47 protein-coding genes (2 of these 47 cut by a window edge) are annotated in these 57,671 nt (G+C 41.2%); 24 read left to right on the top strand and 23 right to left on the bottom strand.

Annotated features, from left to right (window positions below; genetic code table 11):
• The 3 genes from CSQ79_RS18955 to CSQ79_RS18945 all read left to right on the top strand — a co-directional run.
• Positions 1 to 36, top strand: the end of a protein-coding gene (locus CSQ79_RS18955) for a slr1306 family protein (protein ID WP_099702717.1). Its footprint begins 1,407 nt before the window's first position; the window shows 36 of its 1,443 coding nt (coding positions 1,408-1,443); its start codon lies beyond the left edge, outside the window; the stop codon is at positions 34 to 36.
• 167 nt (positions 37 to 203) lie between these two features.
• A complete protein-coding gene (locus tag CSQ79_RS18950; protein WP_099702716.1) occupies positions 204 to 1,559 on the top strand; it encodes a GTP-binding protein in 1,356 nt (451 codons plus the stop codon).
• A 221-nt stretch (positions 1,560 to 1,780) separates the two neighbouring features.
• Complete coding sequence (locus tag CSQ79_RS18945) at positions 1,781 to 2,143, top strand: GNAT family N-acetyltransferase (protein ID WP_289501316.1); 363 nt, start codon at positions 1,781 to 1,783, stop codon at positions 2,141 to 2,143.
• Positions 2,144 to 2,162: 19 nt separating this feature from the next.
• Here the strand turns inward: CSQ79_RS18945 and CSQ79_RS18940 are convergent, their stop codons facing one another.
• Together CSQ79_RS18940 and CSQ79_RS18935 are read right to left on the bottom strand one after the other, a co-directional pair.
• Positions 2,163 to 2,534 carry a hypothetical protein gene (locus CSQ79_RS18940; protein WP_099702714.1) on the bottom strand — a complete coding sequence of 124 codons (372 nt, stop codon included), beginning with the start codon at positions 2,532 to 2,534 and terminating at the stop codon, positions 2,163 to 2,165.
• 14 nt (positions 2,535 to 2,548) lie between these two features.
• Positions 2,549 to 4,258, bottom strand: a complete 1,710-nt coding sequence (locus CSQ79_RS18935) for an ABC1 kinase family protein (protein WP_099702713.1) — start codon at positions 4,256 to 4,258, stop codon at positions 2,549 to 2,551.
• A gap of 465 nt (positions 4,259 to 4,723) precedes the next feature.
• On the opposite strand from CSQ79_RS18935, the gene CSQ79_RS18930 reads away from it, so the two are divergent.
• Positions 4,724 to 5,662: a bifunctional helix-turn-helix transcriptional regulator/GNAT family N-acetyltransferase gene (locus CSQ79_RS18930; protein ID WP_099702712.1), complete on the top strand. Its 939-nt coding sequence runs from the start codon at positions 4,724 to 4,726 to the stop codon at positions 5,660 to 5,662.
• Here CSQ79_RS18930 and CSQ79_RS18925 read toward each other — a convergent pair.
• The 3 genes from CSQ79_RS18925 to CSQ79_RS18915 form a co-directional block, all read right to left on the bottom strand.
• Entirely contained in the window at positions 5,626 to 5,940 is a 315-nt protein-coding gene (locus CSQ79_RS18925; RefSeq protein WP_099702711.1) for a DUF433 domain-containing protein, read from the bottom strand. The genes CSQ79_RS18930 and CSQ79_RS18925 overlap by 37 nt on opposite strands.
• A gap of 303 nt (positions 5,941 to 6,243) precedes the next feature.
• A complete protein-coding gene (gene uppS / locus CSQ79_RS18920; protein ID WP_289501315.1) occupies positions 6,244 to 6,897 on the bottom strand; it encodes a polyprenyl diphosphate synthase in 654 nt (217 codons plus the stop codon).
• Between the two features lie 156 nt (positions 6,898 to 7,053).
• A complete protein-coding gene (locus CSQ79_RS18915) occupies positions 7,054 to 9,651 on the bottom strand; it encodes a M1 family metallopeptidase (protein WP_099702709.1) in 2,598 nt (865 codons plus the stop codon).
• A 769-nt stretch (positions 9,652 to 10,420) separates the two neighbouring features.
• Here CSQ79_RS18915 and CSQ79_RS18910 point away from each other — a divergent pair.
• From CSQ79_RS18910 to CSQ79_RS18890, 5 genes are all read left to right on the top strand, one after another.
• Positions 10,421 to 10,912 (top strand): hypothetical protein, encoded by a 492-nt coding sequence (locus CSQ79_RS18910; RefSeq protein ID WP_099702708.1) that lies wholly within the window; start codon positions 10,421 to 10,423, stop codon positions 10,910 to 10,912.
• 108 nt (positions 10,913 to 11,020) lie between these two features.
• Positions 11,021 to 11,782, top strand: a complete 762-nt coding sequence (locus CSQ79_RS18905; protein ID WP_099702707.1) for a fimbrial biogenesis chaperone — start codon at positions 11,021 to 11,023, stop codon at positions 11,780 to 11,782.
• Between the two features lie 153 nt (positions 11,783 to 11,935).
• Positions 11,936 to 14,359 carry a fimbria/pilus outer membrane usher protein gene (locus tag CSQ79_RS18900; RefSeq protein ID WP_289501314.1) on the top strand — a complete coding sequence of 808 codons (2,424 nt, stop codon included), beginning with the start codon at positions 11,936 to 11,938 and terminating at the stop codon, positions 14,357 to 14,359.
• Positions 14,360 to 14,553: 194 nt separating this feature from the next.
• Positions 14,554 to 15,021 carry a large conductance mechanosensitive channel protein MscL gene (mscL, locus tag CSQ79_RS18895; protein ID WP_099702705.1) on the top strand — a complete coding sequence of 156 codons (468 nt, stop codon included), beginning with the start codon at positions 14,554 to 14,556 and terminating at the stop codon, positions 15,019 to 15,021.
• Positions 15,022 to 15,047: 26 nt separating this feature from the next.
• A complete protein-coding gene (locus tag CSQ79_RS18890; protein WP_099702704.1) occupies positions 15,048 to 15,965 on the top strand; it encodes a class I SAM-dependent methyltransferase in 918 nt (305 codons plus the stop codon).
• Between the two features lie 30 nt (positions 15,966 to 15,995).
• Here CSQ79_RS18890 and CSQ79_RS18885 read toward each other — a convergent pair whose 3' ends face one another.
• Positions 15,996 to 16,865 (bottom strand): 6-pyruvoyl trahydropterin synthase family protein, encoded by an 870-nt coding sequence (locus CSQ79_RS18885; RefSeq protein ID WP_099702703.1) that lies wholly within the window; start codon positions 16,863 to 16,865, stop codon positions 15,996 to 15,998.
• Positions 16,866 to 16,967: 102 nt separating this feature from the next.
• Between CSQ79_RS18885 and CSQ79_RS18880 the strand changes: the two genes are divergently transcribed.
• Positions 16,968 to 17,774 carry a YdcF family protein gene (locus CSQ79_RS18880; protein WP_099702702.1) on the top strand — a complete coding sequence of 269 codons (807 nt, stop codon included), beginning with the start codon at positions 16,968 to 16,970 and terminating at the stop codon, positions 17,772 to 17,774.
• Between the two features lie 83 nt (positions 17,775 to 17,857).
• On the opposite strand, the gene CSQ79_RS18875 is transcribed toward CSQ79_RS18880, so the two are convergent.
• The 4 genes from CSQ79_RS18875 to CSQ79_RS18860 all read right to left on the bottom strand — a co-directional run bounded on the left by CSQ79_RS18875 (position 17,858) and on the right by CSQ79_RS18860 (position 22,366).
• Positions 17,858 to 18,553 carry a J domain-containing protein gene (locus CSQ79_RS18875; protein ID WP_099702701.1) on the bottom strand — a complete coding sequence of 232 codons (696 nt, stop codon included), beginning with the start codon at positions 18,551 to 18,553 and terminating at the stop codon, positions 17,858 to 17,860.
• 20 nt (positions 18,554 to 18,573) lie between these two features.
• Entirely contained in the window at positions 18,574 to 19,536 is a 963-nt protein-coding gene (gene cysK, locus CSQ79_RS18870; RefSeq protein WP_099702700.1) for a cysteine synthase A, read from the bottom strand.
• Positions 19,537 to 19,635: 99 nt separating this feature from the next.
• The gene (locus tag CSQ79_RS18865; protein ID WP_099702699.1) at positions 19,636 to 20,073 is read right to left on the bottom strand and encodes an RrF2 family transcriptional regulator; all 438 of its coding nucleotides are present in this window, start codon (positions 20,071 to 20,073) and stop codon (positions 19,636 to 19,638) included.
• A 364-nt stretch (positions 20,074 to 20,437) separates the two neighbouring features.
• Positions 20,438 to 22,366, bottom strand: coding sequence for an iron uptake porin (locus CSQ79_RS18860; RefSeq protein ID WP_099702698.1), 1,929 nt, complete (start codon positions 22,364 to 22,366; stop codon positions 20,438 to 20,440).
• Positions 22,367 to 23,429: 1,063 nt separating this feature from the next.
• Between CSQ79_RS18860 and CSQ79_RS18855 the strand changes: the two genes are divergently transcribed.
• A complete protein-coding gene (locus CSQ79_RS18855; RefSeq protein WP_099702697.1) occupies positions 23,430 to 24,275 on the top strand; it encodes a universal stress protein in 846 nt (281 codons plus the stop codon).
• A 70-nt stretch (positions 24,276 to 24,345) separates the two neighbouring features.
• On the opposite strand, the gene psbM is transcribed toward CSQ79_RS18855, so the two are convergent.
• The 3 genes from psbM to CSQ79_RS18840 form a co-directional block, all read right to left on the bottom strand.
• Positions 24,346 to 24,462, bottom strand: coding sequence for a photosystem II reaction center protein PsbM (gene psbM, locus CSQ79_RS18850; protein ID WP_015190115.1), 117 nt, complete (start codon positions 24,460 to 24,462; stop codon positions 24,346 to 24,348).
• Positions 24,463 to 24,604: 142 nt separating this feature from the next.
• Positions 24,605 to 24,901, bottom strand: a complete 297-nt coding sequence (locus tag CSQ79_RS18845; protein ID WP_099702777.1) for a 2Fe-2S iron-sulfur cluster-binding protein — start codon at positions 24,899 to 24,901, stop codon at positions 24,605 to 24,607.
• A 189-nt stretch (positions 24,902 to 25,090) separates the two neighbouring features.
• Positions 25,091 to 25,624, bottom strand: a complete 534-nt coding sequence (locus CSQ79_RS18840) for a PadR family transcriptional regulator (RefSeq protein ID WP_099702696.1) — start codon at positions 25,622 to 25,624, stop codon at positions 25,091 to 25,093.
• Between the two features lie 322 nt (positions 25,625 to 25,946).
• Here CSQ79_RS18840 and CSQ79_RS18835 point away from each other — a divergent pair, with 322 nt between their 5' ends.
• Positions 25,947 to 27,206, top strand: coding sequence for an efflux RND transporter periplasmic adaptor subunit (locus tag CSQ79_RS18835; RefSeq protein WP_289501313.1), 1,260 nt, complete (start codon positions 25,947 to 25,949; stop codon positions 27,204 to 27,206).
• Positions 27,207 to 27,211: 5 nt separating this feature from the next.
• A complete protein-coding gene (locus tag CSQ79_RS18830; protein ID WP_099702695.1) occupies positions 27,212 to 30,427 on the top strand; it encodes an efflux RND transporter permease subunit in 3,216 nt (1,071 codons plus the stop codon).
• A 30-nt stretch (positions 30,428 to 30,457) separates the two neighbouring features.
• Here CSQ79_RS18830 and CSQ79_RS18825 read toward each other — a convergent pair whose 3' ends face one another.
• Positions 30,458 to 31,474 (bottom strand): alpha/beta hydrolase, encoded by a 1,017-nt coding sequence (locus CSQ79_RS18825; RefSeq protein WP_099702694.1) that lies wholly within the window; start codon positions 31,472 to 31,474, stop codon positions 30,458 to 30,460.
• Between the two features lie 97 nt (positions 31,475 to 31,571).
• A complete protein-coding gene (locus CSQ79_RS18820; RefSeq protein ID WP_099702693.1) occupies positions 31,572 to 32,159 on the bottom strand; it encodes a Uma2 family endonuclease in 588 nt (195 codons plus the stop codon).
• A 1,368-nt stretch (positions 32,160 to 33,527) separates the two neighbouring features.
• On the opposite strand from CSQ79_RS18820, the gene CSQ79_RS18815 reads away from it, so the two are divergent.
• The 5 genes from CSQ79_RS18815 (at position 33,528) to CSQ79_RS18795 (ending at position 39,567) form a co-directional block, all read left to right on the top strand.
• Entirely contained in the window at positions 33,528 to 33,962 is a 435-nt protein-coding gene (locus CSQ79_RS18815) for a hypothetical protein (RefSeq protein WP_099702692.1), read from the top strand.
• A 953-nt stretch (positions 33,963 to 34,915) separates the two neighbouring features.
• Positions 34,916 to 36,433: a multicopper oxidase family protein gene (locus CSQ79_RS18810; protein ID WP_099702691.1), complete on the top strand. Its 1,518-nt coding sequence runs from the start codon at positions 34,916 to 34,918 to the stop codon at positions 36,431 to 36,433.
• Between the two features lie 355 nt (positions 36,434 to 36,788).
• Complete coding sequence (locus tag CSQ79_RS18805; protein WP_099702690.1) at positions 36,789 to 37,511, top strand: tetratricopeptide repeat protein; 723 nt, start codon at positions 36,789 to 36,791, stop codon at positions 37,509 to 37,511.
• A gap of 796 nt (positions 37,512 to 38,307) precedes the next feature.
• Positions 38,308 to 38,892, top strand: a complete 585-nt coding sequence (locus CSQ79_RS18800) for a thylakoid membrane photosystem I accumulation factor (RefSeq protein ID WP_099702689.1) — start codon at positions 38,308 to 38,310, stop codon at positions 38,890 to 38,892.
• A 72-nt stretch (positions 38,893 to 38,964) separates the two neighbouring features.
• Positions 38,965 to 39,567 carry a hypothetical protein gene (locus CSQ79_RS18795; protein ID WP_099702688.1) on the top strand — a complete coding sequence of 201 codons (603 nt, stop codon included), beginning with the start codon at positions 38,965 to 38,967 and terminating at the stop codon, positions 39,565 to 39,567.
• 14 nt (positions 39,568 to 39,581) lie between these two features.
• Here the strand turns inward: CSQ79_RS18795 and egtD are convergent, their stop codons facing one another.
• The 4 genes from egtD to CSQ79_RS18775 all read right to left on the bottom strand — a co-directional run bounded on the left by egtD (position 39,582) and on the right by CSQ79_RS18775 (position 43,613).
• The gene (egtD, locus tag CSQ79_RS18790; protein WP_099702687.1) at positions 39,582 to 40,610 is read right to left on the bottom strand and encodes an L-histidine N(alpha)-methyltransferase; all 1,029 of its coding nucleotides are present in this window, start codon (positions 40,608 to 40,610) and stop codon (positions 39,582 to 39,584) included.
• A 363-nt stretch (positions 40,611 to 40,973) separates the two neighbouring features.
• Positions 40,974 to 42,209 carry an SUMF1/EgtB/PvdO family nonheme iron enzyme gene (locus CSQ79_RS18785; RefSeq protein WP_099702686.1) on the bottom strand — a complete coding sequence of 412 codons (1,236 nt, stop codon included), beginning with the start codon at positions 42,207 to 42,209 and terminating at the stop codon, positions 40,974 to 40,976.
• A 49-nt stretch (positions 42,210 to 42,258) separates the two neighbouring features.
• Complete coding sequence (gene egtC / locus CSQ79_RS18780; protein ID WP_099702685.1) at positions 42,259 to 43,047, bottom strand: ergothioneine biosynthesis protein EgtC; 789 nt, start codon at positions 43,045 to 43,047, stop codon at positions 42,259 to 42,261.
• A 110-nt stretch (positions 43,048 to 43,157) separates the two neighbouring features.
• Positions 43,158 to 43,613 (bottom strand): orange carotenoid protein N-terminal domain-containing protein, encoded by a 456-nt coding sequence (locus CSQ79_RS18775; protein WP_099702684.1) that lies wholly within the window; start codon positions 43,611 to 43,613, stop codon positions 43,158 to 43,160.
• Between the two features lie 456 nt (positions 43,614 to 44,069).
• On the opposite strand from CSQ79_RS18775, the gene CSQ79_RS18770 reads away from it, so the two are divergent.
• From CSQ79_RS18770 to coaE, 3 genes are read left to right on the top strand one after another with little or no spacing between them, the layout of a single operon-like run.
• The gene (locus tag CSQ79_RS18770) at positions 44,070 to 44,537 is read left to right on the top strand and encodes a tetratricopeptide repeat protein (RefSeq protein ID WP_099702683.1); all 468 of its coding nucleotides are present in this window, start codon (positions 44,070 to 44,072) and stop codon (positions 44,535 to 44,537) included.
• 16 nt (positions 44,538 to 44,553) lie between these two features.
• The gene (gene cobA / locus CSQ79_RS18765) at positions 44,554 to 46,089 is read left to right on the top strand and encodes a uroporphyrinogen-III C-methyltransferase (RefSeq protein ID WP_099702682.1); all 1,536 of its coding nucleotides are present in this window, start codon (positions 44,554 to 44,556) and stop codon (positions 46,087 to 46,089) included.
• Positions 46,086 to 46,691: a dephospho-CoA kinase gene (gene coaE, locus CSQ79_RS18760; protein WP_099702681.1), complete on the top strand. Its 606-nt coding sequence runs from the start codon at positions 46,086 to 46,088 to the stop codon at positions 46,689 to 46,691. The genes cobA and coaE overlap by 4 nt, the downstream gene beginning before the upstream one ends.
• A gap of 65 nt (positions 46,692 to 46,756) precedes the next feature.
• On the opposite strand, the gene CSQ79_RS18755 is transcribed toward coaE, so the two are convergent.
• A complete protein-coding gene (locus CSQ79_RS18755; protein ID WP_099702680.1) occupies positions 46,757 to 47,509 on the bottom strand; it encodes a Uma2 family endonuclease in 753 nt (250 codons plus the stop codon).
• 74 nt (positions 47,510 to 47,583) lie between these two features.
• The gene (locus CSQ79_RS18750; protein WP_099702679.1) at positions 47,584 to 48,981 is read right to left on the bottom strand and encodes a TldD/PmbA family protein; all 1,398 of its coding nucleotides are present in this window, start codon (positions 48,979 to 48,981) and stop codon (positions 47,584 to 47,586) included.
• A gap of 444 nt (positions 48,982 to 49,425) precedes the next feature.
• Here CSQ79_RS18750 and CSQ79_RS18745 point away from each other — a divergent pair, with 444 nt between their 5' ends.
• The 3 genes from CSQ79_RS18745 (at position 49,426) to CSQ79_RS18735 (ending at position 55,635) form a co-directional block, all read left to right on the top strand.
• Positions 49,426 to 49,959, top strand: coding sequence for an SH3 domain-containing protein (locus tag CSQ79_RS18745; protein WP_099702678.1), 534 nt, complete (start codon positions 49,426 to 49,428; stop codon positions 49,957 to 49,959).
• Positions 49,960 to 50,075: 116 nt separating this feature from the next.
• Positions 50,076 to 51,695 carry a DUF2079 domain-containing protein gene (locus tag CSQ79_RS18740; protein ID WP_099702677.1) on the top strand — a complete coding sequence of 540 codons (1,620 nt, stop codon included), beginning with the start codon at positions 50,076 to 50,078 and terminating at the stop codon, positions 51,693 to 51,695.
• Positions 51,696 to 51,987: 292 nt separating this feature from the next.
• Entirely contained in the window at positions 51,988 to 55,635 is a 3,648-nt protein-coding gene (locus CSQ79_RS18735; protein ID WP_099702676.1) for an ATP-binding protein, read from the top strand.
• 15 nt (positions 55,636 to 55,650) lie between these two features.
• On the opposite strand, the gene CSQ79_RS18730 is transcribed toward CSQ79_RS18735, so the two are convergent.
• Both CSQ79_RS18730 and CSQ79_RS18725 read right to left on the bottom strand, forming a co-directional pair.
• Positions 55,651 to 57,366 (bottom strand): helicase HerA domain-containing protein, encoded by a 1,716-nt coding sequence (locus CSQ79_RS18730; protein WP_099702675.1) that lies wholly within the window; start codon positions 57,364 to 57,366, stop codon positions 55,651 to 55,653.
• A 172-nt stretch (positions 57,367 to 57,538) separates the two neighbouring features.
• Positions 57,539 to 57,671: the final stretch of a glutathione S-transferase family protein gene (locus CSQ79_RS18725; RefSeq protein WP_099702674.1), read on the bottom strand. Its footprint extends 659 nt past the window's final position; only the last 133 of its 792 coding nucleotides appear in the window; its start codon lies beyond the right edge, outside the window; the stop codon is at positions 57,539 to 57,541.

Below are 57,671 nucleotides of genomic sequence, written 5' to 3'. Positions count from 1 at the left end.
CCAAAACAATCTCAATCGCAACTTGCTGAATCTTAGCTTAGCGAATGAATTCGCAGCTAGACAAACTAAGTCCACCTTCGTGGACTTACCAATAGCATGATGATCGTCAAAACATCACTTACGATAGAAGAAGCTAAAGTGTGAAATTCTAGTTCAGAATGGATTTGTAGCTGTCGTTCTGATTTTGAGTCATTAATTACATAGTGCGTACTAGTCAACAAGAGTCTCATTTAAACCGTGCCAAGGCAAGCTTACGACAAGCGCTATCGTGGTATTCACATCTGCGTAAGTCGGGAGGGCGATCGCCTGCAAGTTGGGAACTTTCAGGATTAGTTAAACCAGAAATTGAGGTGTTAAATTCGGCACTAAGTAAAATAGATTCCAATGTGATTCGGATTGCGGCGTTTGGTTTAGTCAGTCGTGGTAAGTCGGCAGTTTTAAATGCATTAATAGGAGAAAAAGTTCTCCAAACAGGACCATTGCATGGTGTCACTCAATATCCGCGTTCAGTACGGTGGACTCCGAGTGAAAAAGGTAAAGTTCAAATTGAGTTGATTGATACGCCAGGATTAGATGAAATAGAAGGACAAATACGCGCGCAAATGGCGCGGGATGTCGCACGCCAAGCTGATTTGATTTTGTTTGTTGTTGCAGGTGATATCACGCGGACTGAATATCAAGCATTATGTGAGTTGCGGCGAACGCAAAAACCTTTGATTTTAGTATTCAACAAAATTGATTTGTATCCTGACACTGATCGCGAAGCAATCTACAAAAATTTGCAGCAATTGGCAACACAGGGACGCGAAGTTATATCTCCTGATGAAATTGTCATGGTAGCCGCAGAACCATCACCGATGGAAGTCCGTGTAGAGTGGGCTGATGGCAAGGTAACAGATGAATTAGAAACGCACTCACCACAAATCACTGAACTTCAGCAAGCAATCTTAAGAATTCTCAATCGCGAAGGGCGATCGCTTTTAGCGTTAAATGCTTTGATCCAAGCCCGCCAAGCAACGGCGGAAATTGCCCATAAGTCTGTAGAATTGCGTCAGAAGGAAGCTGAAGATTTAATTTGGCAATTTACCAGATACAAAGCATTAGCAGTTGCACTTAATCCTGTGGCATTTTTAGATTTACTCGGTGGTGTTGTTGCTGACTTGGCACTCATTCGTTCTCTGGCAAAGGTTTATGGTTTACCGATGACAGGCTATGAAGCCGCAAAGCTATTACGCACTATTTTGCTAAGTTCTGGAGGTTTACTCTTAGCTGAACTTGGCAGTGGTTTATTTCTGGGTTTAGGTAAAAGTACTGCTGCTGTTGCTAGCAGTGAGAACCCTGGTAACTTAACTGCTTATTTTGGTGCGGCGATCGCCCAAGGTAGTATTGCGGGTTACGGTTCTTATATTGTCGGACAAGCTGCCCAAGTTTATTTAGAACGCGGCTGCACTTGGGGACAACTCGGAACTAGTACTGTTATTCAAGAAATACTAGAACAGGTAGAACCAAATACGATTCTTTATCGCCTGCGTCAAGAGTTGAGTCAACATTTAAATTGATAGACGGATTGGTGACAAGTCGCGCTTTTGCTAGTGAAAGAGAAGTTCAAAGGTTAGAGAATAGGAGAAGCTAGTGCAGTGTAAAGGTGTATTTCTTTGTAGTAGCAACTAGCGTCAAGGAGTGAGTTGAAGAGTGGTTATGCCACTTTGTTCAAAGTATTATTCTAAAAATGCCAGAAATCATCTACAAAACTAATTTAGATAGTGTTGATTGGAGAGAGATGAAAATCACACTATGCCAAGATGCCTTTGACAATGGGCGCACTCCAGAACAGCTTAAAACCTCGTTTGAAAATAGCTACGCTGCCTGTGTTGCTTACGCTAACCATCGTATTGTTGGCACTGCCCGCGTCTTATCTGATGGTGTTTGCAATGCTTATATTGTTGATGTTTGGACACTTAGCGCATATCGTCGCCTAGGTATTGCAACAGCAATGATGCAGAATCTACTGAGTCGATTGAAGGGGCAACACGTCTATTTGTTTACAGATGATGTTCCCCAACTTTATGCGAAACTTGGTTTTGTAGAGCAACCTATTGGCATGGGACAACTCATTGGAACGTGGTTGGTGAATGAGGCATAAAACTCATGGCGTTAATTGTTTAACCCCAACGATCAATATCAATCGCGGCAAAGCCTTCTTTTTCGGCTAGAGTCAACATACTACCAAGTTGCCGCCAAATTAGTATACCGAGAAACAAAGTCAGCGGCAGCGCAACTAGGTAAGCCATTAAACCAGGAAAACCAAAGACTTCTAAACCTGCAGAGAGAAATAGGTAAACACCAATGGTAATTCCTGTAAAGGGGATGACTAGCGACAGTGTAGGCAACTGCGAACTCATACTGCTAATGCGATCGCTTGACCAGTTTTGCACAATTTGCTGCAAAGTCGCACCAAAAGCAGCACCAGAGGTTAGTGAAACAAATAAACCTGCAATCATCAGGAAGTATGGTGGCTCTGGCAAATAGTACATGAAAAACTCCGAGTTTATTTTTGCTTAGGAAAAACTGCGAAAGCATTGACTACAGGTAAGATTGCTGCTGTCCTTTCTTTTGAGATCTCTGTTATTGCATCTAACGCAACATTTAAGATACGATTTGGCTGCAACTCACCTTTGACTAAATTCCAAATCCGCTGAACTTCTGCTGTATGCAAACGGTCATCTTCAGTCAAAGCTAACAAAAATTGCTGCCGCAGAAACTTGCCTTCCTCTGATAAAAGGTATTGTATACCCAATTGTGCGGTTGGTAATAAATCAAATCTTTTGTCAGCTTGGGCGATCGCAATTAAATTTTCTAAGCGTTCCCACTGAAACTTACCATTTTTGAACAATACGTTAAGTAACCGTCGTCTTAGCTGGGGTGTTTCTCCTGTCAGTAGACGCCGTGCGACGTAAGGATAGGATACTTCAACGATCTTGAAATTCGGATTTAAACTTAGCGCAATACCTTCTTGTGTCACCAAAGAACGAATAATTAAGGCAAATTGTGCTGGAACGCGGAAGGGATAATCATACATCAACTCCGAAAATGAATCAGTGACCGATTTGAAGTTGAAGTCTCCTACACTTTGACCGATTGCTTCGCCAAGTACTGCTTCTAACGCTGGGACAATAGGACAAATATTCGTATCTGGAGTTAAAAATCCCAGTTTGACAAAATCAGCAGCTAACTCGGTATAGTCTTTATTAACGAGATGCACGATCGCATCGACTAAAGTTTCTTTTGTCAGCTCGTTAAGCTGATCCATCATACCAAAGTCGATGTATGCCATGCGACCATCAGGCATTGCAAACAAGTTTCCTGGGTGCGGATCAGCATGAAAGAAACCGTGTTCTAATAGTTGCTGTAAACCCGCAGTGACACCGATTTCGATTAATGTGTCTGTATCCAAACCTGCTTCGCGGATACTTTGGGTATCTGTTAGTTTGAAGCCATGAATCCATTCAAGTGTTAAGACACGAGTAGCAGTAAACCGCCAGTAGATGGCTGGTACTTTAACTCGGAGATCGTTACGGAAATTAGTAGCAAATTTTTCAGCGTTACGTGCTTCGTTGAGATAGTCAATTTCTTCAAATAACTTCGTGCCGAACTCGTCTACAATCATTTTGAGATCGTGACCGAGATTTAGCGGTAGCCAAGAAGATATCCAACCAGCCGTCCATCGCATTAAGTAGAGATCTAGCGTCAGAACAGGGCGTAAGTTGGGACGTTGTACTTTGACTGCGACTTCTTCTCCACTGTGCAACCGCGCGCGATACACTTGACCAAGACTCGCTGCTGCAACAGGATGTGGTGAAATTTCACTGTATACGTCTTGGACTGAGCGATTTAATTCAGTTTCAATGGTGCGAAAAGCGATCGCATTATCAAATGGCGGTAGCTGATCTTGCAGTTTAACTAGTTCTTCGAGAAAATCTTTGCGAATCAGATCTGGTCTTGTTGAGAGTGCTTGACCAACTTTAATAAATGTAGGTCCTAGGTGAGTCAGAATTTGTCGTAACTGTGTTGCTCGTTTAAACTTGTTTTGTTCTTCTCTGTTTTGCCACTTATCCCAATAAAGACTAAGGATAAATCCTACAAAATACCAGATGATAGTACAAGCCCGCCAAAATACTAACCAAGGGCGGTAACGATAGTAACGTGCGATCGCTTCTGGATCGTAGCGGCGGTTATTTTGAGCTTGATACTGACCCACGCCTTTTTTTGCCTCTCCTACTGGAATTATTGATGATTGCAACTTTTGGTAACACTAGTTACGGTAGTTGCTAACACGACCTAATTATTATCTTCTTAGATCCATCAATTTGTAGATAAGGATTTCCGGTAAGCCCGCCAGTCATTTAACTTTGAGACTGACCATTAAACTTTATCTTTTTCTTAACTATAGTATATAAAACTACAAACAAATAATAAGAAAAATTACAAATTTCTCTCTTGTGGAAGAGCCTTGTAGATAGAAGCATAAGGCGAGTGACAAACGACTACTGGCTATGATGCGACCCTAACAAAGGCACAACTCATCAGATACAGATAAGCTAGGCAAAATCAACCAGCTTTCTTTTTGCTGAGCTGTTCAACATTTGCCCAACAAATTTGACAAAAGCAAATATATAGTTAACAGTGTCAAATATATAGTCCTTCGTGGCAAGGAGTGACACTAATGACGAAGACGAACTCCGCCAAATATACAGAACAGATAGAAGCTGTGCGTCGCTTTAATCGGTTCTATACTCAGCAAATTGGGGTGCTGCACGAGGGAATATTGAAAAGTTCCTTTTCATTAACTGAAGCACGGATCATCTACGAACTCGCACACTATGAAAAACTTACAGCAACCCAGATTGCCAACAAATTAGATTTAGACGCAGGCTACTTAAGTCGCATTTTGCGCGAGTTTAAAAAACGTGGACTAATTGACAAACAGCCTTCTGAAACTGATGGGCGGCAAACTATTTTATGCTTGACGGAGCAAGGACAAAACTCATTTACCATGCTCAATGCTTGTTCTCATGACGAGATTGGAGCGATCCTTGACAAGCTATCTACGGCAGAGCAGAGCCGCTTAATCAAGGCAATGCAAGTCATTGAGGAGTTGCTTGGTACTCGCTTAGAACAGAAGGTTCCTTATATTCTCCGTCTTCACCAACCTGGCGATTTGGGTTGGATTGTCCACCGTCATGGCGTGCTGTATGCTGAGGAATACGGTTGGAATGAGCAATTTGAGGCACTCGTTGCCAGTATTGTCGCCGAATTTGTTCAGAACTATGACTCGAAACGAGAGCGGTGCTGGATTGCCGAAAGAGATGATGAAATTGTTGGTTCAGTCTGTCTTGTGACACAATCAGATGAAGTTGCAAAATTGCGTTTATTGTTCGTTGAGCCAAAGGTACGCGGATTAGGTATTGGGACTCGACTAGTAAACGAATGCGTGCGGTTTGCTCGACAAGCTGGTTACAGTAAGGTCACGCTGTGGACAAACAATATATTGCTGGCTGCTCGACATATTTATGAAGTTGTTGGTTTTCGCTTAGTTCATGAAGAAGAACACGACAGCTTTGGTCATCATTTGATCGGAGAAGTATGGGAGCTAGATTTGTAAATTGCGATCGTCGATGGATGCACTAGCTCATTAGGAACTTGGTTTTGCTCAATGTACTCATTAATCTCTGCCTGATGATCGAGATAGAAGCTCAAAGCATCAAACACTTGCGCTAGCGTTAAATGAGGCAAATGGCTCAAAATTTCCTCTGGCATAATACCTAGATGCCACAAACCAACGATGGCACGAACAGATGTGCGAGTGCCTAGAATAACTGGCTCTCCGCTTAAAATATCAGAGTTACTAGTAACGTAGCGCGAGAGAGTTTCGACAGGCATGGAGTGAAGCGTGTGGATAGAGTTACTTTACTTATAGTTTATTAGGATAAAAGGCTGACTAGATAAGTGAGTCTTCAACATTTCAGCCAGGAGTAAGAGCCAGCTAGTGACCTAAATCAACGGCAGCAGAAGTTCATAACAAATTAACAACGAACTGCAACTGTTCACTGCATTGACTGGTTTTCTTTACCACAACAGGCTAAGAGTGTCTAGAGTTAGTAATGTTCTGCAAACACCTGGCGCTGGGCAGTGTTCTCACTAACAACACAGAGGGCTAACGGCACTGTTGAGCGGCGATCGCACTCAACGGCTTAATCTTTCGTTGTAATAATCAATTGCACCCTTAATATCTTGCTGCGAGAGTGTAGACCAGAAAGCCTCAGTGAAGTAGAGTTGTGCATACGCACTTTGCCATAAAAAATAATTACTCAGTCGTTGCTCTCCACCAGCACGAATTACTAAATCTAGATCGGGAAGTTCAGCTGTGTATAAACATCTAGCAAAGGTCGTCTCTGTAATTTCTTCTGGTTGAGGCTGTTGAGTTACCACTTTGCGAACTCCCTCAACAATCTCGGCGCGTCCACCATAGTTGAATGCAAGGTTGAGGATTCTATGATTATGCGTTTTCGTTAGATTCACGGCATCATCGATCACATTGAGTACAGATTCAGAAACTCCTTCACGGCTGCCACTATGTAAAATCCGCACTTGTCGGCTGTCTAGTTCATCAGCTAAGCGAGGATCAAGTTTCTCAATGCCGATCATTAACGCCCGAACTTCATCTGTTGGTCTTCCCCAATTCTCAGTTGACCAAACATACGCTGAGACATTGTTAATACCAAAATCATGGCAGATATCGAGGATCTCAACAATATGGGCAATGCCTGTATAATGAAGCCGATATGTTTTGGAATAAGCATATTGCAACCTAGCTAGAACGCTTATAAAAATTACCAACACAACTTAGCTTACAAGTTGTTATAATCCCCTACCGATAATCTTTCAAATACATCCCCACCGATAACCTAAGCAGCAGAACTCGTTAGTAGACAGAGTTCTTCTGCTCTTAGTCTTTTCTGTTAAAACTTCTAGCCCTTTGAAAGCGATCGCTTACTATTGCGAAGATTTTGCCTCCAAACTTTCTAAGCGACTTCTGAGTTCTTGGTTTTGTTGTTTCAGTACATCAAGTTCTTCACGCAATTGTTTCACACCTTGATCTGTACCAACTGTACTTTGCACTCGCGATACAGCTTCTTCAGCCATGCGCCGCACCCGCCCGTCAGGAGTCTGATTTGCTAAAGATTGTAGAATGCCAATTGCTTTAGGAGTTTCCATTTGTCCTAGAGCACTAACAACGGCGACTTGAGTTAAGAAAAATGATTCGCGAGAGAGTTCCTCAAGTTGTTGCAAAACTCGTTCGAGATTGACTGCATTTAGCCCTGTGGAAATTGTACCGAGGGCGTGAATTGCGCTGAGTCGTAGTGCTTGAGGTATGCCTAGTTTGGTATATTCCAAGATGAGGTCGAGTGCGGCATCAGAAGTTTTCATTTGACTTAGACCCGCGATCGCACCTGCACGCACAACTTCGTTCCACCCTGATCTTTGTTCTAAAATCGATTTGAGCAGTTTCACTACCTTTTCTTCTTTCGGCTTTCCATCGACTGTTCCACCTGCGATCGCACCGATTGCCTTAATCGCAGATGCTTCAACGTAGTAGCTAGGATCGCCGTTTTCTACGAGTGGTTTGATTGCTCTATAACTTTCGCGTGTTTTAATATCAGCAAAGGCTTCTACCACTGCACGACGAACCAGGGGATGATCGTCCTCTAATCCTGTGACTAAACCTGCAAAGGCTTGATCGAGTTTAACTTGGGCGAGTTGTTTAGCAACTTCAGCACGAACTCCCCAGAAGGAGTCTTGTTTCAAAGCTTGTGAAAGTGCTTTGACGGCTTCTAATCCACCTTTTTTTGCCAAAGCTTCTGCTGCATAAATTCGCGAAATCGGGTCAGGATCGCATTCTAGCTGTGCTTTCAACTCTGGGAGTGGATACTCTAACGTGACTGTTTTTAAGTAGTTATTCCCGACATCAAAACTCACAAACTCCGGCTTTTGTGCTAGCGGGAAGTAGAAACTTTGCTCTTTTTCATGCACCCGTACTGTAAATATTTTTAGTTCAGAAGGAGATTCGTTGTTGAGATAGCCAAATGCGATCGCAATTTTCAAATCAAATAAATCGTTGCTAATATCGTTTGAACCTTCTTTCGCTTGAGTTTGCGTAACTGTCACTTTGGCTAATTTACTGTCTCCATCCCAAGTGTAAGCAACTTTAAAATCAGGATGTCCGCCACGATAAACGTATTGATCGAATAGAAATAGTAAATTTCTGCCAGATGCTTTTTCAATCGCCCGTAATAAGTCAATAGTTTCCACCGTTTTGTGGGCATTATCCCCAACAAACATATGAATTGCTTGCCAAAATAATTCTTCTCCCAACTCGGCGCGAATCATATGATAGACACACGAACCTTTTTCGTAGAGGTGGCGATCGTATAATTCAATCGCTTCGCGGTAAACGTGCGTGACAATTGGGCGACGATAACGACTACTATCTTCGGCTAAGTAACTTCGTGCTTCGAGTAAGCGGTAATAAGCTGCTTCTTGTGCGCCATACTCGTGTTCTGTCCACATTACTTCCGAGTAAGAAGCCATACCTTCTTTAATCCAAGCATGAGACCAGTGCTTAATGACGACAAGATCGCCAAACCATTGGTGAGCAAGTTCGTGGGCGACTAAGCTTTCGGTGTTACGGTTATCAAGTGCAGCGCGTTCATCAAGTAAACAGCGATCTGTAAGTAAAGTTGTGGAAGTATTTTCCATTCCTCCGAAAATAAAGTCATCAACGCAGACTTGGGCATATTTTGGATACGGATACGGATAGCCATACTTCTCACTAAAAAATTCAATCATGCGTGGAGTTTTCCCCATGCTGCGCCGTGCGTCTGCTTCACGCCCTTTTTCCACGTAATACGTGACCGGTTTACCGTTCCATTCATCTTGAATTTCGGCAAAGTCTCCTACCGCAAGCGTCATTAAATAAGTAGGATGGACTTGCTCTTGTAGCCAGTGGTAAATTTTAGTATCACCGTCTTCTGCGGTGTCAATTAATGTTCCGTTGGAAATGGCGGTGTAAGGTTTAGGAACGCGGACGCGAATTTCGGAGGTTGATAGTTGTCCTGGGTAGTCGAAGCAAGGAAACCAGAAGCGCGAGTCTTCATCTTCTCCCTGTGTCCAAACTTGTGTTGGTTTATTGGGATAATGTTGCTCAGAAGTAATAAAGTAAATACCGCGTTGGGGTTGTTCTGCAGCATAGGCGATCGCAATCTTAATGACCTGACTTGCTACTGTTGGTGAGGCAAGTTGGATCTGCAACTGCGAACCATCATATTCAAAAGCTTGTGGTGTTTCGTCAACGTGTACTGATTGTATATTCAGATCTACTGCATCTAACGTTAACCTTTCAATACCATTACGGATCGGTTTAAGTTGAATAATACAACTTCCTTGATAACTTTTATTAGGAATATCTAAATTCAGATTTAAGAAAATATGCTCTACTTGTCCAGGACGATCTGGGTTGTAGTGGGGTTTTGCCCCTGGTAATTCAAAAGGTCTGTGGCGGTTGTTATCTGTATCAAAGTAGAACTGCAACATCTAGAATTTTTATCCTTAAAGCTAAAAGCTAATACTGGTAACTAAATAAGGCTATGTTTCTACAGGGTAACGCTTACAAATTGTTATGAGTCAGTAATTTTATTATTTTAGATTGTATTCCCAAGACGATTATTAGCAAATCTACTCTGCAGACGGGATAGCTATTAATACTTATACGAATTCTATAAATTCCGCCAATCATGTAACTGATTAAAAGTATGAATCTTTACCCAATACTGGTATTAATACTGATATAGGTAGTAAAGATTGCAAAGCAATCTTTACTATCAGCAAGAATCATAGGAGTTTTAGATAATTAAAAATGTTTGCTCTATTTCAGTGACAAAGGTAAAAATAACGTCTTAGTTTTACTGAAAAGCGATCGTATTTTTCTTATAACCCTTCAACTACAAATTCTTGAGCAGTAACTTTTATTGTTTGATGCTCAAGTCACAAATCATTTATCTAGTTGATTCTCTTATCAACATAGAAAAAATCTATAGTAGCTATTACATTTCTCAACAAAATTCTCACTGTTAATTTTTTTAAATAAAATTATTGTGTTTGTATTACCAGTATATGCACGGAAAAAGTAAATATTTTATTGCCAACAAAAAATCAGTAGAAATCAGCAGGTGTTAGCTTAACTTTTTCCTTATAAAGGTAATTAAGAAGTTTACAAAGAAACTTTGGCAAATAATAAAGAGCAACTTAATTATGTTCTTGAAATCAATTGAAGCCATTTCAACAATTTACTAAGGAACTCACTATGAAGTCTACTTTACATCGTACAATTATTGTCTCCGGATTATTTTTTAGTACTGTTACAGCTTTTTCTTCTGCTGCGTTTGCGGATACCGTCAACTTGAGTGGTAATGTACCATCAATCCTCGAAATGACAACAACAGCGACAGCAGCGGCTAGTGCTTTGGAGTTACCAACTAGTGCAGACACTAAGGTAGTTCAGGTTGCCGATATTGCATTTGAAACAAATGACGCTGAAGGTGTAACTATTACCGCTACAAGTGGAACATTAACGAAAACTGGCGGACAAACTCCAATTGATTTCCAAGTCAAATTACTTGCTGACGGTACAGCCAGTCCTGGCTCCACTGATTTTGCTAGTGGTAATACCACTCATACGACTAATAGTGCTGGAATAGGAGCGGCTGACTTGTACATTACATACACAACAGCAGAATATCAAGACCCAGGTGCATACAGTGGCAATATCAATGTCACCATTGCTGACAATTCCTAAGTTAGATACTGGAATAGGGCAATCTACTTAAGTTTGTCCTATTTTTATTAAATATTTTTTCAAAACTATCGTAAACAAAAAAGTATCTTTCGTTAATTAACTCAGCTTATGAAAAACACATTAAAACTCATTTTTCTATTTTTTTCATTCATTCTATTATCTGATGTCCAACCAGCTTTGTCTTTTCAATTACTACCAATTTCGCGAATATTCTCGCCTACTGGTTCTGAAGCAACTCAATCTTATCAAGTTATTAATGATACACAAGAGAAGTTAGCAGTAGAAGTTTCTATTGTTGAGCGGCAAATCGATATTGCCGGTCAAGAAAGCCATAAACAAGCAGAAGATGACTTTCTAATTTATCCACCACAAATTTTATTAAATCCTGGTGAATCGCAAACTGTTAGAGTTACATGGTTAGGTGAGCCGAAACCAAGCAAAGAACTCGCATACCGTCTTGTTGCCGAACAATTACCAATTAATTTAGGAAAACCGCAAGATAATCAATCTCAACCTGTTGGTGCAGTTAAATTATTAATGCGTTATTTGGGTTCCATATACATTAGACCCACAAATGTCAAACAAAATGTAGTTTTAGAAACTGTTGAACCACTTCAGGGAAAAAATGACGAAAAGCAACTAGCAATTACTTTACACAATCAAGGCACAGCTCATGCAGTGTTAAAAAATCTGCAGTTACAGTTGAGTGCTGCGGGTCAAAAATTGATGGTTAATCTCAAAGGCGAACAACTTGCAGCAATGAACAACGCTGTGATCCTTCCTGGTAACAAACGGCGTTTTATTATTCCTCATCCACCTGAACTACCTACAGGTGCTGTCACTGCAACGTTGGATTTTTCCCGCAATTAAACAAGCAGCAGTATATCCAAATTATATTTATTAAATTGGGTAAAAATCATTGAGAAAAATAAAATTATTTGCTTAAGCAGTGTTGTTTTATTATCGTTTCTGCCAGCAATCGCTCAAGGTCAACAGTTAAATTCTCAGGAAAATGTAACTCAATTGCCAAACTCGGCAGAAGATCAAGCACTATTTGAAAGTATTTTTGGTCGTCCGCAACATCAAAACTCTATTCAACAAGTTGTTGTTCCTTTTTTCATTAATGAGCAAGCACAGGGACAAATAAAGATTTTACTTTTGTCCACTGAATCGCAAGTTCAGTGGCAAGCAAAACAATTTCTTGAAAAAACTGCCAAAATTGTGCGTTCAGATATTCAAGAAAAGTTATTAGCGGCTGTAGATAGGGCAGGGCATTTATCACTTGAAGCATTACGGCAAATTGGTTTAACAGCCAATTTCGATCAACGTCAATTGCAACTACATATCCAAGTTTCTCCAGCACAAAGACGCACAAACATCCAAAGTTTACGACAAGAAAAATTACCACCAGGAATCGAAAATGCAATTCATCCTAGCACTTTAAGCGGTTACGTTAATCTGCGTGGCGGGCAAGATTTAGTTTGGTCGGCAGAACAAGCAGGACGTCAACCTCTACGTCTGAGTGTAGACGGTGCTGTTAATTATAGAGGATGGGTGCTTGAAGGGAGTGCTGATTTTCGTGAGGGCGGAAAACCCGCGTGGGAAAGTGGTGATTTAAGGTTGTTGCGCGATCATCTAGAGCGATCGCTGCGCTATATTATTGGAGATTTATCAGTTCCTGTAACAGGCTACCAAAGTAGTCGCCCGATGGTAGGAGTTACGGTAGCTAAAAATTTTGCGCTACAACCGTATCGCGTCACGCGCCCAATTAACGAATACGAGTTTTTTCTAGAAAGTCCCTCAAAAGTTGAAGTTTTAATTAATGGTCGCCTTGTCCAAACGCTACAACTTGCTCCTGGGAAACAAAATATTCGTGACTTACCTTTGAGTGGTGGTATTAATGAAGTACAACTGATTATTACCGATCCTGTAGGTCGCGTCCAGCGGCTCAGTTTTCCTACAGCGGGAGCAAGTGAATTATTAGCACCAGGATTGCAACAGTTTGCCTATAGTTTGGGCTTTCCTTCCAGTAAAAAAGGCAATCGAAGTTATGATTTTACGCAACCGACGTTAACTTTATCGCATCGTTGGGGAGTTACAGATAATCTCACGTTAGGAGGCTACTTACAAGCCGACTTGCAACAACAAATTCTTGGTTTTGAAGGTGCTTGGGCAACTGCTTACGGTAACTTTGGCTGGGATTTGGCAATGAGTCACGCCAGCAGTGTTGGTACAGATTATGCTTTCAAAGTTCGCTACGACTACAGCAAAGGCGGAAATGTAAATGCGTCGCCTCCCAATTTTGGTTTAACTTTAGAACATCGAGGATCGCGATTTGCCAAGTTAAATTCGGATGCCGATGACACATCTAGTTTTGACCTCACAGCATATTATCGCCAAAAAATTTGGGGTATGAGTGCTAATTTAAGTGGTAGTTATGAATTTGGTAGCGACGCGAGCGCGGATGCTTACAATATTTCGCTGGGGCTTGCTAAATCATTCGGCAATGGCTTAGGAGTCAACCTTAACCTTAACCACAGACAAGACACCATAGGAAAAGACGAACAAAGTGCTTATTTGAGCTTATCTTGGTTTTTACCCCGCAAACGTCAATCAATTACAGTAACAACTGCAGTTAGTAGCGCTGATGATATAAGTCATAAGCTTACCTGGAACCAGAGTGCTCGTAAGACAACTGGTGGGATTAACACATCTTTAGGACTAGCGCACAACTCCGATGGCGTTGGATTAACAAGTCGGTTATCTTACACCGGTTATCGGGCAGTTTTCGATTTTTCGCATGGTATGACGCTGACGCAAGATGTTAATGAAGCAATGAGTCATGTGAGTAGACTGACGTTTGGCACCGCGTTTGTCTTTGCAGATGGTCATTTTGGTTGGTCAAGACCAATTAATAATAGCTTTGCGTTATTAGTCCCTCACGATAATTTACGCGCCTACAAAATTGGCATTAATCCGAGTGGCAACGGTTATACGGCTCGAATCGATCGACAAGGTGCGGCAGTGGTTCCCATACAACCTTACCGAGTTTCTACAATACGGCTCGATGCTCCCAATTTGCCTATTGGTTACAGTTTAGGTTCTGACTCGCATACCGTACTACCTAGTTATAAAAGCGGTACGCTGATTCGTGTTGGTAGCGATGCTACAGTGATTCTAAAAGGAGTGCTAGTTGATAGTAATAATAATCCAGTAACTTTACAAGCTGGTGAGATTACATCGCTTACTCAGCAAGATCAGCAGCCACTTCAATTATTTACCAATAAGACAGGTCGCTTTGTTGTTGAAGGATTGCAGCCAGGGAAATATGAGTTGACTTTGTTTAGCGATCGCCCAACTAAAATTCACTTTGAAATTCCTAGCGAGCAAACCGGAATTTATGATATTGGAAAAATCCAATTACCGCTCAATAGTAATAACTTATAAAAATCTTGATTACTCACATTTAAAACTGACACATGACAATTCTTAATTACTAGCGCTGCATAGCTTTCATCATGTTAAATTAAATCAATTAAACAACTAAGAAAGAATATTGTTTTAATAATTTATCTCTTAATTTAAATCATTAAATGTACTAAAATGCGCTTAATTTTGTTACTAGGTAAAGAGTTACAGTTATGGTAGTAGGGCGAACTATCGGTCGCAATCGCAGAGCAGTAACAGGTTTTTTTAGAGATTTTCGGGAATTTGCCCTCAAGGGAAATGTTGTCGAACTTGCGATCGCAGTTATTATTGGTGGTGCATTTGGCAATATTGTTACCTCTTTTGCACAAGATATCGTTATGCCATTAATTAATCCGCTGATTCCAGCAGGAGATTGGCGTGAGTTAGTCATTAATACAAGTCCAAACGATGGTATAAGAATCGGCAGTTTTCTAGGCTCAGTAGTTGATTTTGTTATTATTGCGCTAGCGCTGTATTTGGCTATCCGTGCTTTAGCTCGATTCAAGCGCCAAGAAGAACTCGCGCCACCAGAACCTACTGAGCAAGAGTGTCCTTATTGCCTGACTAAAATACATATTGCTGCAACTCGTTGCCCTGCTTGTACCTCAGAATTGTCACCCCAAAGCCCGATAATAAGCTAAAGAAATCAGATTTTTAGTATTTACATATGATTGCTGCAAAGACTGCTCCAGAAATAGCCTCTCGCTTAGTTAATCGAGTATTAGCAATTCCCCCGTTAGCCAATTTAGCCAAACACCAAGCACGACAAATGATGATCAAACGTGCAGAAAGAATTGGTGTTCCCTGGACAAAGCAAGTCCAGGAATTAAGACAAATCGACTGGGATACTCAACTTGCACAAATTGAAAATGCTCAATTAAAGTATCCTGATTATTATTGCTGTTCGTTTCATGCTTACGAGCAAGGTAACTTAAGTTGGGATGCTGCTTTAGAAGTTGAAGTCGCAGCCCGCGCAGTTCATGCAGGTATCTGGGCAGATGCAGGCGCAGAAGGTGATTTTCGACTCCGCGCTTCTTATCATGAAATCTTGCAAAACCAAATCGCGCCACCTCGCGATATCCTCGATTTAGGCTGTAGTGTGGGAATGAGTACATTTGCACTGCAAGCAATTTATCCGCAAGCCAAAATTACAGGTTTGGATTTATCTCCTTATTTCCTGGCGGTGGCTAACTACCGCGCCCAGCAACAGAATACTCAAGTTAATTGGGTACACGCAGCAGCAGAATCAACAGGACTCACATCAGAATCCTTTGATTTAGTCTCTATCTTTTTAATGTGTCACGAACTTCCACAATCAGCAACGCGGCAAATTTTCCAAGAAGCACGACGCTTGCTTCGTCCTAATGGCTATTTGGCGATTATGGATATGAACCCACAATCAGAAATTTATGCTAAAATGCCTCCTTATATTTTGACGTTGCTGAAAAGTACTGAACCGTATCTTGATGAGTATTTTGCCCTGGATATTGAGGAAACATTAATGGCTGCTGGTTTTCAGGATGTGATGATTGCTCCCAACACTCCCCGCCATCGCACTATCACCGCGCAAGTACCTGTTGCCTAAAGTTGTAGCCCACATGCGTGGGCTGTTGCACTAGTGTACGAGTTCCTTGAACTCTAAACTTTCATTTGTAACTGCTTTATCAGCTTGATCGCAGTAAATCTCGCAAGAGTTGTTGGGACTTTCAATCAGTTTAACTTTATGTAATGTAGCTCCCAGTTCTTGGATAGGCGATCGCAACACGTTACTAATATACGCTGCGATATTTTCGGCAGTGGGGACGACTTCAGTAAAATAGGCAACATCTTTGTTTAGAAAGGTATGATCTAGTGGTTCAATAACCAAATCGTCTACAATTTTCTGCAATGCACCCAAATCGACTAGCATTCCAGTACGCACGTCAATATCACCTTTAACTGTGATTTCTAAATGATAATTGTGTCCGTGTCCATTGGGACGAGCGCACTTACCGTAGATTTCCGAGTTTTCTTCGTAACTCAGATCCGGACGTGCTAGCCGATGCGCAGCACTAAAGTGGGTACTAAGTGTCAAGTAAGCTTCCATATCGTTTCCTTGATATTCTGCCCAAAGTTCTGGATGTTCAAATAATTGGATGCGGACTAAAGGTAAGTAAGGTGCTAGCCGCTGCCAAATTACTCTGGCAATATTTTCTGTGGTAGGTAGTGTTTTTTGAAATTCTGTCCAAACATCATTGAGAGAAGAAAAGTCTAATTGACTAGTCACTTCTCGCTTGATCACCTGTTTGACTTCGGATAAATTCTGTACCATGCCATATTCATCGAGTTCACCAGCAAGGGAAACATATAAAACATAGTTGTGTCCGTGTCCTGGTGTCTGCGAGCAAAGTCCAAACCGCTGGGTGTTTTCTGCCTCACTTAATTCGGGTAGCCAATAGCGATGGCTAGCTGAAAACTGGGCGCGACGATTGACAATGCATTGCATGAGTACACAAGTTATTAATGTAAAGTTTTTTGAATGATACTGTTATCAGCATAAACTATTAGCGTAAGCCTTGCACCTGACGCTGAGTTGTGACTGCAACCAATGTTTGATTCCCGTTTCTGTCCGCGTGAGTTTACACAGTTTCCTGTCGAGTTTGGCTGGCAACAGTTGCGATCGCCAATTTTACTATTCTTGGCAACTCTCATTGTCGTGCTTGTTAGCCTGTGGCTGATTGCTCGGATCTGGCGGCGCAAGTTTCAAAAATTGATCCTTCCCAGCATGGCTATATTACTATGTAGCTTAATTGCGATCGGGTTGATATCAGTCGTTGCTGTCAATGGATTGTTTCTTCCTGCTGATCCTGGAACTTCTGTCGATGCCATTGTTATTTTAGGTCGAGGCAGAGCTTTAAGGATGGATCGGGCTAGAGTAGCCACTCAATTGTGGCAAGCCAAAAGAGCGCCCATTATTTTTGTCAGTGGTAGGGGAGATGCTTTACCGATTATCGAGTTATTGATAGCCCAAAGTGTTCCACAGCAAGTTGTTGATGGTGAAAATTGTTCTTTAACCACAAAGGAAAATGCGATTTTTTCAGCAGCAATTTTACAACAACGAAATATTCAGCGCATTATCCTAGTCAGCGATGCTCCTCATATGTGGCGATCGCTGATCGAATTTCGTGCTTATGGATTCTCAGTCATTCCACGCACGAGTCGCTTACCAGCCAGGTGGGGTTTTCGCCAAAAAGCTTACTTAGCCTTACGCGAATCAGTTGGTTTACCGTGGTATCTTTTACGACAAATTGCTACGCCCCCTGCTTCAATCCCACCAGACACGAAACTAGCATCTTTGCTCAAAAAAGCCCAGCAGTACGGTCAACAACACTTCTATCTTGATCGAGAAGGGTAAAGGGAAAATGGTAAAAGTTTTGTTTTAGTGTACAAAGGTACACTTTGCTTAGGTAGCCCCCGACTTCAGTGGGAGGACATCTGTTAAGCAATCACCTCTAGCGATTCTTGAGCTTCACAATGTAAGCCAGCGGCGATCCGAAACAACTCTTGACCCATATGTAAGTAGCGATCGTCATAATTGAGTGGAAAGTAACTCAACTCTTCTAATCCATCTCCTACTTGATTAAGGCAATAATACAAGTGCGCCGCTGCTCCTGCAACAGTAGGTGGATTAGGAAGTGAACGAAACGTTGTTTGTGCTTGTTTTAACCAGTCGCGACAGTCATGTAAGTAATCCTCAAAATCTGCTAGCAATTCATCATCAAAAGGATCTGCCGCTAACTGCTCAATTTGTTCTTCTAAGGAATTGAGAATTCGACAAATGAGACGATTCACAGGCTGATAAACTTGGTGCAGCCAGTGTGCTAATTCCTCATCAGCATCTCTTCCTGTTTGACGTGAAGCACGATATTGATTTTGAACTGTAGCTGTCCGCTGTTGCCGTTCGCGGCGTTCTTGTCTAAATTGATTATTTGACAGTTGTTTATCATAGGAGTGCCGTTTTTGAGCGTCTCCTAAAACTTCGTATGCCGCGTTAATGCGAATAATTTCCTCGCGATCCACATCCTGATTACTATCAGGATGAAACTTTTTTACCAAGCGGCGATAGGCTTGTTTGATCTCCGCTTGGCTAGCTGCTGCATTAACGTCTAAAGTGTCGTAGTGATTAGATGCCATGACACCTACTGTAGCGTTAACTAACTAACGGTAGCAGGTAATTTTGGCTCTAAATCTTGAAACAATGGTGTACTCAAGTATCGTTCGCCAAAGCTAGGTTGAATCATCACAATTAGTTTGCCTTTGTTTTCTGAGCGCTGTGCTACTCGAATTGCTGCACATAACGCAGCACCACTAGAAATCCCTGAAAGTAAACCTTCTTCGCGTGCTAATCGACGTCCGTAGGCGATCGCTTCCTCATCAGTTACTGCGATCACTTCGTCAATCATATCTACGCGCAAGACTTGGGGGATAAACCCTGCACCAATTCCTTGGATTTTGTGCGGTCCTGGTTTGCCACCAGAAAGGACGGGGCTGTTTGTCGGTTCAACAGCGATCGCCTTAAAACTTGGCTTGCGAGCTTTTATCACTTCAGCAACACCAGTAATTGTGCCACCAGTTCCTACACCAGCGACCATAAAATCAATCTGCCCGTCAGTGTCTTGCCACAGTTCTTCTGCTGTTGTTTCTCGATGAATTTGGGCATTTGCAGGGTTGCGGAACTGTTGCAGCATGTAAGCATGTGGAGTATTTTCTACAATTAACTGTGCCCGTCGAATTGCCCCACTCATTCCCTCTATTCCTGGAGTAAGTTCTAATTCTGCACCGTAAGCCCGCAGCATCGCCCGCCTTTCGGCACTCATTGTTTCAGGCATTGTTAAAATTAAGCGATATCCTTTAGCTGCTGCTGCCATTGCTAAGGCAATTCCTGTGTTACCTGAAGTTGGTTCAACTAAAATTGTCTTCCCAGGAGTAATGAGTTTCTCCTTTTCTGCTGCTTTAATCATACTAAAACCAATGCGATCCTTAACCGAGGCGGAAGGATTCATACTTTCTAGTTTCACGACTACCCGCGCTACGCAGCCCTCAGATTGGGGAATACGATTGAGTTGTACTAAAGGTGTGCGACCGATTAATTCTGTAATATTCTGAGCAATACGCATAGTTTTAGTTCAGAGGAATTTGAATGAAAATGTAAAAAGTAAAGGGAACTGAGAAGAGAAAAATTTAATCACTATTCACTACTCACTTGCTCCTCGCCCCTAAATGTAATACATAATGTTCAACTGCTTTCTAGCTGCTCGCTGCTCGCAAAGATTTTGCAGTGTATATTTTTGTAAGACAGAATTAGCTGCTTGACGCGATTCTTGCCAAACTTCTTGAACAACAGCACTCTCTACTGTTTTTGGTTGAGCTTCATCCTCAGAAGTAGCAGTTTCTAAACCTTCTAAGCAAAATATGACATCTAGCAAGGTAATTTTCCAAGGCTCTCGTGCCAAGATATAACCACCTTTTGCACCTCTTTGGCTTTTTACTATACCGCCACGCCTCAATGTTGCCAACAGTTGCTCTAGATAGCGATCTGGTATTTGCTGTTGGGCAGCAATTTGCCGGATTTGTAGTGGTTCGCCGATTTCATAATTCGTTGCTAGCTCTAAGAGAGCAAGAAGCGCATATTCAGTCTTACACGAAATTTCCACAGGCTACACAAACGTGATAGGTTATTAGGCTTTTATCCGCTCTTTTTCAATTATACTCCGGTTCTCCACTGGGGTTTGTTATTTTAAATAGCTTAACGCTTCAGATTTTATTAGACATCTTGCATGAATGCTTGGCAAATAAATTCGCAGCTAAACACACTAAGTCCACCTTCGTGGACTTACTAGTAAAACTCTCAATTTAGTGTGCGCTCGTCAACTTCGTTTGCGTAGCCCCGACTTTAGTCGCAGAGCATCTACGATTCATGCAGGAGGTCTATCAAATAGCTTCAACATAGGACGAGAAAAAAAAACCCGCTGATTGCGGGTTTCATATTTTATTTAGTTCAAACAGCGCAGTAACAACCTAGAAGTTGAAGGTTGTCCGGAGTGTACCAATAACGACATCTGAGTTATCATTATTTTGCCCTGGAGAACTTAACCAAATCACACCGGGTGTAATCGAGACATTGTCGGTTAGCTGATATCTGTAGAAGCCTTCAACATGTAAACCATAATCACGCTCGAAACCTACTACACCAGGAGCATCAACGCCTCTTAAAGTAGGTTCTACACCGGCGAAGATACCCAAGAGGTTGCCTTCTTTACCCAAGTCTGGGAAAGCAACTCCACCACCAAAGGTCCAAATATCAGCACCACCGCGACCTAGAAGCGTAGCATTTGTATAAGTACCGAAGCCACTCAAGGAAATTCTATCGCTTAAGCGGAGTGCAGCCGATACACCATACGAGTTAGTTACTGTTGGTCCTGTTAATAGACCTGGAACGCCATCTACGAAGCCGTCACCACTGATATCGGCAAGGTTTGCTTGGGTAGTACCAACAACTGGACCAGCCGACTGATTACCGAATGAACCACCGATATCGTAAATTCCGTTACCAGTGGTGTGATAACCGTGGACATAAGTTGCTGCTAAAGCAACGCGATCGCCAAGATTGAAGTTCAACTGAGCTAACGCGGCATAGTCACCGTTACCAATACCTGCACTCAGACCTGGGTCTGCTGCATTATCTGCTAAGTAACCTACTGTTAAAGAACTTGGTCTGAGAACACCTTCACCACCAAATGCTAGTGTTAAACCACCACCAGCGCCACCTCCAATCCGATAGATTGGGTTTTGTTGTGCGAAGGTAGATAGCGCACCTCTACCACCGTCGTAGTCCTCGAAGTAAGGGTTAGCAGTTGCTGCATAGTCACTATGAACACCACCAGTTGCTGCTAAATAACCTCTAGCCTGTCCAAATAGTGGGAAGTCATAAGCTAACCAATCGACGAAAACGTCGTTGTCGAAGCTTGGTGATACATTAAAGGTTTGTTGACCTTCAAATGTGGCATTCGCACCAGGACCATTAAACGCACTAAAACTAAATGGCTGAGCGTTACCTGTCGATAACCGTGTATGTAAAATATCAGATCCGCCAAAGCTGCTTTGGAAGTCTAAGCGGACGCGGTTTTGCAGTACTGTGTTATCGTCAACGTCATCTCCAAACGTATCAGTCACTGCTGCAACTACTTCACCAACTAATTTAGTTGTTGTGGAGAACTGATTTGCCTCGAGTTCAGCTGTCTGAGCTTCTAAAGCATCTACACGACCGCGTAGTGTTGCGAGTTCTGCTGCAAATTCTTCTTGCAATCGCTGGAGAGTTGCCAGATCTTCACGCCGAACCATATCAGCAGTACCCGCTGCAATCAGTTCGTTTACTCGGTCTAACGCAGCGTTCAAACCAGCGGCAAACTCATAACGTGTCATCGCACGGTTTCCACGATATGTTCCATCGGGATAACCTGCAATCACTCCGTAGCGTTCTACAAGGGATTGTAATGCTTGGAATGCCCAATCTGTCGGTTGTACGTCAGATAGTTGAGAAACGGAGGTAACTTGCGCAACTGAGTTGACATCGCCCCTGCCTTCGTTGCTGTAGCGGTTGAGTTCGTCTAACGATTCAACTGATGTTGCTTCGGGAGCGGTAGCAGGTACTACTGGGGCTGTAGTTGCTTGGGCTACAGTGATGGGAGCAGGACTCACTTGAGTGACTGCTACTGTTTGGGGTTGAGTGGCAGATGGGTTGATTAGCTGAGCACTTACCGTAGTATTTTGCTCAACAGTATTATCTGCAATTGCAACTACATAATCTGTTGCTGGAGCTTGAGCAGTGTCTTGTTGACCTTCAACCTGTTGTGGCTGTTCTACTGCGAGCGCAGTAGAGGATACAACTAGTGTTGCTCCTAAAATTGCTGGGCTAAGTAGCAGTGATTTCCACAAGATTCTTGACATTTTTACCTCTTATCCTCACACCTTTTGTAGATAAAAGAATTTCTGTACTCATCACAACTATACGAAATGAGACAGCCTAATGACACCTGTGGAGGAGGTATACCTTAGTGTCTTAAGTTTAACACCGATTAATGCTCGATTAAGTCTGAGTTAATAAATTTAATAGCAATATTTACGATATCTTGTCAGATAAGCCTAGAAAACTCTTGCTTTCAGACAATGAATCAGATTTTGGCAACAACTAGTGATATAAGTAAAGCTTAGCCTCGTCATTTTGAGATAACTCAAGCTGCGGTCAATCACAAGTCAGTGTTTAGTAGCTATGTTCAGTTTAAACAAAAATATAAATGAGCTTCAAAGCATAGAATATTTTAAATACTCATGATTTGTCGCAACCATTTTTCAAGTTTATATTGAACTTGCCATAGCTAATTCTTGACAATAGTTAAATATCTGTACTTTTTCCGTGCTAAGGGTGTAACAAAAATAACATCATAATTTATAAACTTAAATCATAAGCAAATATTACTAATAATAGAAGATAATTTTATCGTACTTATACTAGATACATAAATAAATCAAAGTGAAGTAGATAATAACTAATCGAAAAGATGTTAATGAAGATCAAGCAAGACAGCTTGATCTTCATTAATAACTCTTATCAGCTTTGCTTTTTGGTTTCTATAAAAAGATTAATAAATTTTTGTAATATTTAAGTTATCAATGCATTGGGTTAAAGCCTGCTTAATCTATTGATTTATAGTTTGGTATTGAACTTTGAGGTGAGATGATCTGGATTCTTATGAAAAATATATAAACATAACTATAAAATCAGCCTAAAGGACGTCAATGATTTAACTATTGTTAATTTTATTAAAAATTATTTGTTCTCAATTAAGTAAAATTTAATCTAAAATGTAAAGTAATCAAGTAATTAAAATATCCAGCAAAATTGTAAGATATTAATTATAAAAATTATAAGTTTACTGTTTAGTGCAAAGTATTACTTTGCTTAATACACTGTATTCAACTCAGTTACTGAACAAAACAATAAAGAGGCTCAATGTTAGAAAAAATTCTGCTAGCTGACTCTGGCACTGGTCATTCAGAAGAAATGCTCAAAGCATTGATGGATTTGCCATCGATTCAAAAGGCATCTGTTACAGTTTTGCACGTTGTTCCCTCTCAAGTTAGTGCTGAGATTATGACATCCAAGTGGGAAGAGGGAGGAAAGGTTCTAGCTACAGCAATCCAATCTTTGCAGTTAGATCCAACCAAGGTCTCAGCAATTTTGCGGCAAGGCGATCCCAAAGACATAGTATGCCAAGTCGCAGAGGAGATTGATGCGGATCTTATTATTATGGGTTCGCGCGGCCTCAAACGTTTGCAATCAATTTTGTCTAACTCAGTAAGTCAGTATGTATTTCAATTATCCTCTCGACCAATGTTGTTGGTCAAAGACGATATTTACGTCAAAAAAATCAACCGCATCATGGTGGCAATGGACGGTTCTGATGCAGCAAACCAATGTTTACGATTAGCTTTGTTTCTACTGCGAGACATTAAAGGAGGGCAATTAATTTTAGCCCATGTCGATAAAAGCGCAAGTAGTTCGTCAAGTACGATCGCCTCAGGAGAACAAGATTCTGTGCTAGCAGGAGCGATCGCCGAAGCAAAGAAACTTGGTATACAACCACGCGCTGTATCAACGACAGGTAAACCAGGTGAAGAAATCTGCCGAATTGCAGAAGAAAATAATGTGGACTTGTTAATGCTTGGTTCTCCTGATCGCCGTCCTTCAATTGCCAAAAGTTTTGTTGACCTAGATCGATTGTTGGGTTCTTCTTTATCTGATTACGTGCGTGTAAATGCAAATTGCCCAGTACTGTTGGCTAGAACTGTGGGTTAAGCACAACTCAACTCAAGTCAGCAAGCAAAAACCCCTGTAAATTGCAGGGGTTTTGTTAAAGCATATATTCTTATGAGTCGTTGCGACCTTCGCGGCTAGCAGTCTGAATATACAGAATTATGAGAAACACAGCAGGAACCAGAACGAACAAGATGCTCGCTACGAACCCTAAGTCATTAACTTGCATCGAAAGAAAGCCTCTCGCAGATCGTGAGCTAACAATTTTAGAATAACATCATCGCTGATGTCAGAGAAGAGGAAGAAAGGTTTTTTAGATGAAAGAAGTCTCAAAGAGAAAGTTTAAATGAATTCCATAGTTCTCTAATGCATTAAGGCTTCGTGACTACACTCACAGATCCATTAACTAAGGCTTGGCACGCGAGGCGATAGTTTTTTGGCTTCTTCTTCAATTTTCTGTTTTCAACTTCTGTCCGTGGTGACAAGTTTTCTATTCCTTCTGTAATCTCAACAATACAAGTGCCACATTGACCATAGCCACCACAATTCATCATCTTGCCATAGAGTTTATAAATATCGATGCCATTCTCCATTGCCTTGAGCCGAAGATTAGCACCATCAGCAGCAATGACTTCACGATTTTCTTTCTCAAATTTGATATTAGACATTCCCGCTTCCTCGTTCACCTATGATGAGTGTGTTTTGTATTGTGCAGCGAAGGAGACAGTAGTGCTCGGATTTCCCAAGGATTACTCTCCTCTATTCTGACGACTGAGTAGAGTCTAGTGGTCAGTAATTATGTTGATTTATTAAAAAATATTAAAACATATTGCTGTTCAGTGCGGGCAAGACATTCACTAATTTCGAGATTCTAATTCTTGTTGCTGTTCTAGCACTAATCGCTCATTCAACCAGTCTAGTTCTTCTTTGATTACCGCAATAAACCTATGCCAAACAGCAATTTCATAAAAATCGTCACTCGGTATTGGTTGAACTTCTAAACTTTCAAGGCGCAGACGACAAACCATAATCCGGTGTTCGAGAAGTTTGATGCGTTCGATAGATTCGAGATGACTAAAAAAGAAGTATTTGATGATAAAGCGCGATCGCGCATTGACCCAACTTTCGTGGGGATGTTCTAGCATTTTACGCCGAAAAGCAATCATACCTTGAGAAGTTATGCAATAGATCTTGCGGCTAGGTCCCGCTTCACCTGCTTCTTGAATTAGAGTGGCAATATCACCGCGTTCTTCCAAGCGCCTTAACAAAGGGTAGATTGCACCATAGTTAACACTGATACAGCCACTCATAAACTGCTCTAATTGTTGCTTTAGTCGATAACCGTGCAGTGGTTTGCTCTGCAATATACCTAGGGTTGCTAGCTCAAGCATTATTTTTATGTCAAACTGATAGATTAAAAGACTCTACTAAAGTGAAATTACAAAAATTTATATATCTTCAGACTTAGGACAGAGCCAAATTAACTATTAGCAATATTTAAATACTTTAGTAAAGATAGGGAAAGTGCAAAAGATAAAAGATACAAAGATTTTTCTTTACAACTACTTTGTTAAATTCCTTACAGTTAGATAAATCATTAATGTATGACTGCCCTTACCCAACTCGAAGCCATGCATCAAAATAGAGGAAACACAGCGAGAGGCGGTGCTTTTAGTGTTTAGAATACAGAGCAAAGGGAGCTTTTTTAAGGTTTTGTTCAGCTTAGGTGTCATTGTTACCTTAACAAGCTGCAACACGTTACCAAGCGAAGAGGCAAGTGCGCAACAAAGGCAGTCAGGTGAAAACAGTCAAATAACACCAGTAGATGTTGCTATTGCGCAAAATGGGAGATTAACCGAACCACCAGAATATACAGGTACGACTGCACCAGCACGTGAGGTATCGCTGCGATCGCAAGTTACAGGGCAAGTATTAAATGTGACAGTTGATATCGGAGATAGAGTTAACCAAGGTCAAACTGTAGCTCGACTCGATGATGCGTTACTTGTCAGTGCAGTGAATCAAGCAGAGGCAGAACTTGCCAGCTTACGAGCTGCAGTTGCTCGTGCCCAAAACCAGGTTAGTAACGCTCAAGCACAAGTTGAGCGATCGCGTTTGGAACTACAACAAGCACAAGCAGATCTAGCCCGACAGCAACGCCTTTTGCAAGAAGGAGCAGTTCCTGCACAGCAAGCCGAACAAGCAAGAACCGAAGCCCAAACAGCAGCACAAATTCTACGTGCGGCGCAAGAGCAAGTCCGTACCGAACAACAAGCGGTTGTAGCAGCCCAAAGCCAAGTAACTGCCCAACAAGCTGTTGTCGCGCAAGCCAGAAGACAACAATCTTACGCTCGATTAACGGCACCAATTGCGGGTAGAGTGATGCAACGGTTAACAGAAGTTGGTAACTTTGTGCAACCTAATACCGAGATTGTCCGTATTGGTGACTTTAGTCGCATTCAAGTCAATGTTGAGGTTTCGGAATTAGAACTTGCTAGCATTCGCCAAGGACAAAATGTAACCGTCCAGTTAGATGCTTTTCCTGAGGAAAATTTTACAGGGCAAGTTAGCCGAATATCTCCCGCAGCCGATCAAACAGCGCGATTAATTCCGATTCAAGTCGTCATTCCTAACAGTAACGGACAAATCGGTAGTGGACTTTTGGCACGGATACAGTTTGAAACTGAGGCAACACAACGAGTTGTAATTCCGCAAACAGCGCTGTCACCCAACACAGCCCAAGGATCGCGTCAGCAAGAACAGGAAACGATTTTTGTCGTTTCTGAAGGTGCGGCAACCGAAGGAACTGTAACCGCCCGCAGCGTCACTATAGGAGAAAGTGCAAACGGTCAAGTCGAGATTTTATCAGGTTTGCAACCAGGAGAGCGATTTGTTGCCCGCAGTGGCGGAACATTAACTGATGGAGCAACTGTGCGCTTTTCCATTCTTTCTGAATCACAGCAAGGGAGTTAACTAGGATGCAGCAGCAGGCAAAAGCATCAGGATTAAGTGTAAGTGCGATCGCAATTCGACGGCATATTGGGACACTGATGCTCACCTTGGCAGTGATTGTCATGGGTGTCTTTTATGTCACCTCATTGCCTGTGGATCTGTTGCCATCTATTACTTATCCCCGTATTGGTGTTCGACTCAATGCACCTGGTATTTCACCAGAAGTGGCAATTGATGAAATTACTCGACCCCTAGAAGAAGCTTTATCAGCTACAGAAGGTGTTGTTCAGGTCTACTCGCAAACGCGGGAAGGACAAGTCAGTTTAGATTTATATTTCCAACCAGGAGGAAATATCGATCAAGCTTTGAATGACGCCACAGCAGCACTAAATCGCGGTCGCGGGCAATTACCGACTACAGTTGAAGAACCGAGATTATTTAAGGTTGATCCTTCACAGTTACCTGTATACGAAATCGCACTGACATCACCAGGCTTAGAAGGTGTTGATTTACGCGTGTTTGCTGACGAAGAATTAGCACGAGAACTAACTGTAGTTCCTGGAGTTGCTTCAGTAGATGTCGCAGGTGGTGTTGAGGAAGAAGTTCAAGTCAATATCGATCTCAATCGCCTGCAAGCATTAGGTGTCGGTTTAACGACTGTCTTAAATGAAATAGAAGCCCGTAACCAAGACATTTCTGGTGGACGAATTCGTGGCGAAAACGGTGAACCTCTCACACGGACAGTTGGGCGATTTCAAAGTGCTGACGAAATTCGTAACCTCTCATTTGAGATATCCGAAAGTACAGAACAAACTACCGAAAACAACTCCTCCCTCGCCCCTCGTATCTACCTGCGTGACTTTGCTGAAGTTGTGGATGGTACAGAAGACCAGCGCGTGTTTGTGAACCTCAATAAACAGCCAGCAGTGAAGTTGAGTATTCAAAAACAACCTGACGCTAATACGATTACAGTTGTAGATGGAGTTAAGCAACGCATTGAAGAACTAAGAAGATCGGGTGTGATTCCAGCAGATATGGTGTTGACTGCGACTTTAGATGAATCACAGTTTATTCGCAACTCAATTACTAATGTTGCTACTGCTGGTTTAATTGGTGCTGGACTCGCTGCGATCGCTGTTCTCTTATTTCTAGGTTCACTGCGTCAAACAATCATCATTGTCTGTGCCATTCCCTTAGCAACACTAGCGGCAATTATTTTAATGGGAGTGTTTGGCTTATCTCTCAATGTATTTAGTTTAGGGGGACTCGCCTTAGGTGTAGGCATTGTCGTTGATAACTCAATTGTCATGCTGGAAAATATTGCCGAAGGTGCGGGGATGACTCCTGGCAAAGATGCCAAAACGCAGATGAATTCACAACAACTACTTTCGCAGTCAGTTCGTAGTAGTCAAGAAGTTGAATCAGCTTTGGTAGCGTCAACAAGTACGAACTTAGTCGCTGTCTTGCCGTTTCTGCTGATTGGTGGCTTTTTCTCACTGCTATTTAGTGAATTAATTTTAACTATCAGCTTTGCAGTAGCTGCATCGATTTTGATTGCGATCACTTTTGTGCCAATGGTGACATCACGACTACTTGCAATTCGATGGTCAAGTAAAATTGGTAGATTGTGGATATTACAAGAGTTTAATCGCCGATTTGATGCGGCAACTCAAGGATATAGAAATTTTTTAACGAAGCTTTTACGGTATCGTTTGGTTGTTATTGCGATCGCTTTTCTGATTTTAGGTGGTGGCAGTTTATTTCTTATGGGGCAAATCTCACAAGAAATTCTGCCTCGGATTAGTACTGGACAAGCAACTTTATTTGCACAATTTCCTCCTGGAACTGTTGTCGAAAATAACCGCAAAGTAATGGATGCTGTCGATGACATTCTTTTAGAACAACCTGAAACTGAATATGTTTTCTCGACTGCAGGTGGCTTTCTGTTTGGCAGCAATACGACAGAAAATCCGTTACGGAGTTCGAGTACGATTACTTTAAAATCTGGCAGCAATGTGGAAGCTTTTGTCGATCGAGTTAATCAAGAATTTAATCGACTTAACTTGGCTGGTATTCGTTTACGCTTAAGTCCTGGGCAAGTACGCGGTTTAATTTTGAGTAATTCTCCGGTGCGCGGCGCAGAAGTTGATATTATTTTGCAGGGTGACAACGAACAAAACCTCCGCCAAGCAGGACAACAAATTCTCCAGGCTTTAGATCAGCAAACGACATTAGCAACTTTCCGCCCTGATGCTGACTCTAGACAGCCTGAACTTCAGATTGTCCCTGATTGGGAACGCGTGGCAAGTTTTGGTTTGACAACGCAAGATATTGGTCAGACAATTCAAACTGCGGTTGAAGGATCAGTGCCGACACAATTACAACGTGGCGATCGCTTAGTAGATGTTCGGGTTCAACTCGATCAAGCCGATATCCGAAACCAATCACAGCTTTCACGTTTACCTCTGTTTGTCAACAGTAACCGTCAGATTCGCCTGTTTGATGTTGCGAGCATTCGTGAAGGTCAAGCACCAGGGGAAATTCAACGTATCAATCAACGCCAAGTTTTTATTATCGCAGGTAACTTGAGTGAGGGTGCAAGTTTAGGAGATGCTTTAGCAGAAGTTGATACAGTGCTAGAAAACATTGATTTACCAGAGGGCGTGAGTATTTTACCAAGTTCTGTAGAAGAAACTAATCAACAACTACAGCGATCGCTGCAAATTTTAGGCGGATTGGCGGCGTTTCTAGTTTTTGTTGTCATGGCGGTACAATACAACTCCTTAATCGATCCTTTGGTGATTATGTTCACCGTTCCTTTAGCACTTGCTGGCGGAATTTTTGGACTTTACATCACCGGCACTGCAATCGGTGCTACCGTGCTTGTTGGTGCAGTGTTACTTGTGGGAATTGTTGTAAACAACGCCATTATCATGGTAGAACTTGCTAATCAAATTCGCGATCGCGAAGAAATTGATCGTAAAAGTGCTATTCTCAGAGCCGCACCACAACGCCTGCGTCCAATTTTGATGACGACAATTACGACAGTATTAGGAATGTTTCCACTAGCTTTAGGAATCGGTGAAGGATCAGAATTTCTCCAGCCGCTAGGAGTTGTTGTCTTTTCTGGTTTGTCTTTAGCAACGCTATTAACGCTGTTTATTATTCCTTGCTTTTATGTCATGCTGCACGAAATTAGACTCCAAAAATTAGCAGACAAGCTGAGTAAAAAATTTTCATGATAATTTAGACTTATTAAGAAGGGGTATCCCTCACTCCTCCTGAAACGCTGCCACAATACCTGGTTTATCAAGTAATGAAATCAGTGTTTGCAAATCTGGACAAACGCGCTGAGTGAAATCAAGTTCTTGCACTACAGCATCAAATGTTTTTCCTTGAAATAGCATTTGGTAAGCAATTTCTTCAACTTCTTGCCAAGTCAAATCGCTACCAACATAGGCTTTCGCTACTGCAAACACTAAGTCTTGGTAATCATTTCCTTCTGCTTTAGTCATCATATTGTGATGAATGTCAAAAACTTTGTCAAAAGAGTAGTACCAGCATTTAGGTTGTAGCTTGACAAGTGATTCGTATAAATCTTGATTTTCGTTATCATCAACAGCGCGATCACTTTCACTAGAGATAATAAAACAGGGTGCTGCGGCAATACTATTTTTAGCGCGCTCAAGAAGATCTTGCCCCATGTCCATAAATACGCGCAATGCAGGCATCACAAAACCATCATAGCCGTAACTAATGACTCCCTCTTCAGTACGCCACTGAAAATAGATCGGCATGATCTTAACGATCAAGTCAACAAGAAGATTACTGTTACTTGTATACGGTGCAAATAACAAAGCACGATGAATCAATTCGGGACGTTCTAAAGCTAACCAAGCAGATAAAGTACTTCCTCCTGATAATCCTCCGATCACAACTTGTTCGCCTAATGCTTGCACTTGTTCTAGCCAGTACAAACTAAATCTTTGATAGATGTGTTGTTCCTCTGGTAGCGGAGGCGGATTGTCACTATCCCAATTCCCTGCAAGTCCATGTCCTGGTAATAAAGGAATCACGACATTATAGCCAGCTTGAAAAAAGGCTTCTCCGATTGGCAGAAACTGTTCAGGAGTAGCCGTAAATCCATGAAAGAACAAACACACCTTGGAAGTACGTTGTGCTTGTAATAAAAACCGCGAGCGACAGTTGTCGTTCATCAAAGATAGTGCTTTTTCGCGTGTCCTAGTTTCTCTGACAAGCGCTGCGGTGATATTTGAGTAATCTGACATCTGCAATTAGAAAACCAATTTCCAGCATAACTGCACTTGGGATTTGTGCCAAGGCTGCCATCACTTCAGTTTTCCTTGTCGTCACCATAATTCGTAATTACGAATTATTTTGAGTTTCTGAGAAAATAACATCTTCATAAAGTGCGGCTAGAGTTGCCTTAAAGTCAATATTATCGAGCCGAAATGATGTCTGTTGTGGCGTGTAAAACTGCAATACCCATAGCCCTTGTTCGTTACGTCTGAAGCACTCAACTCGCTGCCGCTTGGTATTAATCAGCACGTATTCGCGTAAGGTTTCTAGTTCTTGATAATCAACAAACTTATCACCGCGATCGCCAGCTTCAGTAGAATCAGATAAAACTTCGACAATTAGATTAGGAAATCGCTTGTAAGTAGATCTTTCCAAATCGCGCGGATCGCAAGTAACCATGACATCAGGGTAGTAAAAGCGATTGAGCGATTCAATACGTACTTTCATGTCAGCAATATAAACGCGGCAACCAGAACCTCTGACATGGGTGCGAAGCAGCGTGGCAAGATTAAGGGCAATAGTAACGTGAGCGTCGCTTGCTCTAGCCATAGCGTAGACTTGCCCATCAATATATTCGTGTTTGGTGTCGCTTCGAGCTTCTAAATTGAGGTATTCATCGGCAGTGAGGTAAGACTGTTGAGGGGAAGCAATCATGGCTAGAAAAGGTGTAATGATGTCGCTAACGCTTTACTTTTAAGGTAGCGTCTCTTGCCCAACGGCTGCGTAAGTTGTAACTTGAGCTTGAAACCTCCTCCATCTCAAAAAATAAACCCAATGGATTGGGCGTTTTTTAGCCTCTTCCATGTGGGTCACGCGGGTCTATTATATTAAAGCCCAAGGCAGTTTAGAGAAAATTCCTTGAAATTAGATTGAGCCTTGTTGTGTCTTCACTTTTGGCTCTGCACTTCTGATTAGCAAAGGGAGTAAGCAACGGCTCCCTTTTTTAGCTGGCTTCAACTTTTCTTACAATTGCAGTTATTTCAATGGGAAACTATCCTCTACACGTACACCGGTGTAGTTAAGATCAGGGTGTGCTTGGCTTAATCTATCACCTACGGCATTGATAGCATCACCACTGTACCATTGCAGTGATTAGCAATACCTGAAGCAGGCTTGGGTTGGAATTAGCACTATCTGCCACACCCTTTTTAGATAGTGGGGGAAGGTAGCCGAGTGTGCTAAAGAACAAGTCATTAGGGCTAATTCCAGTGGCTGCCAAAGAGGATAAGTGTTGGGGTTGCCTCCAATAACCAGGTGAACACCACTGTGTTACTGGAGGTTGTTCATCGTCTTAGATAACTTTGAATCACTTTTGCAAAATGGTAACAGTTTAGGTACTTACCGGACAGGGTATGAAGCTTATGGACAATTGCTCAGACAAGTTGAAGAAGAGTCGCATCAGAGTTGTTTGTTATTCTCAAGCCGAGAAAAACCTAAGGTTTTGCTACTAAAAAAGACAAATACTTATCAATTCGCTCGCTATACCTCAAAGGTTTACAGCCAGCAGAAGTTCGTCAACTTTTAGATAAGAAGGGCGTATACGCTTACTTTAAAGATATTTGGAATCAGCTGATTCAGCAATATGAAGGTAATTCCCTAATTTTGAGAGCGCGATCAAGACAATTCAGAATTTATTTGGAGGAGATATTCCTGAGTTTTTAGCTTGCAAGAGTGTGATTTTTGGGGATGCTTGGAACCTTGTCACATTAGTACAAACTTTTACATAACTCTGCACTAACTCATACAGAAAAATCTTCATCTTAAAGCACTTTTGCAATACGGTTGACGAAGACAGTGATACAATAATTCAAAGTTAGGTAACACAGCTTACGTTTTGCAGTTTCAGCAAGTCTGCTACCAGCAACACCTCTGAATAAATAGTAAGAGTCAGGTATTAAGTTATTAATAGTGCTTTTGTACACATATAAATGGAAGTCAGTTGTGACAGCAAAGAACACATGGCGTTTTCCAGGCTAGAGCATTATTCAGTGCTTTTTTGAATATCATAGGTACAAGTAATTTATGTTAAAGTTTTTTGGAGTAGTATTAGGAGCCGCTTTTGTACTGCCTTTCCATCCATTAGTAAAAGCAGATGACACCCAATATCCAATACCATTTCAAAATTATCTCAGCCAACTAGCCAGAGAGTCTGATTGGATTCGAGAAGGATCAGGAAACAAGCATTATCATTTTATCTCCTCTGCTCCTACCGGCAGACTCATAGCTCTATCCAATACAACCTGTAGAGACTTTAGACTAGGGAGAACCTATCAAATCATTAAAGCAGGTGTGATAGCTAGTAGTAATTCAATGTTTCCTGCAGATGTAATCGCTAAATTAGGTACAGAAGGCGTTGGGCGATTTGCTGATGTGGCAATTAAATCTGCTGTTAATAACAATTGCTCTCAATTTAGTAGCAGCTTACCTCAGTTGAATTATGTTTTACCACAAGAGTAAAGTGAAACAACTTTATACAGGGTAAAATTATTAAATCATAATGCAATGTGCAACTAAGTTTTCGCTAGGAAAGTCCTACCAGATAAAGCTAGAAATACAATATTTCTAAGTTTGGTGGGACTGCTGTTTTCTATCAGTAAGTTGATCGTTGCTGTTTTTTGCTGCGTAGACAATGTGCTAGCACAAATCAATTAAGGACAACCGCTTTGAGTCAAGTGAGGTATCTCACTGATCTTATTCTGACTCTAGGCTATTAGCAGATGAACACAATTTCACCTGATCTCAGATTGAGCAGTTTTCATGTTTAGATGTGTTTGCAAATCCAACTATTCATAATATTTAGCAGCACCAATACACAGATATTGAGAATTGCAATTGCTATTTTTAAGTAAGGTTGGAGCTGGGCGATCGCTGCAATATTGTTGATTTCTTAAAGATACATATAAAGCACTTTTGTTATTTTCAGATTAATGTATACAATTTGACACACGAAAATTACGTATATTTTTTGATATGACTTTTTCATGTATAGACTAACGAGTTTCTAATATTTTATAGAACTTGTGAGATTTCTTTGCATAAGCGTTTGGTTGACAAAAACACAGTTTTGTTAATGACATTCTGGTGCGAGTTTATCTTTAGGCAGTGGAATTAGATCGTCATTGTACTAACACCATCTAAAAACCATTAATTAAGACAGGTTGTAGGAGAAGCTTCCTATTGTTTTGTACATATGTAGACTCTTTACGCGAGTTTCATCAATATTCTGTGTAGCAAAGAGTCTTAATCATCAAATTCTACCAAACTTAGACATAACTTTTACATATCTTTGGCATCACTGTGATACCAGATCCGTCATCGTAGATAAAGCAGGATTAACAAAATTTCATAAGCAAATCTACTTGTGAAATTCGCAGGCTGTGAAGTCTGTTGAGAAAACACTAAGAGGAATAATGAAAATAACAAGGCGAGAAGCACTAAAATTAGGAACGCTTGCGGGAGGATCTTTGCTGCTTCCAGCAGGTTGGGAACGCATAGGCTATGCTCAAACTGCTCCAAATAAATTTACTCTATCCTTTCGTAAACCGCCTGTGCTTCAACCGGTACGAAGTGATGCGCAGACTGACTATTACCAAATTACTATGCGTAAGGTTCAGGTTGAAATATTGCCTGGTAAATCAACCGAGATTTGGAGCTATAACGGAATTACACCTGGACCAACAATTATTCAACGCGCAGGGAGACAATCTGTTGTTCGCTTTATCAACAATAGCTTAGGCAGACCAACTTCTACGCATTTACACGGCATGGCGTCTTTGCCACAATACGACGGCTATGCTGAAGATCTTATCCTTCCAGGATATTACAAAGATTACTATTATCCCAATAACCGTGCTGCTACAATCTGGTATCACGATCACGCTATTCATGCTACAGCCCGCAACGTTTATATGGGGCTAGCGGGAATGTATATTGTACAAGATCAAACTGAACTTGATTTACCCCTACCCAAAGGGGAGTACGATGTGCCATTAATTATCCAGGATAAGCAATTTGCCACAAATGGCAAATTAATTTTTGATGACCAAGGGGAAAAAAGCCAGTTTGGTGACGTTATTGTAGTCAATGGCATACCTTGGCCACGGATGGAAGTAGCAAGATGCAAGTATCGCTTCCGTGCCTTGAATGGCTCTATTTCTCGCTCTTATCAGCTCTCACTCAGCACAGGCGACCCTTTAATCGTCATCGGTACAGATGCGGGACTCAAGCCAGCACCTGTAGCAGTACAAAGTTTCCGTTTTGGTATGGCAGAACGATACGAGTTTGTTATCGACTTTTCTAAGTATCCTATCGGTACACAGATCGTCTTGAAAAACACAAGCCCGAAAAATAATGAAGATTATTCTGGTAGAACAAATGAGATCATGCGTTTTGACGTCGTACGAGATGCGACTGATGACAGTTCAATACCAAGTCAGTTACGTACTTTTACTCCCTTGCTAGCTTCTCAAGCTGTCCGCACCAGAGAATTTAGATATGAACGGACTAATGGTTTGTGGGTGACTAATGGTAAAATCTGGGATGCTAATCGAGTTGATGCTGCTCCCCAGTTTGGAGATGTCGAAATTTGGCGTTTGTATAACAATTCAGGTGGTTGGTTCCATCCTATACATCTGCACCTAATCGACTGTCAGATTCTTGACCGTAATGGGAAAGCGCCATTTTCATATGAAGTTGGTTGGAAAGATGTTTTCTATGTTGGGGAAAATGAATCAGTTAGGGTAATTGGTAAATTTGGTCCCAATACAGGCAAATACATGCAACACTGCCATAACACAGTTCATGAAGATCATGACATGATGAATCAGTTTGAAGTGTTGCAAAATTCACTGGCTTCACAAAGTGGGAATATCGGTCAAGATCCTATTGCTGCAGCACGACCAAAACAACTTCCTGCACCTCCTTTGTAGCAACTGTTGCTCAAAGATAAGTTTTTTACAATGTTGAAAGCTGACTGAATAAATTGTCAGACGTCGGCAGTAGAGCAAGCAAACACCAATGCTTCATTGCATAGGATTGCTTACTGTCCTGTATCAATAATGAGATTTGTAATCTTTAGTGATGAACTAATACGTATGCGATCGCAATTATAAAATTACACCTTTGTATATTGAGTAATGGGTGATGAAAGAAATAACCACAAAGCTAATGGCTAATACTTATCAGCTTTGATTTACTTTCATTTTTACCCATTTACTTAACTATGACATTCACGTATCAATAATTGTTCCTAACTTAGAAAACTTCAATTTACAAATTACAAGTATGTACTTCTTTTCTAAAGCAATAATTGCCTTGGCAGTCATTCTATTTGTAGGTATAGATATTATTACTGCTAATTTTGCAGTGGCGTCACCTGACCATCAATATCATTCACCACCCATGATTCCTACAGAAGTAAGAACATTAACCTCCAAAGAAATTAGCGCTGAACACTTTGTAAATCAAGGATTAGAAAAAGTACACCAACAAAATTATCAAGAAGCTACTCAAGCTTTTACGCAAGCATTACAATTGAATTCCAATCATGACATGGCATATCTTTATCGAGGTGATGCGCGTCATCAAATAGGAGATTATCAAGGAGCAATTAAAGACTATACTCTAGCTTTGCAGGGCAATCCAAATTTTGCTCATATCTACAATAGTCGAGGAGACGCACGAGTTGCTTTAGGCGATCGTCAAGGAGCGATCGCCGATTATACGCAAGCCATCAAACTTTATCCTGAAGATGCTTTCGGTTACAGCGATCGAGGTGGTGTTTATTTACAGCTAGGTAACACGCAAAAAGCAATGGAGGATTTGAACAAAGCAATTCAAATCAACCCTGGTCGTGCTGAAGCATATTTTAATCGTGCCCAGGTTTATGTTAAGCTCAAAAGCCGTCAAGCTGCAATAAAAGATTATCAAACGGCAATTCAAATTTATACTGAACAGGGCAATATTTTAGGCTGTCTTAAGGTAGTAAGTATGATGAGGCAGTACTGAAGAATAAGTAAGTTGAGTTAACTTAATGCGAATAGTAAATCTAACTGTTAATCTATTTGATATGTAATACTCGAGTTAGCAGTTAGTGCAGTTCTTATATTAGTCTTTATTCATATATATACTGAATTTTTCCTCATATTAATTCACGAGCAAAAAATATTTCATTCTCCGTAGAGTTCGCGATTAAACTTATTTATTCTTACGGGATTGTAAACGTTGTTTGTGGAGCGTGATGGAATAACTGCAGTATTTCTTAGTTTTGGCTCACACAGATTATTCAGATTTAAAATTCCCCCACTTGCTGTACGCATATAACACAAAGGAGTATCGAACTCAAAAACATCTATTTGCTTTTTGATTATGAATGAAGGTTTTTTTTGCTCTATGGGAAGAGCAAAAACAGCTTTTGGAAATGAAGTAAGTATTAATAATAATGTGAATACAATTTGCAGGTATTTCACTGATATAAGCTAGTAATTATATTATATACTTTATAAGTATACTACTTTTACCATTAAAATTGGTGGAGTGTAAAATATATCAGAGTCGTCAATAGTACAAAATAATCTAAGTGTTAAATAGCTAGATTTCTTTAAAATATGCCATTAAAATTAAACTTTATCAAACTAACTAATGTTGGATAGTGAGTGCTCTACAATAAACTGATATATTTATTTTACCTGATCTAACTACTTTGAAAAGTAAAGATATAATCTCTTGACAGCAAATTTTGAGCTTATGCTAGTTTAGACTAAAAGACATTAAAGCTCTAAAATAGTCAAACTTAGTTGTTTCAATGAATTTCCTATTACACTTTTGGTACAAAACGTTTTGCTCTTGGCAGCGTCTTGTCGTGCTTTGTCTGGTACTTATATGTTGCCAATTTATGCTAGATGTTCCATCAGCTTTTGCTGGTAGCAACGACGATCATTTTGAGGGCAACGTGTTTGTTTTATATGGTGGGAATGCTTCTTTGGTACCACCTAAGGTCAAGCTAGAAGACTCATTGAAACGCGATAGACCTACCTTACTCATCTTTTATGTAGACGACAGTAGTGATTGTAAACAGTATGCCACAGTCGTTACACGCTTACAAGCATTCTATGGTCGCGTTGTGGATTTTATTCCTGTGAGCGTGGACACCATTTTACCCAAAGAGAGCTACGCAACAACAGAAGCAGGGTATTACTATACAGGTAGTGTTCCGCAACTTGTTGTGTTTAACCAATTGGGTGAGGTTGTCTTAAATGAAACAGGACAAGTACCTTTTGAGAAAGTTGATGACGTTTTTCGCAAACTATTCGATTTATTGCCGCGTTCCGAGTCGGTAGAGTTGAAACGACGATCAATCAACGAATTTAGTTCTGAACTAGCTGAGTAACTATCGAGACAGAACTAATCTGGCGCTCAGCTTTTAAGATGCAACTAGACACGTATCCACTCGCTAGGGAAAATGGCATACTCTACCGCAGAGCTGATACAAATTTTAGCAAACGAGCGCCAGGCTTGCTTAAAGGGGGAGCGTCTCAAAATTGCAGCTACGGCTTCTGGTAATCCGATTGTAGATAGATTTATCAAAAGTGATGGCGTACAAAAGTTTGATGCTTATCAAGATTTTAAAGCAGCTGTTCATTGCTATCAGAAAGAATATAGTGTATCAGGAATTGTTTGGCGACAGCTAACACTCAAGGGGCAAAGTATTTCCTATCCTGAGGTAGACTCACAGTTAATTGCTCTACCTAAAGATTTAGAAATATTAAAATTTGCAAAAGAGAGTATTGTCAGTTTCTGGCATGGAGTCACTGTTGGAATGGATCTTTACAGAAGTGTCAATCATGGTAAAGATTATCGGCTAACTACATTGGAACAGGTAAATAAAATTGCTCAGCGCATGGAATGGGCTAATTTGTGCAAGTGGGAGAAAGCAAACTTTCTTGAAATCCTGCTGCAACTAGGTTGGGGACAGCCAGAATCTGCTGCTTACAATCGGGAACTACCCATTGCAGGAAGTGAGTATATTCATGCAGTCAACCCTGGGAAACACCCAATTTGTTAATTGAAATATTGATGTCATGCCTGCAACTGACACAGTAGCAAGGCAAACCATTGTTGAGAGTCTGTCCAAACCTTAACCGTCGTCAAACCTTGCTGTGCCAGTATTTGTTGTAGAGTGTTGAGATTAAATTTACGAGAGATTTCAGTCAGGATCGTTTCTTCTGGGGCAAATTGGACAGTTGTATCCAGGGCGCTTAGGAAAACAGTTTGCGATCGCAGACTGCGCAGGTGCATCTCAATTTGATGCTGACTTTCGTTATAAAATGCCCAATGTTTAAATTGCTGTAAGTCAAAATCACCATCAAAGCGCTCATTTAAGTGTTCCAGCATATTCAAATTAAAGGCAGCGGTGACTCCTTGGCTATCATTATATGCTGCCTCAAGTAGATCCTTTGGCTTTTGTAAATCTACTCCCAATAAGAAATACTCTTTAGGAAGCAATGCACAAGTAATTTGCGAGAGAAACAATTCGCATTCCTGTGGAGAAAGGTTTCCGAGTGTGCTACCAATAAAACAAATCATCCGACTTGGTAGTTCAGCAGCCATGAGTTTTTCGAGTGCTAGTTCGTAGGTGCTAACTAATGCATGAACTTGCAATGATGGATAATCAGTTAATAATTGTTGGGCACTGCTTTTTAAAATGCCAGCACTGACATCAACTGGTAAGTAGTATAGAGGATAGCCCAGTTGATTGTAGGCGTCTAAGAGAATACGAGTTTTCGTCGAACTACCACTTCCAAGTTCTATCAGTTCACAAGCGCCGGTAATGCGAGCAATTTCGATGGCACATTCTTGTAATATAGCTGTTTCAGTACGAGTCAGATAATATTCTGATAAATCACAAATTTGCTCGAATAATTGAGAACCTCGGTCATCATAAAAGTATCGCGCAGGGAGGGATTTTGGTTTTTTGGTTAATCCTTGAATAACGTCATTACCATCGCTTGTGTTTGTTGGTGCAGTGGAGTTGATGAGATACTCGATCTGCAAGCGTTCGGCTGTAGATTGAAGAGATAGGTTGCTTGCAGCTTTGGATATAGACATTAAACCTCCGTTTGCCAAGGCGGGATAGACTGCATAGGCACAAAAAAAGCAGCATTGTCAGTTTACTGCTGGGTGCGATTGCGATCGCCGAAGAACTAATAAGTCACCCTCAGAGAGTAAATCATAAAGCCATTACATATAAAATCACGCCTGAGCTAGATATTTCAAGCTTACAAGGTCTAAACGTTAAATATTCCTCAATATACATTGACAAATGCCTAAATAAATTCTTGATATTGCCATTAGCATAAAATACAAATGCAACGCAGCAGAAACTTGATAATTAGGTCAAAGAGATTTTAAATTTTGAATTTTCTTAACTTGTAACTCTTGCTATCACCCATCATCAGCCAGAACTACGACTTACTTTGCACAACGAAAACCTGCAAAAATTTGCCGAATATAAGGATGATACCAGTTACGAAAGCTACAGCGTAGTGCCCAAGGACGAGTTGCCCAGCTACCACCGCGCAAGACATAATGTTGCTCATCAAAATAAACTTGAGAGTAACCAATATACGGGTAATGAGTAAAACCTGAATAGCCTTGAAATAGTGATGCTGTCCACTCCCAAACATTCCCTAGCATATCGTAACAACCATAGGTACTTTGCCCATTTGGGTAGCTATTTACAGACGTTGTTTGAGCGATTGCACAATCATGATTGCATTTATGAGGATCAAGCGCTGTATTTCCCCAAGGATAAGTGTAACGGCACTCATGCGTGGCATCCCAGCTTGCTGCTTTTTCCCATTCAGCTTCTGTCGGTAATCGCTTACCAACAAATTGAGCATAGGCTTGTGCTTCATACCAACTCACGCCAGATACTGGATGATCTGCAATTGCATTATGCCAGTAAAGTGGTTGTGTCACTTGCGCTTGTTGTTGCCATTGCCAACCTGCATCTGACCACCATTCAGGATTTTGGTAGCCTCCAGCATTGATAAATTCTTGATACTGTCCACAAGTTGTAGGATAACGATCAATCGAGTAAGCATCTAGATACACTTTATGCACTAAGCGTTCATTATCCAACGCCTCAATCGAATCATCTCCCATTTCAAAATAACCCGCAGGAATCTCAATCATCTCGGAGAGATGTTGCGTACTGGGTGAACATTGAACTGCGGCTGAATCTTGAACTTTTAGCAACTCCAACACAAAAGCAATTGTTTCACTATGCTGACTTTCATGCTGAATCAACCAACGCCAAAGACGTTCTTGCTGGTTAAGATTAGCTATCTCTAGATAGTCTAAAACTCGCGTACGAATTGTATCAAGATAAACTTGAATTTCTGCTAGTGTAGGTAATTTTTGGCGCTCTGCTTTAGGTATGCCATCAGCAATAAATAAATGACCAAACTCAGAAAACTGGCGCGGCTTTTTGGCACTGTGTTCGAGTAGCCATAAAGCTTCTGTGTATGCAATATGACCTAAATGCCAACCAACTGGACTAAATTCAGGGTGTGCTTGACGGCAGCATGTATCATAATCAATTCCTTTAAATAACGCCAGTGTTCTTTGACGGCATTGTTGCATTGCTTGCTTTAGCTGTCGCTTTTGGTCAGTGCTGTTGAGATGAGCTAATGTATGAGACATTGAAAAAATATACAGTAAAATACTACGCGCTTACCAGAATCTGATGGCACTAGAGTTGAGTGATTTGAACATTCAAGTCTTGTCCTACGCTGAGAATACTTTGTTCTGCAACAGGATGCCAGTCACCAGCAAATAGTGGTTCTGAAGCAATGACGATCGATTCTGGATATGTTGGATCGTCGCGCAGCCAATAGAGTGAGGGTGTTTGAGTATTAGTAGCAAACCGCGAAGCCACAAGCTGCTGTCCATCAGTGATGATCATGTTGGCAGATGCCGTAATATCGTATGACTTTACCAACTGCTCTAATGCGAGTAAAGCATTATGCAGTGCTTTAGTTATTGTAGCTGTAGGGTTATTATGTAGTTCTTCAATAATCAAAGCGAAAAAGTGTTCGGAGTCTGTACTGCCTTTAATTGATTTATAAGCATTATCACTTAGGCGATCGCGTAATGGTCTTGCTAATGTTTCTCTAAAATTTTCAATCCGACCATTATGAACGCACAATAATTGTTGATAGTCAAAAGGTTGGCAGTTACTTAAATCTACAGCTTGTCCAGATGTCGCGCTACGCACCGCACCTAATATACATCTTGATTCTACATAGCGTCCTAAACTCGAAAGATTGGTGTCGTTCCAGATTGGTAATATGTTTTTGTAAGTAAAAGGCGGAGCATCTTTTTGAGCATGATACCAACCAATCCCAAATCCGTCAGCGTTCAGTAGCCCAGAGTTCATTTCACGCGGCTGATAGCTTTGTACAACCAATGAGTGTTCTGGTTTAGTCAATATCTGATCTAGTAAAATCGGCGAACCTAAATAAGCAAGCAAACGGCACATGAGCGATCGCGTTGTAACAATACTTTACTATTGTACGGAAGCGATCGCAATATGGATGTGATATTTATCGAAAATAGGAAGCCAGCCACGAACGACTAGCTCTTAATGCTTTACTTAGCTCCCATTTCTACTACAGCACTGCGCATAAAGTCAATGCGTTGTTCAAAATCGAGTTGCTTAATCGTGTCTACAAAATCTTGGGTTTCAGTAGGTAACTCATAATCGGATGGTACTTGAATTACTGTACCCTTATCCATCCCTTGAGCTAACCGCAACCATACATCAAGCTTACCACTCGAACTTAAAGAGCTATAAGCGCGGCTGATGTCATTATTTGCCCGATTGGCAATATCGCGCTGTGCTTGTAGTTGTTCTTCTTTTGGCAAAGACTGAATTTGATTAAACAATGCTTCTGCAGTATCTTGAGCAGAAGTTTCATTCGCTGGTTGAAGTTGGTCTTTAATATCTTTATAACCAAACCACAACAAACCTAGTTGCGTATCTGCATCAAATTGTTGAAATGTTTCGACAGATTTTTTTGTCGTATCATCAGTAGCGTAAGTCATTATACCCTCAGATCTAAACAACCTTATTTTTTTGATTCGTAAAGCAGGCTTTGTACTAGCCTCTAGAACCCGATTTAATAAATAAAAAAATATAAATTAACCCTTCTATAGATAGATATCAATCTCACTACTTATGGCAGAGGTAAGCATTATTAAAGTCATCTAACGCTTGATAATCTTAAAACTTGACTGACCGAGATACATATTAAAGTAATGATATTTGAAACCAAGCAAATAACATTTATATTGCATAACTATTGGCAATTCATTCAAAAAAGTTTTAGTGTTTTAGAGACATTAAGTAATAAATATAAAAAACCATTTAGTAGGTAAATTTAGCAATCTACTCACTACTCATTTTGAATTAGTGGATATACTTTTTATTATTTTGTAGAAAACCTGATCTTTCCTGCCGTGTGTCTGTTACGGTAAATTAAGTAGGCTTGTTTTTCTCAAATGACTGATACGCCCCAACTGACTGTATTTGCAATTACCGTCGTCGGTATTGGTTTAACAATATTGGCTTTTTTCATCCGTGAGGGAGTCATCACCTCTAGTATTTATAAAAAAGGAGTCGAACTCTATCAAAACAAAAGTTATAGCGAAGCGGAAGTTGCTTTTCGCCAAGTCATTGCGCGTCACCCCAGTAATGACTTGGCACGGTTATTACTAGGAGATACTTTACTACAACAAGAGCGAGTAGAAGAGGCGATCGCAACTTGGCAAGAATTAACAATCCGCGCACCGAAAAATGTTGACGCTCATTTACGCTTAGGAATGGCATTGCTCAAACACAATCAGTTAGAAGCGATCGCCCCTCTCGAAACTGCCAAGAACTTATTTCAATCTCAACGCAATCCACAAAAAGCTGAAATTGTTGCCCAACTTCTCCGAGAAATTAATCAGCAGCAAAGTTTAACCTAATCGTTAATAATAAATCATGACTATTAACGGCAAAGTTTATCTTGTAGGCGCAGGGTTAGGCAATTTAGCCTATCTTACGGTGAGAGCGCTACAAATACTAGGGCAAGCTGAAGTTTTGATTTATGATGCACTCGTTGATGAGCAACTATTACAGTTAGTACCGCAAAGCTGTTTGAAACTTGATGTCGGAAAGCGCGGAGGAAAACCCAGTACACCGCAAGCAGAAATTAACAAGCTACTAGTAGCATATTACCAATTAGGAAAACAAGTAGTTCGCTTAAAATCTGGCGATCCATTCATTTTTGGGCGTTCTGCGGCAGAAATTGATGCTTTACTTGCTATTAATTGTCCGTTTGAAGTTGTGCCAGGAATTTCCTCAGCTTTAGCCGCACCCTTACTCGCAGGAATACCTTTAACAGATCCCGTATTAAGTCGCTGTTTTGCAGTTTTTACCGCCCACGAACCAAAAAAACTTGATTGGGAAGCGCTAGCACGGTTAGAAACACTCGTGATTTTAATGGGAGGAAAACACTTATCAGCAATTGTACAGCAGTTGTTACACTACGGGCGATCGCCACACACTCCAGTAGCAGTCATTAAGTGGGCTGGAACTCAGAAACAACAAATCTGGGTGAGTGATTTAGCAAACATTCAAACAGTAACAGCAGGTGTTTCGCTTTCACCAGTCGTTATCATTATTGGTAAAGTTGTCACGCTGACAGAACGGTTAAATGCAAAGATAGAGATTGAATTTTCTCCTCTTGATATGCTACCTAACCAACCTCTGCACGGTAAAACAATTCTGATCACGCGATCGGCTGGGCAACTGAGTGAATTTGGCGATCGCCTCGTGACAGCAGGTGCTAATGTTCTTGAAATGCCTGCATTAGAAATTGGTCCACCTACAAGTTGGGAAGACTTAGATCGGGCGATCGCACATCTGGGTGATTTCGATTGGTTAATTCTCACTTCCACCAACGGTGTAGATTACTTTTTTACAAGATTGGCAACACAAGGTAAAGATGCGCGGGCTTTAGCTGGAGTCAAAATTGCTGTAGTAGGTGAAAAAACTGCCCATAGCCTTGAAGAACACGGTTTACAGCCAGATTTTATTCCACCTAACTTTATTGCCGATGCTTTAATAGAACACTTTCCCGAAGCTTTACTAGCAAAAAAAGTGCTGTTTCCCAGAGTAGAAACGGGAGGAAGAGAAGTCTTAGTCAAAGAGTTTACGGCTAAAGGTGCAGAAGTTGTTGAAGTTGCTGCGTATGAGTCGCGTTGTCCGCAAACCATTTCTCCAGATGCTTTAACAGCTTTACAACAGCAAGTAGTCGATGTCATTACATTTGCGAGTTCCAAAACTGTCAAAAATTTTTGTCAACTTTTAGCAAGTCATGGTGGCGCTAATTTAGACTCTGTTCGTATTGCATCAATTGGTCCTCTTACTTCTAAAGCCTGTCAACAACAATTTGGACGAGTCGATATTGAAGCTGAAGAATATACTTTAGAGGGACTTACACAAGCAATTGTGCAGTGGGCACAGCACAAATGATAAGTCAAAGACGCATTATTGGTTTAACAGGTGGAATTGCCACAGGAAAATCGACCGTTGCACATTATCTAGCAACTCACCATCACCTCCCAATCTTCGATGCAGATGTTTATGCTAGAGACGCTGTTGAAACGGGTTCTCCAGTATATCAAGCGATCGCACAGCGTTATGGCGCAGATCTTTTCCGAGAAGATGGTACGCTGAACAGAAAAAAGCTAGGAGAAATTATTTTTAACAATGTAGAGGAACGAACTTGGTTAGAACAACAAATTCATCCTTATGTGCGCGATCGCTTCGTTGAGGCAATTCAAAAACCGTATCCAACAATCGTCTGCGTTATTCCGTTATTATTTGAAGCAGGCATAACCAATTTAGTCACAGAAATTTGGGTTGTGATTTGTTCCCCACAACAACAACTTGCAAGATTGATGCAACGCAATCAACTAACACGCGAACAAGCCCTAGCCCGTATCAACAGTCAAATGTCGCTAGCAGAAAAAGCATCCCGCGCAGATATTGTTTTAGATAACTCTTCTACATTAGAGGCATTACTGCAACAAGTCGATACAGCTTTGTCATCAAAAATAGATCTCCCATTATAGACGCCCTCTAACTGAAGTCAGGGCTACATGAACTAGTAACTAATTCATTCACCAAGCTTGATGGTTTACAAAAGATCTGGATCTTCACCCAACTCACGTAATTTTGCTGCAAGTCTTTCAGATTTTTGGCGTTCAGTTTCAGCGCGTTGACGTTCAGTTTCAGCGCGTTGACGTTCAGCTTCTTCAGGTAACAACACAAGTCCAGATGAGTCATAAAACCGCAGCCATGTAGTGTTATCATCTTCAACTATTCCAGTCCACGTACCTAACCATAAACCTAAAGTGTGACTCCACAGTAAGTTTTGCTCATTAGCTGCAATAGGTTGATAGCCTTGATCAAGATCTAAATGCCATCCTTGTAGTGAGTTAGCGTCAAAAGGATCGAACACAAAATAGTCGCGTGTTCTAAATACCTGTTCATATAAAGTTTTCTTTGCTCCTAAGTCAACTTCCTTGGTACTTGCAGAAAGTAATTCGATAATGACATCAGGGTAACGTCCGCCTTCTTCCCAGACAACCCAGCCAAGACGAGAAGGATTGCTATCGACTCCTAACACAACAAAAAAATCAGGTCCGCGAAAATCGCGATTTTTAGCTTGGCGGCTGCTGTAATAGATAAACATATTGCCACCTGTAAAAAAATCCGTACGTTCAGCCCAGTGATGTTTTAACGAACGGATCAACACATTCATAGCAATTCGATGGCGATTCGTTTCCAAGGGTTCTCCATCGTCGAAAATTAAGTCTGTAGGTGGCATAGGAGGCTGCCAATCTACATTATCCCAAGTTTGGGTTTGTTCAGTTGTCTCGATTGACATTTGAATTTGCCTCTCGTTACAAGTCAGTTGATAAGTTTTTGCTATTGTAGTAACAGTGTTGATTGAAGAATTCTCTACACTGCTTCACCACCAACAACGACATCGCGAATTCGCAGACTAGGACCACCACAACCTACAGGTAAACCATTTTGTCCGCCTTTACCACAACCGCCAGATTCATCCCAATAGAAATCATCGCCGATCGCTTCAATATCTGCCAAAGTTTGAAACACATTACCTGATAACGTCACATCGCGCACAGGTTCGGCAATTTGTCCGTTGCGAATCATCCATGCTTCACCCGCACTAAATGTAAACATTTCACCGTTTGTCATTCCCCCTAACCAGTTACGCGCATAGACTCCTTCTTTAATCCCAGTAAACAAATCTGCCACAGGGGTTTTTCCTGGTTCAATCCAGGTATTTGTCATGCGGACAATCGGTGCATAGTGGTAATTGAGACACCGCGCATTACCTGTTGCTGTTTCATCCAATTTGCCAGCGGTTTCGCGAGAGTGCAAGCGCCCGACTAACACACCGTCTTCAATTAGTTGCGTCGTTGTTGCCGGCGTACCCTCATCATCATAAAAGTAACTACCACGATGTCCCGCAGGTGCAGCACCATCAAAAATTTGCAACTCTTCAGGTCCAAATCTGCGTCCAAGACTCATCGCTTCTAGCAAATCAGGATTTTCGTAAGCCATGTCTGCTTCTGAAAGATGACCAAAGGCTTCGTGGACAAATAAACCACTTAAAATAGGGTCGATAACGACGGTATAAATGTTACCTTTAACTGGTGGTAAGGATAAAGCTGCGATCGCCCGTTGCGCTGCCCCAGTAACTTGTTCGTCTAAACTTGTAAGATCTTCATAAGCTTTGCGCGAACCTGTCGTTTCTCTTCCGGTTTGTACTGTATCGCCGTTTCTTGCAGTAGCAGCAAAACGCATTTCCATATCTACCCAAGCTTGTTCGATCAAAGTCCCTTCGGAACTTGCAAGGATGATTCGCTGGGCGCTATCGCTGTAACGTACTGAAGTTGTTGTGATGCGCGAGTCTACACTTTTAAGGATATTGCTGTAGCGATCGCACAATGCTTTTTTTGTTGCTAAAGAAATCAAGCGGGGATCAGTACCACTCAATGGCACAAAACAGTTATCTTGCACAGGTTTAACTTCAGCTAGTTGCGTTTCTTCATCTCCAACGATCCGCGCTGCTAAAACGGCTTCCTCGATTCTTTCGCTAATCGTTTCTAACTGGTTAAAGCTACTTAAACCCCAACCACCTTTGTAGCAAGCCCGTACTTGTCCGCCAATCGAAATTCCTTCACTGAGTGTTTCTACCTTGTCGCCACGCAGTAAAATATCTGTTCCTTCTGATTCCTCAAGGCGAATCATTAGATAATCAACACGGGGCGCATACCGCGCAATCAAATCGGTTAATAAATTTTGAGCATCAGCTAGTGGTGAGGACATACTATGCAGATTTTGACGAACTGCTTCTATTGTGCAATTAATTTAGGCAGTTGGAGCTATTTGTATATAGCAATTTTATTTAAGTTGTATTTTTTTTAGAGAATGAAACACAAAACACACAAAGAAAAGACATGAAAAGTGCTTTTTACGAACAATGTGAAACTACTCATTTCTTTCCTTGCGTTATTATTACAATTGGCTAGTGAGCTGTTTTTTCTCTTTTTTAACCAGCTATTGACTACTACCTGTTAGAACATCTGTGTGTTTATAATTAGGGGTTTAGTATATTTTAAAATGATGATTTCTAGAATTTATTAAATAAAAAAAATCTACTTGATTTAAAAGTACTAATTTCGTAAAGGAATTAAACAAGATCTTTTAGTAAAATCACTGAAGATTATTTAAGCTTTAAACAGTTACAGTCTAGTAAAAAAATATTTAAAAATGAAAAAATATTTGATTTTACTAGGATTAGGAGCCATTTCGTTAAGTATTACGATTCCATCAAAAGCTGAAGCTTGCCGTAACTATGTTATTGAAGATGGTTATGTAAATGTCCGCACAGGTCCTAGTACACAACATTCTATTGTGGGACGTGCTTATGAAGGTAGCGATGTCAATGTTGTAGGTAAATCAGGAGGTTGGCTGAGAATTACTTACCCCCACAATGGCTGGGTAAGTGGAAATATGATTGGCACAGATTGTCGTCGATTACCTGCTACTAATTCTGGAGGTCGTTATCCATACACAGAAAAATTAAGTATGAATAATGGGGAGATTTTAATTACTATTAGACAAACACCTACTTGGGCTGAGTTAACCAAGCAAGAACGTAAAAGTGCTAGAGAAAATATGTGGTGGGACTATCTTGGTGAGTATGGTTCTGGACCATTGACAGTAGATTTCTATACTTCTCGCGGATATCATATTGCGCAATATAGTTCTCGTTGTAGAGGACGTTGTTTTACAAAAGAATAATTTCAGCGATCGCATATATATTCTTCTAGATAACTACATTGCTGCTATTGACTATATTAGGCTTTACAATACTCGCTGACACTCTTATATGTATTGAGTGTGAGCGTGAGTGAGTCATGTTATTTAAACGGCAGAAGTCAGGAACCAGGTTATTGATTGGGGCAGCGATCGCATTTTTTGTGCTGAACTTAATCTTGGGCTTGCACCGCTACTATAGCTTTTATGCAACGTTTGACCAAGGCATTTTTAACCAAGTATTCTGGAACAACCTCCACGGTAGATTTTTTCAAAGTTCGCTGTCTTCGAGTCTATCTACAAACGTCGTTCATAGTGGCGAAATTCCTGAAGTTTACTATCACCGTTTAGGACAACACTTCACGCCAGCATTACTACTGTGGCTACCAATCTATGCGCTGTTTCCTTCGCCAGCAACTTTAACTGTTTTACAAGTTACATTCGTGACTGCGGCGGGTTTAGTGTTGTATGCCTTAGCACGACAGTATCTCACACCCGCGATCGCCGCCATGATTACTGCTAGCTTCTACGCTGCGAATGCGGTTTTAGGTCCAACACAATCCAACTTTCATGATATCAGTCAAATTCCTCTGTTTGTTTTTGGGCTACTATTAGCGATGGAAAAACGCTGGTGGTGGCTATTTTGGCTACTTGCAGTCTTAACTTTAGCAGTGCGGGAAGATAGCGGGATTGTGTTGTTTGGAGTTGGCTTTTATTTAATTGCCAGTAGGCGCTATCCGCGTATTGGGCTTGTAGTATGTACGCTCAGCTTTGGGTATATGCTGTTACTCACAAATGCGATTATGCCGCTGTTTTCGCAAGATATTTCCCGTCGCTTCATGTTAGAAAGGTTTGGACAGTATGCCGATGGTCCAGAAGCTTCAACATTAGATATTATTTGGGGAATGGTGAGTAACCCGTGGCGGTTGATTGTTGAATTATTTACGCCCTTTTTTGGCACAATTAAATACTTAATTGGTCAATGGTTGCCGTTAGCATTTGTACCTGCTGTTGCACCAGCATCGTGGGCGATCGCGGGTTTTCCGTTGCTAAAATTATTTTTAGGTCAGGGACAATCAGTGTTAGCGATCAACATTCGCTATGCAATGACTGTCGTACCAGGTTTATTTTATGGGGCAATTCTTTGGTGGGCGCAGCATCCCAGAAAATTTAAACCTGCATTTCGTCGCTTTTGGGTAATTTGTATTTGTTTATCGCTGTTTTTCTCATTTACTTCCAGCGCTTCAAGCCTCAATCGCAGTTTTTACTTTTTACTACCTGATTCGTTTAACCCTTGGGTTTACATTTCACTACCCCAGCAGTGGCGTCACGTCAGACAAGTGCGATCGCTACTTAATCAAATTCCTGCAGATGCTGGCGTGTCTGCAACGACTTATATAGTACCGCATCTTTCGAGTCGTCGTGAAATTTTACGTTGGCCTATGTTGCAGTTGCGTAACGATGCACGAGAAGTTATTGAAGTAGAGTATGCGATCGCAGATTTATGGCAATTACAGCAATATCAAGCCGCATTTAACGAAGAACGACAACTATTACAAACTAGCATCACGACAATCGATCAACTTACCAATAGCCAACAATATGGAATTATTGATTTTCGAGATGGTATCATTCTGATGCAACGTGGTGTGGCATCGCAACCACAAGCAATCGCAGCATGGTTGACTTTGCGACAACAAATTTTAAAGTCAAAGGTTTGAATGATGTAATAGGTAATTGTTACTCGCCGATTACTACGTTTAAAGTCTGTCTTAGGGCAGAAAAATACTTCTATCTACTGACAGATAATGAGATATGCCGTTTGTCACACTGTACTTAAGACACGCCAAATCAACAACGCTAACTTAAGAACATTGGGCAGTGGTGGGAAAGGATGCTAACGTTCAACGCTTGAGCAGAATACCGCTTAACCATTCTGACTCAGAATGACTTTAGCTGAAATTTGACAGCTTCGCAGGAGCTTTTTAACAGCAGAAACGGTTGAGAAGAAATATGGCATTGGAAAGTGAATTCCTCCCTGACGAAGCTAACCCTCTGTCACAAATGGAGATGCTTAACGCAGATTACTACAAAAGTTATCTAGAAGTTGTCTGTAATAATGCTACATTAGCGATCTTCATCATGGATCATTGCCAGCAATGTGTCTATATGAATCCTGCAGCAGAGAAGCTGACAGGCTTCAGCCTTGATGAAGTAAGAGGACGGGCTTTGCATGACATTATCCACCATACGCGTCCTGATGGTAGTCATTATCCACTCGAAGAATGTCCGATAGATCGTGCATTTCCGCAAAACAATCAAGAACAAGGCGAAGAAGTCTTTGTTCGTAAAGATGGCAGCTTCTATCCTGTTGCTTACACTGCAAGTCCAATCCGCGAAGGTAGTGGAATTGTGGGAACAATTGTCGAAGTGCGTGACATTACCCAAGAGAAATTAGATGAAAAGGCACGACAAGAACTAGAACATGCTCGTACAGAGTTTTTTAGCAATATTAGCCATGAATTCCGCACACCGCTGACACTAATGTTGGGTTCATTGGAAGAAATCCTGGCTGAATCTGCAGGATTATCTCAAGACAAATACCAACAAGCAGACATGGCGCATCGCAACGCACTACGCTTGCTTAAGCTAGTCAATACCCTGCTTGATTTTTCTCGCATTGAAGCTGGACGCACACAAGCTACATACGAACCCACAGATCTTGCTACACTTACTGCCGAATTGGCAAGTACTTTTCGTGCTGCGGTAGAACGCACCGGAATGCGTTTAGTGGTTGATTGTCCCCCACTTCCTGAACTTGTATATGTCGATCAACAGATGTGGGAAAAGATTGTTTTAAATTTACTCTCCAATGCGTTCAAATTTACTTTTAGCGGGAAAATTGAAATTTCCCTAAAAATGAGGAAAAATTCAACTCAAAACTATATTGAGCTAGCAGTACAAGACACAGGTATTGGCATTCCAGCAGCAGAAATTCCACATCTATTTGAACGGTTTCATCGCGTGAAAGAAGCGCAGGGGCGCAGTTACGAAGGCTCTGGCATTGGTCTATCGCTTGTGCAAGAATTAGTGAAGTTACACGGTGGAACAGTTACAGTCAACAGCACAGTAGGTCAAGGTAGTTGTTTCACAGTGTTCATCCCGACTGGGTACGTCCATCTCCCTCAAGATCGCATTAGTCCTCACAACACATCAATAACATTAGCAGCATCTGCGTATGTAGAAGAAGCCTTACGCTGGCTACCAAATGAGAGTTCTGAGTTCTCAGTTTTGAATTCTGAGTTAAGTTCTGAATCTTCACTTCAAAACTCAACATTCAAAACTCAAAACTCTCCAACTGCACGGATTCTCTTAGCCGATGATAATGCAGATATGCGTGAATATGTCAAGCGATTGCTGAATCAGCGATATACAGTAGAGACGGTTGCTGATGGAATTGCTGCCCTTCATACTATCGAACAAAACTCGCCAGATTTGGTGTTGACCGATCTCATGATGCCCCACATGGACGGGCTTGAGTTATTACAGGCTTTACGTGCCAATTCGCAAACAAGAGAAATACCAATTATTCTGCTATCTGCACAAGCTGGTGAAGAGTCACGCATTAAAGGTTTGGCAGCAGGTGCTGATGACTATCTTATTAAACCATTTTCGGCTCGCGAACTATTAGCACGAGTTGAAGCTAATCTCAGTATGGCACAGTTACGCCAACAGACAGCTCAGCGCGAGTATGAGTTGCGTGTTGCGGCAGAAACTGCTAGCGAGAATTTAGAGACGGTTTTAGCAAGTATTAACGATGTCTTTATGACGTTTGATCGCGACTGGTACTATACCTATGTCAATCGCCGCACCATGGAAACTTCTGGAATGCGTCGAGAAGACTTTATGGGGAAAACGCTTTGGGATGTCTTTCCTGATTTGATAGATACGCAGTTTAATACCGAACTACAACGTGCAGTAACTGAGCAAATATCGGTTCAATTTGAATTTTTCTATCCAAAATGGCAGCGTTGGTTCGAGAATCGAGTTTATCCTTCTGCCAACGGCGTTTCTATGTTTACCACTGAGATTACAGATCGCAAACAGGCTGAAGCAGCACTACAAGAAAGCGAAGCGCGATTTCGCCAAATGGCAGAGACAATTCATGATGTGTTTTGGCTATGGAACCTGCAGGAAAATCGCCATCTCTACATCAGCCCTGCCTATGAACGAATGTGGGGACGATCCCGCGAAAGTTTGTATCAAGATCATCGTTTGTGGATTGAAACAATTCATCCGGAAGACCGAGAAGAGGTAAAAACTGCAGGGGTACGATGTCTGCAAAACGGTTATTTTGAGCAAGAATATCGTGTAGTGCGACCTGATGGTTCGATTTGTTGGGTCAGCGATCGCGGTTTTGTGATTCGCGACGATAATGGACAGCCATATCGCATTGCTGGAGTTGCCCAAGATATTACCGAACGTAAACAAATTGAACAAGAACGCGAATATCTACTAGCGAGTGAAAAAGCTGCACGAGAATCAGCCGAAACCGCAAACCGAGTTAAAGATGAATTTTTGGCAGTCCTATCACACGAGTTGCGATCGCCCCTCAATCCCATCCTCGGCTGGGTAAATCTCTTGCAATCACGTAAATTTGACGAACAAACTACTGCTAAAGCTTTAGCAACAATTGAACGTAATGCTAAGTTACAAACGCAACTGATTGAAGACTTACTCGATGTCTCGCGGATTTTACGCGGTAAAATGGTTCTTAATGTTACTCATGTAGATTTAATCAATGTCATTGAGGCGGCGTTGGAAACTGTCCGGTTAGCCGCAGCAGCCAAAAACATCCAAATTCAAAAAGTCTTTGCCTCAGAAGTCTTAGTTTCTGGTGACAGTAATCGCCTGCAACAAGTTGTATGGAATTTATTATCGAATGCTGTTAAGTTCACTCCAACAGGTGGACGTATTGAAGTTCATTTGCAACAACTTGAAAGCATTGCACAGATTCAAGTCAAGGATACTGGTAAGGGAATTCATAACAATTTTTTACCTTATGTATTTGAATACTTCCGTCAAGAGGATGGCACAACCACTCGTAAATTTGGAGGACTTGGGTTAGGACTGGCGATCGTTCGCCAAATCACTGAGTTACATGGCGGTTATGTCAAAGCTGAAAGTCTTGGTGAAGGACAAGGCGCAACTTTTACTGTGCAATTCCCACTACCACAAAATGACTCACAAGACAACGAGCAAAAGAAAAATCACTCTTCATGTGTTTTACATTTACAAGGCGTTCGTATTCTTGTTGTAGATGATGAAGTTGATATGCAAGAATTGGTGCTAGCAATCTTAGAACAGTATGGAGCCAAAGTCCGCATTGCTGCATCAGCAGCAGACGCATTACTAACCCTTGATTCATTTTTACCTAATATCTTAATTAGCGATATTGGCATGCCAGATGTTGATGGCTATATGCTGATGCGACAAGTAAGACAGCGTTCTAGAATTCCTGCAATTGCCCTTACCGCCTACGCTGGCGAGTACGATCAACAACAAGCACTCGCTGCAGGTTTTCAGGATCATCTTGCCAAGCCTGTAGAACCAGAAAAGTTGGTGCAGGCGATCGCTAACTTAATCAATCGAAACGAGTAGGACTCTTCTATGGTATTAAAAGCCCAAGTCTGCTTTTGCCAATTCAGCCGCTGCAAAGACTTCTGAATCAGATTTCTCTTCCCAAGCAACATCCCCAATTTCTGTATAGAATTGAGTATCATATGGGCGAGTACGCACAACAACAGGCATAGGTACCGCATGACCGAGGATCAACGCTTGTTGCTTAGAATCTAACTTCGCCAAAACTGACCTTAAACTTTGTCCTCCAGAAACACCAGTAAAGATAGCATCAATATCTTTTTCGTCGTTGAGTAATGCTGTAATTCTAGTTCCTATTTGGGACATCACTTCGTTATCAATTCCCGAAGGGCGCTGGTCTACAACAAGTAAAGTAACAAAGTATTTGCGCATCTCTCGGGCAATTGTGCCGAAAATTGTTTGTCCGACAACACTAGGATCGAGAAAGCGGTGCGCTTCTTCGATGGTAATGACTAATTGAGTTGGGCGATCGCTGGCATTTTTGGATTGTAAAAACTTCTCTGCTTTACGAACGTATGCGCGGTGGATGCGACGTGTAATCATATTTGTCACCAGCATATAAGAAAGCATATCTGATTGCGAACCAAACTCGACAACAACGTGTTTACCCGCTTCAAGAGACTGAAGAATTTGCTCGACATAATTGTGCGGACAAGCAGAACGCATATATTTGAGGTTTTCCAAGCGCATCAGTTTACGCTGTAACGCTAGAAGGGAACCCTTGTGACCCCGCTTTTCATCACAAAACATCTGAATTTCCTCATTGGTCATATTTAACAACTGAAGAATCCAGGATTTACCAAATTCACTGAAAAGAATGTTAGCGTTATCTAAACTTGCTTCCGACAAATTTAATTCTTGTCCAACTAAGCGAATATCCTCAATTTCTATCTGGTCATAACTCAGATAGAGTTCTTGGGCGTCGCGAACTCCACGGCGTTTGGTTGACTCTGGATCAAGAGTATACATTTGCACTTGTCCAGGAAATAACTGACGCAAGCCTTTTACTGTACTAAATTGTTTTCCTTCTGATACAGCTTCCCAACCATATTCAGAGTGCATATCAAAGATTAAGTTAACTGCGGCACGTTTGCGGATAATTCCTGATAACAGCAAGCGAGTTAAAAATGATTTACCAGTACCAGATTTACCAAATACGCCGTTACTTCGTTCTACAAAACGATCCAAATCAAGACAAATTGGCACGTCCATGTCTAATGGTTGACCGATCGCAAAGTTACGACGGTGCGGATCGTCTTCCCAACCAAATACTGCCCGAAAATCACGTTCAGAAGCTTCATGAACTTGACTAAAGTGACTTGGAATCGTCTTCACAGGTAGAAGTTCCATATTACTGCTACTCTGTGGCTGAAATGAAGCTAAAGAACTGCCATTACTACCATTAAGATGCAAGTCCCTCTTTGAGCCTTCTTCCTCTGGTGTAAACATCAACATTGGAGTCAGGTTAATCGTGCCATAAGTTCCACTTCCGGCTAGCACATCTCTTAAGAAATCATCATTAGGGCTAGGAGGATTGGCAACAATTCGGTTGCTAGAAGTTGAGAGAGCAACATCGGTTAGCATACAGAAGAAACGCGATCGCACGCCTTCAACGATCAGGAATTTTCCTACCCGCATATCTTCTACAGAAACATCTGGATGCAATCTCACTTCTAACCCCTGGCTGAGCGATCCGTGTGTGACTGACCCTAATGGCTGTGCCGAATTCATAGCATTCACTGCGATCCTTATGCAGCCTTATCTTACGCTGGATTTTTCTTTCTGACTAGCAATTTGTTTAAAAAGGTCAGAGGTTGTTCGAGTTTTGAGTTTTGAATTGTCTCGCTTCTTACTCCTCGGTTTGCCCTGACCTCTGATCTGCAATCTTTGATCCCTTCTTCAGTTAATCGATTTGAATTGAGGTTGGTGTAGAGCCTACTGTACTCACTGCTGTTAAAGGTTTACGGTATTGCTTATATAAGCGATCGCGCCAGTCAAAAAATGACTGATAAGCAATATTATCGCCTAGACCAGGA

The organism is Gloeocapsopsis sp. IPPAS B-1203 (assembly GCF_002749975.1).
Lineage (GTDB): Bacteria > Cyanobacteriota > Cyanobacteriia > Cyanobacteriales > Chroococcidiopsidaceae > Gloeocapsopsis.
This window is presented reverse-complemented; position numbering and strand designations above follow the sequence as displayed.

What these genes read in the sequence shown, in the direction of transcription:
- CSQ79_RS18945 (WP_289501316.1), top strand. Translation starts at nt 1,781, where the DNA reads ATGAAAATCACACTATGCCAAGATGCCTTTGACAATGGGCGCACTCCA.
- CSQ79_RS18940 (WP_099702714.1), bottom strand. Translation starts at nt 2,534, where the DNA reads ATGTACTATTTGCCAGAGCCACCATACTTCCTGATGATTGCAGGTTTA.
- CSQ79_RS18930 (WP_099702712.1), top strand. Translation starts at nt 4,724, where the DNA reads ATGACGAAGACGAACTCCGCCAAATATACAGAACAGATAGAAGCTGTG.
- CSQ79_RS18925 (WP_099702711.1), bottom strand. Translation starts at nt 5,940, where the DNA reads ATGCCTGTCGAAACTCTCTCGCGCTACGTTACTAGTAACTCTGATATT.
- CSQ79_RS18915 (WP_099702709.1), bottom strand. Translation starts at nt 9,651, where the DNA reads ATGTTGCAGTTCTACTTTGATACAGATAACAACCGCCACAGACCTTTT.
- CSQ79_RS18910 (WP_099702708.1), top strand. Translation starts at nt 10,421, where the DNA reads ATGAAGTCTACTTTACATCGTACAATTATTGTCTCCGGATTATTTTTT.
- CSQ79_RS18905 (WP_099702707.1), top strand. Translation starts at nt 11,021, where the DNA reads ATGAAAAACACATTAAAACTCATTTTTCTATTTTTTTCATTCATTCTA.
- mscL (WP_099702705.1), top strand. Translation starts at nt 14,554, where the DNA reads ATGGTAGTAGGGCGAACTATCGGTCGCAATCGCAGAGCAGTAACAGGT.
- CSQ79_RS18890 (WP_099702704.1), top strand. Translation starts at nt 15,048, where the DNA reads ATGATTGCTGCAAAGACTGCTCCAGAAATAGCCTCTCGCTTAGTTAAT.
- CSQ79_RS18885 (WP_099702703.1), bottom strand. Translation starts at nt 16,865, where the DNA reads ATGCAATGCATTGTCAATCGTCGCGCCCAGTTTTCAGCTAGCCATCGC.
- CSQ79_RS18880 (WP_099702702.1), top strand. Translation starts at nt 16,968, where the DNA reads ATGTTTGATTCCCGTTTCTGTCCGCGTGAGTTTACACAGTTTCCTGTC.
- CSQ79_RS18875 (WP_099702701.1), bottom strand. Translation starts at nt 18,553, where the DNA reads ATGGCATCTAATCACTACGACACTTTAGACGTTAATGCAGCAGCTAGC.
- cysK (WP_099702700.1), bottom strand. Translation starts at nt 19,536, where the DNA reads ATGCGTATTGCTCAGAATATTACAGAATTAATCGGTCGCACACCTTTA.
- CSQ79_RS18860 (WP_099702698.1), bottom strand. Translation starts at nt 22,366, where the DNA reads ATGTCAAGAATCTTGTGGAAATCACTGCTACTTAGCCCAGCAATTTTA.
- CSQ79_RS18855 (WP_099702697.1), top strand. Translation starts at nt 23,430, where the DNA reads ATGTTAGAAAAAATTCTGCTAGCTGACTCTGGCACTGGTCATTCAGAA.
- psbM (WP_015190115.1), bottom strand. Translation starts at nt 24,462, where the DNA reads ATGCAAGTTAATGACTTAGGGTTCGTAGCGAGCATCTTGTTCGTTCTG.
- CSQ79_RS18845 (WP_099702777.1), bottom strand. Translation starts at nt 24,901, where the DNA reads ATGTCTAATATCAAATTTGAGAAAGAAAATCGTGAAGTCATTGCTGCT.
- CSQ79_RS18840 (WP_099702696.1), bottom strand. Translation starts at nt 25,624, where the DNA reads ATGCTTGAGCTAGCAACCCTAGGTATATTGCAGAGCAAACCACTGCAC.
- CSQ79_RS18830 (WP_099702695.1), top strand. Translation starts at nt 27,212, where the DNA reads ATGCAGCAGCAGGCAAAAGCATCAGGATTAAGTGTAAGTGCGATCGCA.
- CSQ79_RS18825 (WP_099702694.1), bottom strand. Translation starts at nt 31,474, where the DNA reads ATGTCAGATTACTCAAATATCACCGCAGCGCTTGTCAGAGAAACTAGG.
- CSQ79_RS18820 (WP_099702693.1), bottom strand. Translation starts at nt 32,159, where the DNA reads ATGATTGCTTCCCCTCAACAGTCTTACCTCACTGCCGATGAATACCTC.
- CSQ79_RS18815 (WP_099702692.1), top strand. Translation starts at nt 33,528, where the DNA reads ATGTTAAAGTTTTTTGGAGTAGTATTAGGAGCCGCTTTTGTACTGCCT.
- CSQ79_RS18810 (WP_099702691.1), top strand. Translation starts at nt 34,916, where the DNA reads ATGAAAATAACAAGGCGAGAAGCACTAAAATTAGGAACGCTTGCGGGA.
- CSQ79_RS18805 (WP_099702690.1), top strand. Translation starts at nt 36,789, where the DNA reads ATGTACTTCTTTTCTAAAGCAATAATTGCCTTGGCAGTCATTCTATTT.
- CSQ79_RS18800 (WP_099702689.1), top strand. Translation starts at nt 38,308, where the DNA reads ATGAATTTCCTATTACACTTTTGGTACAAAACGTTTTGCTCTTGGCAG.
- CSQ79_RS18795 (WP_099702688.1), top strand. Translation starts at nt 38,965, where the DNA reads ATGGCATACTCTACCGCAGAGCTGATACAAATTTTAGCAAACGAGCGC.
- egtD (WP_099702687.1), bottom strand. Translation starts at nt 40,610, where the DNA reads ATGTCTATATCCAAAGCTGCAAGCAACCTATCTCTTCAATCTACAGCC.
- CSQ79_RS18785 (WP_099702686.1), bottom strand. Translation starts at nt 42,209, where the DNA reads ATGTCTCATACATTAGCTCATCTCAACAGCACTGACCAAAAGCGACAG.
- egtC (WP_099702685.1), bottom strand. Translation starts at nt 43,047, where the DNA reads ATGTGCCGTTTGCTTGCTTATTTAGGTTCGCCGATTTTACTAGATCAG.
- CSQ79_RS18775 (WP_099702684.1), bottom strand. Translation starts at nt 43,613, where the DNA reads ATGACTTACGCTACTGATGATACGACAAAAAAATCTGTCGAAACATTT.
- CSQ79_RS18770 (WP_099702683.1), top strand. Translation starts at nt 44,070, where the DNA reads ATGACTGATACGCCCCAACTGACTGTATTTGCAATTACCGTCGTCGGT.
- cobA (WP_099702682.1), top strand. Translation starts at nt 44,554, where the DNA reads ATGACTATTAACGGCAAAGTTTATCTTGTAGGCGCAGGGTTAGGCAAT.
- coaE (WP_099702681.1), top strand. Translation starts at nt 46,086, where the DNA reads ATGATAAGTCAAAGACGCATTATTGGTTTAACAGGTGGAATTGCCACA.
- CSQ79_RS18755 (WP_099702680.1), bottom strand. Translation starts at nt 47,509, where the DNA reads ATGTCAATCGAGACAACTGAACAAACCCAAACTTGGGATAATGTAGAT.
- CSQ79_RS18750 (WP_099702679.1), bottom strand. Translation starts at nt 48,981, where the DNA reads ATGTCCTCACCACTAGCTGATGCTCAAAATTTATTAACCGATTTGATT.
- CSQ79_RS18745 (WP_099702678.1), top strand. Translation starts at nt 49,426, where the DNA reads ATGAAAAAATATTTGATTTTACTAGGATTAGGAGCCATTTCGTTAAGT.
- CSQ79_RS18740 (WP_099702677.1), top strand. Translation starts at nt 50,076, where the DNA reads ATGTTATTTAAACGGCAGAAGTCAGGAACCAGGTTATTGATTGGGGCA.
- CSQ79_RS18735 (WP_099702676.1), top strand. Translation starts at nt 51,988, where the DNA reads ATGGCATTGGAAAGTGAATTCCTCCCTGACGAAGCTAACCCTCTGTCA.
- CSQ79_RS18730 (WP_099702675.1), bottom strand. Translation starts at nt 57,366, where the DNA reads ATGAATTCGGCACAGCCATTAGGGTCAGTCACACACGGATCGCTCAGC.